A 57,376-nucleotide genomic window follows, 5' to 3' on the forward strand; every position below is an offset into this window, starting at 1 on the left:
CCGGTCCCTCACGGCTGATGATGTGCCCGAGCACCCGCTCCAGGCGGGCCCGTCGCTCGGCGGCGGCCAGCGCGCTCATCTCCGCGAGGTCGATCTCCTCCAGGAGTTTGGCGCGGTACGAGGAGACCATGTGGCCGTCCTCGCCCCGATGGCCGTTCTCCTCGGGATGGTTGACTCGTTCCCGCAGGCCCATGAGTGCTGTGCTCCTTGCTCCGCGTTCAGTGGTCGAGCGGCATGGTGGCGGTCTTGCTGGCGTTCCCGAAGCCGTCGTAGCCGGGGATGACCGACGGGATGTGGATGGTGGCGGTGACCGTGACCGTGTCGCCGCCGAACGACGCCGGGCAGCTGACCGAGAGCCAGTCGCTGACGGCCTCGCTGCACGCCGGCTGGGCCTCCTGCCGCAGCGAGGCGCTGCGCGCTCCCGCCCTGGCCGCCGTCCCCGCCTGCTCCGCGGTGTACGCGACCAGCCCGAGCTGCACCGCCGCCAGCGTGACGAGGATCAGGACCGGGATGAACCCGAGGTACTCGATGGCGACTTGGCCCCGTTCCCTCCTGCCCTTGTCCATCTCAGTCCTTCGCCTCCTCTACGGCGCCCGCGTGGCCGTGCACCGTGAAGGGGAAGCCGATCGCGCCCGGGAAGAGGACGGGCACCTTGAGGTCGACGTCGGCCGTGACGAAGCCCGTGCCTCCGCAGGTCACCGTGGCGTCCCCCTTCCACGCGCCGTCCAGCTTGTCGAGGCCCGCCTGTTGGCAGGCGGCGGTGCGCGCGCCGCCCGGCGCGGCCGCCGTCCCGGCCCGTACCGCCTCGTCCGCAGCATTCCCCGCGAGCGAGAACGTGTACCCCACCAGCGCGAACTGCCACATCAGCACCAGCGTCAGAATGATCAGCGGGGTCATGCCGAGGAACTCGATGGTGACCTGTCCCCGGTCCCGCTCACGCCAAGAGATCACAGCCATACGCACGTTCATCCCCCGTTCACTCTCTCCGCCGCCGGAAGCTGACCGAGCCGCGGTCGCCGCCGCCTCTCAACCGCCCGCTCTTCTGGGCGACTTCGGAGACCTTGACCAGTCCGAGTTCGCCCGCGAGACCCCAAAGGGCCTGTTTCACCACGCTCTTGTTGTCGAGTTCGTGCAAGCGGCCCGCGTCCACCGCGCCCTGGAGTTCCTTGAAGTTGGCGGGGATCGCGGTGGCCGCGACCGTCGTGCCGGTGATGCGCTGGATGAGCGCCGGCTGGATCTCGGTGCCGCGCGTGTACCGGTTGACGACGATCGTCGTCTCCTCCGCCTTGCGGATCTGCAGCCGGTCCCACATCCGCACGGTGCGCTTCGCGGCGCGTACGGCGACCACGTCCGGGGTGGTGAACAGCACTGCCGTGTCGGCCATTTCGACGGCGGCCGCGCTCGCGCCGCTCATCTGGGCGCCGCAGTCGATGACGACGACCTCGTAGCGGGAGCGCAGCGCGCTGACGATCTGGCGGGCGGCCCGGTCGGTGACCTCCTCGCCGCGCTCGCCCTCGCCGGGGGCCAGCAGCAGCGCGAGCCCCGTGTCGTGCCGGAACACGGCGTCGGCCAGGACCCGCGGCGAGATGTCGGTGATCGCGGCGAGGTCGACCACGGAGCGCCGGAACTGGACGTCCAGGAAGGAGGCGATGTCCCCGGTCTGGAGGTCCATGTCGACGAGCGCGACGCTACGGCCCGACGCCTGCGCGGCGAGGGCGAGTTGGATCGCGGCGAGGGTGGCGCCGACCCCGCCCTTGGCCCCGCTGACCGTGACGACGGTGCCGCCGACACCGGTGAACACGTCGCCGCCGTGGCCCAGATGACGCCGTACGCCCACCGACCAGGCGGCGACGGCCTGGACGCGGTTGGCCAATTCCTCGTAGCTCAGCGGGAGGGCGATCAGTCCGCGCGCGCCGGAGTCCATGGCGGCCTGGAAGAGGCCGGGGCTGGCGTCGGTGGTGACGAGGATGACGCCCACCGCGGGGAAGCGCAGCGCGACCTCGCGGACCAGCTCCAACGCGGGGACGGGACCGATGCGTTCATGCACCACCACGACCTCGGGCAGCTCGTCGACGGACTCGGCGGCGAGCCGGGCCAGGGTGTCGATGAGCTGCGTCGAGTCGGCCACCGGGGCCACCGGGTCGGCGTCCGGGAGCTGACTGAGCAGGGTCGTGATGGCGCGGATGGCGTCCGCGTCTCCGACCGCCGGAAGAATCCTGGTGGGCATGCGGGCCTCTCACTTGTCCTTCGCGAGTTCGTACGTCCGGTCCTTGTCGGGCACGGTCGTATCGCCGCCGGGGGCCACCAGCGCGAGCCGCACCCGCTCGGCGAACGACTCGGCGTAGGTGATCCGTTGGGCGTCGAGCGTGGAGAGCGCGAAGGTGATCGGCACGCCGTTCGTGGACTGCTGCTGGTTCTTGTCGCTGTTGCTGCCGGGGTCGAGGGCGGTGATGTGGCCGACGTCGATGACCTTCGCGTTGGTTACGATGATCTTGGACTGGTCGGGGTCACCCTCCTTCTGGCCCTCGAAGGTGGCGTACACGTTGACCGTGGAGCCCGGCGTGATCTTGCCGGCGACGCCGGTCGCCGCATCGATCATGATGGCGACCTCCTGCTGCCCGGGCTGCAGTGCCGGCTGGTCCACGATCATGTCGGTCTGCAGCAGGGAGCCCCCGCGCAGGGTGGTCACCGCGATCTTGCCCTGGATCTGACGGAGATCGGTCACGGCGTTGTCCGACAGCCACCGCTCGGGCATCTCGATCTTCTTGAACTGGGCGGCGGTGAGAGCCGTATACGGCGCCACGTTGTCCTTGACCTGGTACGCCGTGACCTCGGGACCGACCTTGGACTTCACGTCACGGATGACGGAGAGGACGCCGGCGAACGCACCGAGGGCGCAGATCACCGACAGGAGCAGGAGTATCACGCCGCGGCGCTGACGGGAGTTCATGAACCGTACAACCTCATTGGGGATATCGGTCGAGCGGAAATGAGCGGATCGAGCGGATCGGACCGGGCCGAGCGAATTCGTGTGCTGTAAGCGTGTCCTGTGAGTTGAGGACTTATCCGCTCGATGTTTGGTTCTCGTGAACGGGCGGTGTGGCGGAGCAGAAGACACAACGGTCGCCGATGACGTCGATGCCGCACCAGTGGCACACGGACTGCCGCACAGAGGTGACCAGTTGGTACAGCACCGACAGGTCGGGCAGAAACGTACAGAACTCGATCAACTTGCTCGTACCCCACCAACTCACCGACTCGGCGGGCAGGGTGGCCTCGCGCAGTCCCATCGCGTTCCACGCCGGGGCGAGGGTGGTGCCGATCCAGTCGGACTGCAACTGCCCCTTGGCGACCAGCATCCAGGTGCCGAACTCCGGCCCCTCCAGCGTGACTCCGGGGCCGACCCGGACCAGCTGCGGCTCGGGGTGGGCGATCACCGCGAACTGACTGCCGGGCACCCAGGACTTGGCGTGCGACTTGAGGCCGACGGGGACCCGGTCCAGCTTGGTGACCGAGCCGAGGAGCGCGCCGGCGTGGATGTAGTGCGTGAGCAGCCGCCCCGCCGAGGCGAGCACACCGGGACTCAGGTCGCAGGACGCGAGCTGCCTCAACTGCCGGGCCAGGACGGCCAGTCCGAGCGGGGGCAGATTGGGGCGGAACAGGGCGATCCGGTCGCTCTCCAGGATGGACCGGATCGTGTGCAGCCGTCGGTCGACGCCCTCGGACACGGCCTGCGAGGACACGACGACGACATGCCCGTGCTGGTCGATCAGGGCCTGCATCTCCGACAGCGCCTGGTCCAGCGGTCGTTGATCCAGGTCCCGCAGGACGACGGCGGGCAGGGTCCGTTCGTCCTGTGGCGGCAGCGCCATGTCGGCGCTGGTCACAGCAATGGCAGTTGGCACGCGCAGCTCCCCGTCTCACGCCTGTCGGCTCGCCGGCATTACTCCGGTACGCCGAGTTGACTTCACTGCGTGACTACCTCAGCACTGTAACCACGCCCCTGTGACCGGAGAACAGCGTTTCTGTAGCTGTGCGGCAACTGTCATCGCACACAACACGCCAAAACGGGGCAGGTCGAGCATCCGATCGCGGCCGGGGAGCCGAAACCGGTGCGGGCGAAGTTGGCCTGGACCTCTTGACATCATATTGGTCTGGACCAACTCTGGACTTCCAGCGGTGGCCACCGTCGTCACAGTCCCCTCCAAACTCCCCCACCGGAGGCATCAGTGGACCGCGCACCAGGCATGCCCGTCCTCAGGAAAAGACGTCTGTGGGCCGGGGTCGCCATGGCCGCCCTCGCTCTCTCCTTCGCGGGCACCGGCCAGGCGTCCGCCGCGGACATCAACAACGCCAGGAACGCCGGCTTCGAGTCGGGCCTGACCAACTGGACCTGTACGGCGGGCAGCGGCACGACCGTCTCGTCCCCGGTGCACGGCGGCGCGTCCGCGCTCAAGGGGACGCCGGCCGGCCAGGACAACGCCCAGTGCACCCAGTCGGTGGCGGTGAAGCCCAACTCGACGTACACGCTGAGCGCGTGGGTGCAGGGCGGCTACTCCTACCTGGGCGTGACGGGCACGGGCACGACGGACGTCTCGACCTGGACCCCCGACACCGCGTCGTGGAAGCAGCTCTCGACGTCGTTCACGACGGGCGCCTCGACCACGTCCGTCTCGGTCTACACGCACGGCTGGTACGGACAGGCCGCGTACTACGCGGACGACGTCTCGGTCTACGGCCCGGACGGCGGCGGAGGCAGCGACCCGGCCCCGACGGTCCCGGCGACCCCGACGGGTGTCACGGTCCCGTCCACGACGTCCTCGTCGGTCTCCCTCGCGTGGAGCGCGGTGTCGGGAGCGACGGGCTACAACGTCTACCGCAGCGGCACGAAGATCACGGCGGTGACGGGAACGTCCGCGACCGTCACGGGACTCGCGGCCTCCACGTCGTACTCCTTCCAGATCACGGCGACCAACTCGGCGGGTGAGTCGGGGAAGTCGACGGCGGTGACGGGCACGACGACGGCGACGGGCGGGGGTGGCGGCGGCACCCTGCCGAAGCACGCGGTGACCGGCTACTGGCAGAACTTCAACAACGGCGCGACCGTCCAGAAGCTCTCGGCGGTCTCCTCCCAGTACGACATCATCGCGGTGGCCTTCGCGGACGCGACCTCGACGCCGGGCGCCGTCTCCTTCACGCTCGACTCGTCCGGCCTCGGCGGCTACACGGTCGACCAGTTCAAGGCGGACATCGCGGCCAAGCACGCGGCCGGCAAGAAGGTCGTCATCTCGATCGGCGGCCAGAACGGCACGATCTCGGTGAGCGACACGACGTCCGCGACGAACTTCGCCAACTCGGTCTACTCCCTGATGCAGACGTACGGCTTCGACGGCGTCGACATCGACCTGGAGAACGGCATCAACGCGACATACATGACACAGGCGTTGAGGTCCCTCTCCTCAAAGGCGGGCTCGTCCCTCATCATCACGATGGCCCCCCAGACGATCGACATGCAGTCCACGTCGAACGCGTACTTCCAGACGGCGCTGAACGTGAAGGACATCCTCACGGTCGTCAACATGCAGTACTACAACAGCGGCACGATGCTGGGCTGCGACGGCAAGGTCTACGGCCAGGGCACGGTGGACTTCCTGACGGCCCTCGCCTGCATCCAGCTCCAGGGCGGCCTCTCCCCGTCCCAGGTGGGCCTCGGCCTCCCGGCCTCGACGAGCGCGGCCGGCAGCGGCTACGTCTCCCCCACCATCGTGAACAACGCCCTCGACTGCCTCACGGCCGGCACCAGCTGCGGCACCTTCAAGCCGTCGAAGACGTACCCCGACCTGCGGGGCGCGATGACGTGGTCGACGAACTGGGACGCGGCCGCGGGTAGTTCGTGGTCGAACTCGGTGGGGGCGCATGTGCACGCGCTGCCGTAGCGGTCGTAGCGGACCGGCTTGAACGAGGGGTGCGACCGCTGTCGGGTCGCACCCCTCACCGCTCGGCCGGATGGACGTGATCGTCCGTGACGTCGGCTTCCAGGCCGGGCTGCCGGCGGCGAGTGACGAACTCGACCCCGTGGGCCGAGAGTTCATCTCCGCCGGTCACTCCTTGCGGTCTACGCCCCCGGCATCCTCGGCGAGCTTCTCCACCAGCCCTTGCGCCTTGTCGACCGCGGTGTCGATCTGCTCGCCGTGCTTGCCGCCCGTCTTCTCGTCGACGAGATCACCGGCCTTCTCCAGCCCGTCGGCGATCTTGTCCCCGTGCTCCTCGGCGATCTCCCCGGCCTTGTCCTTGAGCTTGTCCAGGTCCCGCAGGTTGTCGAACACGACAGTTCCCCCTTCGCCGCAACAGCCTTGCCCGGTCAGGGACATGGTCCATACGACGGACCCAGCAGGACAAGGTGGCCCGACGCGGATGCCCCGGCGGGCGGAAGCGCGGGGCGGGCGTGTTCGGGGCGCGTCCTGAAACATTTCCGTGCCCCACCGCATCAGTACAAGTGAGGGCGGCGCGGCAACAGCCCGCGGATCAGGGGGATCAGGCGTGAGAAGACAGGAACGTGCCGATGCGTACGAGGAGTTCGCCGCCGCGCGTGCCGGGCATCTTTATCGGTCCGCCTGTCTGCTGACCGCCGGGGACACGCATCTCGCCGAGGATCTGGTGCAGGAGACCCTCGGCAAGCTGTACGTCGGCTGGGGACGGCTGTCCCGGGTCGGCAACCCCGCCGGGTACGCCCAGACCGTCCTCACCCGTACCTACCTCGCCCACCAGCGGCGCCGCAGCAGCACGGAACGCGCCACCGACACCCTGCCCGACCTGCCCGACCCCGGCGCCCCGGGCGCCGACACGCCGCTGCGGCTGACGCTGCTCCAGGCCCTCTCCCGGCTGCCCGCCAAGGACCGTGCCGTGGTCGTCCTGCGGTACTGGGAGGACCGGTCCGTCGAGGAGACCGCCGACGTGATGCACGTCAGCTCGGCCGCCGTACGCACCCGGTGCGTCCGCGCGCTCGGCCGGCTGCGCGAGCTGCTCGGCGAGAACCTCGACGAATACGCCCGCCCCTGATCACCCCCTCCTTCCACCCCTCCCCTCTGCTGCCAACTCCCTTACGCGAAACGGTGGTCCGCCATGTCCGACGCCCAGCACAGCGACCTCCTCGACCCCTTCGAGGAACGGCTCACCGCCGGCCTGCACGACGCGGGCAACGCGTTCGAGACCGACCGCGCCGCACTCGTCACCGCAGGCGCCCTCAAGGGACGACGGCGCCTGCTGCGACGCCGGAACGCCGCCGTCATGGGCGGCGCGGCCGGTATCGCCCTCGTCGGCGTGGGCGGAGCGCTGCTGCTGCCGAGCGGAAACCCCGCCGAGGCACAGGGCGCGCACGCCACCAGCGCGTCGCCCACGGCCACGTCGACCCCCGCCTCCGTCTCCGGCGGCGCCCTGATCCGTACGCTCGAAAAGCTGCTCCCGGAGGGCCATTTCACGAAGGCGGAGGCCCGCGGCACGGACGACGAACTGTCGCCGTACGTCCATCTCGTCTACGACGACGGCAACGGCGCGGCGGCCGTAGAGGTCGGCCTGGGCCGGGTGCAGCCGGGGAGTGACCAGGCGCGGCAGACGACCCAGTGTCCTGGGAAGGCGTTCGCGCACTACGACGCGTGCGGCACGAGCCGGTTGGCGGACGGGTCGGTGGTGATGGTCCTTCAGGGGTACGAGTATCCGGACCGCCGGGTGGACACCAAGTTGTGGAACGCCGAACTGGTCACCCCGCAGGGGCAGCACGTCAGCATCAGCGAGTGGAACGCCGCCGCCGAGAAGGACGCGCCGATCAGCAGGAGCCAACCCCCGCTGTCCCCGGCCCAGTTGAGGAAGCTGGCCGCCGCCACGGCCTGGCGGGACGCGATCGACGCGATGCCGGTGGACCCCAACTCGCCGGTCACACCGCCGAGTCCGACCGAGACGGGCGCCGCCCTGTCCGTCACCTCCACGCTCCGGACCCTGCTGCCGAAGGGCCTCACCGTGTCCGAGGCGGGCGACACCGACGACTCCGGGTTCGGCTATCTCGTCGTCGACGACGGCAAGGGCAAGACCTTCGTACAGGTCAACGTCCAGGCGGACATGTCGGATGTCGAGGGTGATCTGTTCGGCTCCGGCGCGGAGGTCCTGTCCGACGGCACGAAGGTCGCCACGCATCAGGGGCCGGGCGAGAAGGGCGGTTCCGGCGTCGTGATGTGGACCGTCGACACCATCAGGACGGACGGGCGGCGGGTGGTGATCAGCGCCTTCAACTCCGGCGCCCAGGACACCGCGGCGACCCGAAAGGCCCCGGCCCTGACCATGAAGGAGCTCCGGGAGATCGCGCTCAGCCCCAACTGGCTCTGATCCGGCGGGGGTTCGCAGGAGGGCCGTTTTCCGCCAGGGCACACTTTGTTCGTCCTTGACCTGGCCATGCCAACACTTCACCATAGGCGGCACACAGGAAAGCCCACACGGACACCACACCGGACCACACCCGCACGCCGTACCTCACGCACGTCGCACTGAAACACCCCCCAACTCCAGCAAGGAGATTTCATGCGACTCCGGATACGCGGCTCAGGCACCCGAAGCGGCACCCCCAGCGGCAGACGCACCGCCGCGCTCGCCGCCCTGATGGCCCTCGCCCTCGCCGCCCCCGTCACGGCGGCCACCGCGTCCAAGGCCACCGCCGACAGCACGCACCAGGCCGCCCCGGCCGCGGACGACATCCGCCAGTACGAGATCCACGTCGACCACAACACGCCCGTCACCCGCACCGCCATCGCGCGGTCCGGCGTCTCCGTGGACGAGGCCGACGAGGAGACCGTGGTCGTCTCCGGCCGCGCCGCCCAGATCAAGCAACTGCGCCAACAGGGCTATACCGTCTCGCTGTTGGGCTCCGCCCCGGACCGCTCCTCGGCCGCGGACGGCGCACGGCTCCTCGACTTCCCCTCGGCCGACGCGAAGTACCACAACTACGCCGAGGCGAACACGGAGATCGACCAGCGGCTCGCCGCCTACCCCGGGATCATGAGCAAGAAAGTCATCGGCAAGTCGTACCAGGGCCGGGACATCGTCGCCATCAAGGTCAGCGACAACGTGGCCACCGACGAGAGCGAACCCGAGGTCGTCTTCACCTTCCACCAGCACGCCCGCGAGCACCTCACGGTGGAGATGGCGCTGTACCTGCTGCGCGAACTGGGCGCGGGCTACGGCACCGACTCCCGCGTCACGAACATCGTGAACAACCGCGAGATCTGGATCGTGCCCGATCTCAACCCGGACGGCGGCGAGTACGACATCGCCACCGGGTCCTACCGGTCGTGGCGCAAGAACCGGCAGCCCAACTCCGGTTCCAGTTACGTCGGTACGGACCTCAACCGGAACTGGAACTACAAGTGGGGCTGCTGCGGCGGCTCTTCGGGCTCGACCTCGTCCGAGACCTACCGGGGCGCGTCCGCCGAGTCGGCGCCCGAGGTGAAGGTCGTCGCGGACTTCGTGCGCAGCCGGGTCGTCGGCGGGAAGCAGCAGATCACCGCGGGGATCGACTTCCACACGTACAGCGAGCTGGTGCTGTGGCCGTTCGGCTACACGTACTCCGACACGGCGACCGGGATGACCGCGGACGACGCGGCCGCGTTCAAGGCGGTCGGGCAGAAGATGGGCGCGAGCAACGGGTACACGGCCGAGCAGTCCAGCGATCTGTACATCACGGACGGTTCGATCGACGACTATCTCTGGGGCAGTCAGAAGATCTTCGACTACACCTTCGAGATGTACCCGGCGTCCAGTTCCGGGGGTGGGTTCTACCCGCCCGACGAGGTGATCGAGCGGGAGACCTCCCGGAACCGGGACGCGGTGTTCCAACTGCTGGAGAACGCGGACTGCATGTACCGGTCCATCGGCAAAGAGGCCCAGTACTGCGGCTAGTCGGTTCTCGTACTGCGGCCAGTCGGTCCTTGTACTGCGGCTGACTAGTCCTTGCGGACCTCGGCCTCCGCCTCGGCGAGCGCCGCCTCGTCCACTTCGGCGGGCCCGTCGTCCTCGTCCTCGTCGCCGTCCTCGAAGTACGCGTCGAGAACAGCGTCGAGCTGCGTCTCCCACTCGGCGAACCTGCTCCTGGCCGCCGCCTCGATCTCGATCGGGTACCAGCGGCGGTCAGGAGTGTGCACCGTGATGGTGAACCGCTTGCCGAAGCGCGGGGACTCGGTCTCTATCGCGCCGATCTCGTCCCAGCGGAACTCGCAGTTCTGGTCGTCCAGGCGCAGTCGTACGCCCTTCTCGTCCGCGACGATCTCCGCACGACGGTCGGACGCCTCGAAGACCGGACCGCTCTCGGACGACTCCTCGGACGAAGCCTCGCCGGCTTCATCCGCGTCGGCGTCGACGTCGGCATCGACGTCGGCATCGACGTCGGCATCGACGTCGCCGTCCTCGGCAACGGCCTTGTCGGCCTCGGCCTTCTCGGCCTCGGCCTTCTCGACCGACGACGACTCCTCCGGCTCCGCCGCCTCGGCCTTCGCGTCCTCAGGCTCCGCGTCCCGCGGTTTCGTGTCCTCCGGCTTGTCGGAGGACACGGCGGGTGCGGTGAGCCCGGGGACGAAGGCCGGGTCGAACCCGGCGCCCTCCAGGGGCTGGCTGCTCGAACCTATGCGCTGCTCCACAGCGCGAAGTATGGTCGACGATCCTGTGTCAGGCACAGCCAGCCCCTACTTCGTTATCAGACGCCTACACGGCGTCCCGGGCGAACTTCTACACGAAGACGCTCAATACGGCCGCCACCGCGAACCCCGCCACCGACAGCACGGACTCCAGCACGGTCCACGTCTTCAACGTGTCCCGCTCGCTGATCCCGAAGTACTTCGCCACCATCCAGAAGCCGCCGTCGTTGACGTGCGAGGCGAAGATCGAGCCCGCCGAGATGGCCATGATGACCAGGGCGACGAAGGCCTGCGAGTGATCGCCCTCCGCCAGCAGCGGGGCCACGATGCCCGCCGTCGTCACGATCGCCACCGTCGCCGAACCCTGTGCGACCCGTAGTACCAGCGAGATCAGGTACGCCAGGACCAGCACCGGCAGGCCCACGTCGTGGAAGGTGTCCGAGAGGGCCTGCGCGACCCCGCTCGCCTTCAGGACGGCGCCGAAGACCCCGCCCGCGCCGACGACCAGGATGATGTTGCCGACCGGCTTGAGGGACGCGGTGGAGACGGTCTCCAGGGACTTGCGGGACCAGCCTCGGCGTAGACCCAGGAGGTAGTACGCGAGGAGGAGCGCGATCGTCAGGGCGACGAAGGGGCTGCCGAAGAACTCGACCACCGAGCGGCCGGTCGACGGGTCGAAGGCGATCGACGAGAAGGTGGCCGCGAGGATCAGGACGAGGGGCGTACCGATGATCGCGAGGACCGTGCCCAGCGACACCGGCTTCTCCTGCGGTACGACGCCGGATTCACGCTGTTCGTCGATGACCGCCTGCTTCGCCTCGGCCGCCGCCTCGACCATGTCCTGCGGTACGGCGACGAAGATCCGCTTGCCGACCCAGGCGGCGTAGGCCCACGCGGCGAGCACGGCGGGGATGCCGCAGACGATGCCCATGAGGATGACCCAGCCGAGCTGGACGTGCAGCAGGCCGGCCGCGGCCACCGGGCCGGGGTGCGGGGGCAGGAACGCGTGGGTCATCGACAGGCCCGCGAGCAGCGGCAGGCAGTAGAGCAGGATCGACTTGCCGCCGCGCTTGGCGGCGGCGTACACGATCGGCGCGAGGACGAAGATGCCGACGTCGAAGAAGACCGGGATGCCGAAGATCAGGCCGGTCAGGCCCATGGCGAGCGGGGCTCTCTTCTCGCCGAAGAGATTGAGCAGCCGGGACGCCAACACCTCGGCCCCGCCGCTGACTTCGAGGATCGCGCCGAGCATCGTGCCCAGGCCGATGATGATCGCGACATGGCCGAGGATGCCGCCCATGCCGGACTCGATGGTGGAGACGGCGTCGGAGCGCTGGACCGTGCCGAAGAGTTCGGTGACCGACAGGCCGGAGAGCAGGCCGACGGTTATGGAGACGGCGAGGAGGGCCACGAAGGGCTGGAGTCTGACCTTGATGATCAGGAAGAGGAGGAGCGCGATCCCGATGGCGGCGACCGTCAACAGGCCTGCTGTGCCGTCCAGCAGAAGGAGCAGGCCTCCGGTGTGGGGTGGTGTCGCGGGGGCGGTGGCGGCGAGCGGTAGGGACATGTGGGGGTCCTCTGGGTCGTAAGAGCATGGGGCTTTCGGGGCAGGGGGGATCGCGGCGCGGCACCCCGGAGGGCGCCGAACCGTCGTACGGTGTGCGGGAGTTGGAGCGGTGCCGGCTCGGTACTAGCCCAGCACGGCCAGCGCGTCGATCTCGATGAGCAGCCCGGCGGGCAGGCCGACGTAGACCGTTGTGCGCGCGGCGGGAGGAGCCGTCAGCTCCTCCTCCTCGAAGTACTCGTTGTAGATCGCGTTCATCTCGGCGAAGTGGTCCACGTCCGTCAGATAGACGCGGATCATCATCGCGTCCTCCCAGCTCGCGCCGCCCTCCTCCAGGATCGCCTTGACGTTGGCGAGGGTCTGGAGGGTCTGTTCACGCAGGGTCGGGCCGGCGGGCGTCGGCGGCTTGCCCTCCTCGGCGGGGAGGAAGCCGACCTGCCCGGCGACCTGGAGGAGGTTCCCCTTGCGGACGCCGTGCGAGAACTTGGCAGGCGGGGCGGTGTGGGTCTTGGGGGTGAGCGCGGTCTTCTCGGTCATACGGGGTCCTTCATACGGGGTCCTTGACGGGGGTTCGGCCGGAGTACTCCCCGCTGATGGCGTCCGCCGTACGACGGACCAGCGGGAGCAGGGTGAGGAGTTCGTCGGCGGTGACGACGACGTTGGGCGCGGAGACCGACATCGCGGCGACCACGCGTCCGTCGGCGCCCCGGATCGGCGCGGCGACGCAGTTGATGGACTCTTCGTGGCCGCCGAGGTCGGTGGCCCAGCCCTGTTCCCGCACCTTCTCCAACTCCCTCAGGAAAGCCGGGGCGTTGGGGGTGGAGCGGGCGGTGTACATGGGGTATTCGAGCTTGTCGGCGAGGGCCCGGCGCTCGATGTCCGGGAGGTCGGCGAGGAGCAGCTTCGCCACGCCCGCGACCGTGATGGCGACGGGCTTGCCGATCCGCGAGTACATCCGCACCGGGTAGCGGCTCTCCACCTTGTCGATGTAGAGGACCTCGTTCTCCTCGTACACCGCGAGGTGGACGGTGTGGCCGCACTGCTCGTTCAGCCGGACGAGATGGGGGTGGGCGATCTCCCGGATGTCGAGGTTCTCCATCGCCTCCTGGGCGAGGGCGATGAGGCGGGCGCCGAGGCGGTAGCGCTGGTCGGACTGGCGGTAGACCAGGCCGTGTTCGTGCAGGGTGCGCAGGAGGCGCAGGGCCGTCGACTTGTGGACGTCGAGGCGCTCGGCGACCCGGCCGAGGTCGGCGGGGCCCTCGGCGAGCAGCGGCAGGATGCTGAGCGCGCGGTCGACGGTCTGACTCATGGCGTACATACCTCCTCGTCGGCCCAGTCGGCGGCGTCGGTCCAGCCGGGGCCGAGTCGAAGTCTCCCCCACGCCCGCTCGTCCAGGGCGACCAGCCGGTCGGCGTAGTCACGGACGGGAGGGGCGGCGAGGTCGCCGGGGACGGTGAGGGCGGCGGCGGCCGTGAGATGCCCGTGCCGCAGCCGGTCCCGTACGGGAAGTCCCCGCAGGGTCGCGGAGAGGAACCCGGCGGCGAAGGCGTCCCCGGCACCGACCGCGGCGACGACGTCGACGTGCGGCGCGGGCTCGAAGGTGACGTCGTCGCGGTGGAAGACGGTGGCCCCGCGTCCGCCCTGTTTGACGACGAGCGTCTCGGGGTCGGGGAACGCGGCCCGTACGGCATCGGCCCCGACGAGCCCCCAGACCTCGGCGGCCTCGTCCTCGCCGACGAACACGAGGTCCGCGCCGCGCGCCAGCTCCAGCAGCACGCTCGGGCCGTCGGCCGAACGCCCCAGCGCGGGGCGGTGGTTGACGTCGAAGGAGATCAGCGGGCGGTGAGCGCGGATCGCGGTCAGCTCACGGACCAGGCCGAGGCAGCCGGCGGAGAGCATCGGGGTGATCCCGGACAGATGCAGCACTCGCCCGGCCCGTACGGCGGCCAGGTCCACGTTCGCCACGGCCATCGCGGAGGCGGCGGACCCGGCCCGGTAGTACGCCACCTCGTGCGCGTCGGTGGCCCGGTCCCCGGCGGTGCGGAAGTAGATGCCGGTCGGCCGCGCGGGATCACGTCGTACGGCGGACACGTCGACGCCGTACCCGCCGATCGTCTCGACGAGATGGTCGCCGAAGCCGTCCGCCCCCACCCGGCTGACCCACCGGACGGTGTGCCCGGCGGCGGCCAGGACACACGCGACATTCGACTCGGCACCGCCGATGGCGCGATCGAAGGACGGTACATCGGCGAGGCGGCCGGGACGGCTGGGTAGGAACGTGACCATGGACTCGCCCAGCGCTACGACGTCCACGACGTCACGGGCGGCGGTGGACTGTCCGTCGGCGGTCACGATGGTGATGGCTCCTCGTCGGTGCGCCGGGGTGGCGGCGGCTCCGTTGACCCGGTGTTGGGCGAGATGTTAGACAGCGGTAAGCGATATACGCAATGAATGTTGCAGGGATTGCAACACTCCAGCTCAGGGAGGCCCCATGGTCCGCGACTCCGGTACCGAAGCGCTCACCCGGCTCGCCGGGGAACGCGTCGACCACCGTTTCAAGGGCCTCCCCCCGGACGCGGACGGCGTCACGGTCGCCGAGTTGGCGGCCCAGCGCCGCAACCTCTTCACCGGCGGTTTCACCACCCCCGTCCTCGCCCTCTCCGCCGAGCGCCTGGACCACAACCTCCGCCTCATGGAGACGTACGCGACCCGCCACGGCCTCGCCTTCGCCCCGCACGGCAAGACCTCCATGGCCCCTCAGCTCTTCCACCGCCAACTCGCCCACGGCGCCTGGGGCATCACCCTCGCGGTCCCCCACCAGGTCCGCGTGGCAAGGGAGTTCGGGATCGGCAGCGTCTTCCTCGCGAACGAATTGGTCGACCCGGCCGCCCTGAAGTGGATCTCCTCCGAACTGGCCGCCGACGAGAGCTTCCGCTTCATCTGCTACGTCGACTCCGTGCGCGGCGTCGAGTTGATGGACGCGGCCCTGCGCGGCGCCGCCCGCCCGCTGGACGTGGTCGTCGAACTGGCCGCCGGCGAGGGCGCCCGCACCGGCGTGCGCACGGAGGCGGAGTGCGCGGCGGTCGCGGACGCGGTGGCCGCCGCGGGGACGCTGCGGCTGGTGGGGGTCGCCGGGTACGAGGGGGAGGTGCCGCAGGCGGATCCGGAGCGGGTGCACGCGTGGTTGCGCCGACTGACCGCGCTCGCCGTGGAGTTCGACAAGGCGGGGCGGTTCACCGGATCCGGGCTCGACGAGATCGTGGTCAGCGCGGGTGGCAGCGCGTGGTTCGACGCGGTGGCCGACGTCTTCGCCGAGCTGCCCGAACTCTCGCTCCCCGCACTGAAGTTGCTGCGCTCGGGCGCCTACGTCTCGCACGACGACGGCCACTACCGCGAGATCACCCCCTTCACACGTGTCCCCGAAGAGGGCGCCCTGGAGCCCGCGTTCCGGCTCTGGGCGCAGGTCGTCTCCCGCCCCTCCCCCGAGCAGGCCTTCGCCAACGCGGGCAAGCGGGACGCGGCCTACGACCTCGACCTGCCCCTCGCCCAGGTGGTCCGCCGGGACGGCACCGAGCGCCCGGCGACCGGCATCGAGGTCACCGGCCTGTCCGACCAGCACGCCTGGCTGCGGACGACGGCCGGGGCGGATTTGGAGGTGGGTGACTGGATCGGGATGGGCCTGTCCCACCCCTGCACGTCCTTCGACAAATGGCAGTTGATCCCGGTGGCGGAGGCGGACGGGACGGTCGTCGACTACATCCGCACGTTCTTCTAGAAGCCGTATACAGGCCGTATCGGACCCCGCTGGAGGCATGGGCATGGAAGAGCTGGTGATCCGGGACGCGGACGTCGTCGACGGCAGTGGTGGGCCGTCGTACCGCGCCGATGTGGTGATCGACGGCGGACGGATCGTCTCGATCGTGCAGGAGGCCGCGGCGGCGGGCTGTCAACGCCCCAAGGCGCGCCGGGAGTTGGACGCGGAGGGCCTGGTCCTCTCCCCCGGCTTCATCGACATGCACGCCCACAGCGACCTGGCGTTGCTGCGCGACCCGGACCACAGCGCCAAGGCCGCGCAGGGGGTGACCCTCGAAGTCCTCGGCCAGGACGGGCTGTCGTACGCCCCCGTCGACGACCGCACGCTCGCCGAGGTGCGCCGGGCGATCACCGGGTGGAACGGGTACGGCGACGACATCGACTTCGACTGGCGGTCGGTGGGCGAGTACCTGGACCGGCTGGACTCCGCATTCGGTGGGCGCGGAGTGGCGGTCAACGCGGCCTACCTGATCCCGCAGGGCACGGTCCGGATGCTGGCCGTCGGCTGGGAGGACCGGGAGGCGACGCCCCAGGAGCTGGACCGGATGCGGCAGTTGGTCGCCGAAGGCATGGAACAGGGCGCGGTCGGCATGTCGTCCGGGCTCACCTACACCCCCGGCATGTACGCCAAGGACGCCGAACTCACCGAACTCTGCCGGGTGGTGGCGTCGTACGACGGCTACTACTGCCCCCACCACCGCTCGTACGGCGCGGGCGCGCTGGAGGCGTACGAGGAGATGGTGGAGCTGACGAGGGAGGCCGGCTGCCCCCTCCATCTGGCCCACGCCACCATGAACTTCGGCGTGAACGAGGGCCGGGCACCGGAACTGCTGACCCTCCTGGACGAGGCGCTGGCGACCGGCGCGGACATCAGCCTCGACACCTACCCCTACACCCCCGGCTGCACAACGCTCGTGGCGATGCTGCCGAGTTGGGCGAGCGAGGGCGGTCCGGAGGAGATCCTGCGGCGCCTGGCGGACGACGAGATCGCCGAGCGGATCCGCCACCACCTGGAGGTGATCGGCTCGGACGGCTGCCACGGGGTGCCGATGGAGTGGGACACGATCGAGATCTCGGGGGTCACGGATCCCGCGTTGTCCGGCCACGTCGGCCGCCGCCTCGACAGCTGGACCACGGCCCGCCACCTTCTCCTGGCCGACCGGCTCGCCCCGTCGATCCTTCAGCACGTGGGTCACGAGGAGAACGTCCGCCAGATCATGCGGCACCGCGTCCACACGGGCGGCTCCGACGGCATCCTCCAGGGCGCGAAGCCGCATCCGCGGGCGTACGGCACGTTCCCGGAGTATCTGGGGCGGTACACAAGGGAGTTGGGCGTGCTCTCCCTGGAGGAGTGCGTGGCGCACCTGACGTCCCGCCCGGCGGCCCGCCTGCGCCTGCCCGACCGGGGCCTGGTCAAGGAGGGCTACCGCGCGGACCTGGTGTTGTTCAACCCCGCGACGGTGGCGGCGGGTTCGACGTTCGAGGAGCCGCGAAGGCTCCCGACCGGCATCCCCCACGTCCTGATCGACGGCCGTTTCGTGATCGAGGACGGCCGCCGAACGGACGAACTAGCGGGCAGATCAGTACGCCGTGCGCCATAACGCCGTGCTTTTAGGGGCGCGGGGAACTGCGCGACCAGCCACGACGCACCCGCAGACAAGGACGGCACATCCAGCGGAGCGCTACGGCTTGGGGAGCGTGCAGGTGGACGCGCTGAGGGCGAGCACGTTGGCCGAGGTGAAGCAGGCCGGGATGTTGTAGGTCTCCTCGGCGTAGTTGATGCCCTCGCGGACCGTCACCGTGCCGTTCTCGGAGACCTCGCACGGGTTGTTCTCGGTGCAGGTCTCGCCGTCCTCGTTGCCCGTGTTGTTCACGGCGACGACCTGCCCGGTGCTGGTGTCGATGACCGGGGAGCCCGAGGTGCCGCCGATGGTGTTGCAGGCGGAGGTGTAACGGACCGAGTCCTTCCAGGTCCAGTCGCCCTCCTTCAGCCGGTACACGAACCCGTCGATGCTGCAGCTGTAGATCGTCTTCCAGTAGCCGGAGACGACCTTGATGGCGGTGCCGGCGGTCGGGTGCGTGGCGCTCACGGTGAGCGGGCTGATGTTGTACGCGCTCTTGATCGCCGCGTACGTGGTGGTGGTGCGGTAGATCGTCACGTCCGTGTCGGTCATCGTCGAGTACATGACCTGGTTGGCGCGGAGCGTGGCGACCTTCGTGCCGGCCGAGTTCAGCAGCCCGAAGGTACGGCTGGAGGACTGGCCGGTGATGACCTCACCGGGCTCCGGGAAACCGGTCTCCAGGCAGTGCCCGTTGGTCATGACCAGCGCCGGGGCGGTGTCGGTCGAGTTCGGGAACCGGATGACCGAGCCGGAGCAGTTGCTGAGCGAGACGATGCCGGCGAAGTCGACGGTCACCGCGGCGGCCTTCGGCGCCACCTGGGGTGCGGCGACCGCGGGTGCCACGCCCGCCCCGGCGATGGCCAGGGTGGAGAGCGCGGCAAGGAGAGGCTTGTTCATGTGGGGGTCCCCTCTTATGACGAGGCGACCGGAGATCTTCCGGCCGCCGTCTTTTTGTCATGGGCATTGTGATCGTTGAGGGGGGTGGGGGCAAGGAGCGGTTTCCGGCCGTTCGCGGCGGTGTCTCATGTGGCGGAAAGCACGAGCCAAGTCCCGTTACCCCGCCGTAAGCTCACCGACATGCAGGTGATCCAGTCGACCAAGCTCTCCAATGTCTGTTACGAGATCCGGGGCCCGGTTCTCGAAGAGGCGATGCGTCTGGAAGCGGCAGGGCACCGCATCCTGAAGCTCAATACGGGCAACCCGGCCGCGTTCGGGTTCGAGTGTCCGCCCGAGATCCTGGAGGACATCCTCCGGAACGTGTCGTCGGCGCACGGGTACGGCGACGCCAAGGGGCTGCTGGCCGCCCGACGCGCGGTCGTCATGCACAACCAGACCCTGGGCATCGAGACGGACGTGGAACACGTCTTCATCGGCAACGGCGTCTCCGAGCTGATCGTCATGGCGATGCAGGGGCTGCTCGACGACGGCGACGAGGTCCTCGTACCGTCGCCGGACTACCCGCTGTGGACCGCCGCCGTCTCGCTCTCCGGCGGGACCGCCGTGCACTACCGCTGCGACGAGCAGTCCGACTGGATGCCCGACCTCGCCGACGTGGAGCGGAAGGTCAGCGACCGCACCAAGGCGATCGTCATCATCAACCCGAACAACCCGACCGGCGCCGTGTACGACGAGGAGATGGTCAAGGGCCTCACCGACATCGCCCGCCGTCACAACCTGCTCGTCTGCTCCGACGAGATCTACGACAAGATCCTCTACGACGGCGCCACGCACACCCCGACCGCGAAGGTCGCCCCGGACCTGCTCACCCTCACCTTCAACGGGATGTCGAAGGCGTACCGGGTGGCCGGATACCGGGTCGGGTGGATGTCGATCTCCGGGCCGCGCGCGCACGCCGACTCCTACATCGAGGGTCTGACGATCCTGGCCAATATGCGGCTCTGCGCCAACATGCCCGGCCAGCACGGGGTCGTCGCCGCGCTCAGCGGGCGGCAGACCATCAACGACCTGGTGCTTCCGGGCGGGCGACTGAAGGAGCAGCGGGACGTCGCGTACGAACTGCTGACCCAGATCCCGGGCGTGACCTGCGTGAAGCCCAAGGGCGCGCTGTATCTGTTCCCGCGGCTCGATCCACAGGTCTTCAAGGTCAAGGACGACCGGCAGATGGTGCTCGACCTGCTGCGCCAGGAGAAGATCATGGTCGTCCACGGCACCGGGTTCAACTGGTCCGAGCCCGACCACTTCCGGGTCGTGACGCTGCCCTCGGTCGGCGATCTGCGGGACGCGGTGACCCGGATCGGGAACTTCCTGGACGGGTACAGCCAGCCGTAAGCGGCAGCCGGAGCCCGTTGTAAACCTCTGGGTCCCGTTTTTCTTCGGCTCCTTCCGGCCAATTTTTCGGCCAGCACAACTTTAGACGAGATCTAAGCTAGGATGGTTTCCTGTCTGAGCACAGGAGACCATGCCATGTACGAACCGATCCGCACGAAGTCGGTCCACAGCACGGTGGCCCGCACCCCTTCCTCCGACTTTCCGCACCGGTCGCGCGAGGAGGAACTGGACATTCAGCTCGCGGGGCACCTCGCCGCGCTGCTTGCGGTGACCGATGAACTGCGGGCGCTGGAGCCTTCCGACGAGCTGGACGTGGCCGCGGAGAGGCTTGCCGGGCAGCTCACGCGGTTGCGTGGTGGCGCCTCGCCCAGCCGGGCGTCGGCCGCGGCCGCTTCTACGTCCCGTTTGGACGCGCTGCACCTGAAGGCTCATGCGCTTGCCGGGCGGGCGTTGGTTGTCGCGGCGTCGCGTGCGGATACCGCGGCGGCGATTCTGTCCGCCGAGCGGATGGACGCGCATGCGGTGACCGTGGTCGCCTAATCGCCGTAGGGGTTCTGTGCACTTGCGGGTGCGCGCCCGTCGTGGCTTGTCGCGCCCACGCGGCGGAACCGCAAATCGATACAGCCCCGCGCCCCTAAAGGGGCGCCCGTCCGGACCGTGTTGATCCGGGACCGGTCCGACACCTCCCGTTCATCCCTTTCCTCGGGGAATGTTGGGTTCCGCGAGCACGCTGCCCCTCGTGAGACGTATCGCGGGAATCGTCCTCGCGGTGTTGCTGATCGGCGGAGTGGTGGCAGCCGTCGTAGCGGGCCGGGACAACGGGGACAAGAGCACGGCAACGAAGACCGTGCGTGGTGTGATCGGTTCGGAGAAGGCGGACTTCTTCGCCGATCCCGATGTGGTGAAGGCCCTCGCCGCCAAGGGCTTCACCGTGCGGACGGAGACCTCCGGGTCCTGGGCCATGGAAGGGCTCGACCTCAAGGGGTACGACTTCGCCTTCCCCTCCAGTCAGGCGCCGGCCGACGCGCTCGCCGCCAAGTACAAGGCCCAACAGCCCCTGCCGCGGCCCTTCTACTCGCCGCTCGTCGTCGTGGCCCACCGCAGCGCCGCCCAGGTCCTCGCGGACAACGGGCTCGCCACGCTGGACAGGAGCCAGGACCGCGGCACGCTGAAGATGGCCGCCTATCTCGATGCCGCCAAGCGGGATCTGACCTGGCAGCAGCTCAAGGGGGCCTCGAAACACGGGGAGTTGACCGGCACCCTCTACATCGCGACCACCGACCCCGAGACCTCCAACTCGGGTGCTCTGTACCTCGCAGCAGCCTCCTACGTCGCCAACGGCGGGCGGGTGGCGGCCAGTAGCGCCGATGTGGACCGCACCGCGCCCCTGATGCACCAGCTGATCAGCGTCCAGGGTGCCCAACAGTCCAGCTCGGACGCGCCGTTCAGGGATTTCATCAGCGGCGCCGGCAATCCGCTGGTCCTCGTGTACGAGTCGCAGGTGGCCTCGCTGCTCCTCGACAAGCAGCCGGTCGGCGACCTCGTCGTGCTCTACCCGGACACCACGGCCAACAGCGACCACACCGTCGTACCGCTCACTCCGGAGGGCCGTGAACTCGGTCAACTCCTCAGCAGCGACCCGGCGTTGCGCAGGCTCGCCGTACGGCACGGGTTCCGGCCGCAGGGCGACACCGCCGAGTTCGTCGCGGCCACCGCCGCCCACTCCAGCTATCTCAACCAGACGCTGACCGGCGTCCGGCAAGCGCCCGTGCCCACCTCGAAGGTGCTGCACGACATGGCGCGCCGGGCACGCGGTTGAACGGGGGGAACCACATGACCGGCAGTTTCAACACCAGCCAGAACAGCAGTCAGCACACCCTCAGCGGTGACGACGTCTTCACCCTCACCCCGCCGGAGGCCGTCGCACCGGTGCCGAAGGAGAGGGCCGGCGGGCTCGTGCCCGTCGACGACTCCATCCGTACGGACATGGAGCGCAAGGCAGCCGCCTACGTCGAGGGGCTCGCCGCCCTGGACGCCCGCTCGCCCGAATTCGCGGGCAAGGTCGGGGAGATCACCGCGCTCGGCGCCGGGGAGATGCGCACCGCGACCGCGCAGTCCAACCGCATGCTGGAGCGGACCGTGCGGAGCCTGCCGTCGAAGGGCGGGGACGCTCAGTCGCAGGTGGCGGGCTCACTCGTCGAACTCCGGCTCGTGGTCGAGGACTTGGACCCGCGTGACCTGCCCGCCTCCAAGGGACGGAAGTTCCTGTCCCGGCTCCCCGGCGGCAACAAGCTGCGCGACCACGTCGCCAAGTACGCCTCCGCGCAGGGCACGTTGAACAGAATTGTGGGCTCGCTGCGCGGCGGCCAGGACGAACTCCGGCGCGACAGCGCCGCGTTGCAGACCGAGCGGGTCCGCCTCTGGGAGACCATGGGCAAGTTGCAGGAGTACGTCGTCCTCACCCAGGCCCTCGACACGGCCGTCGAACAGCACATCACCGGCGTCGGGTCCACCGACCCCAGCCAGGCCGACACCCTGCGCGCGGACGTCCTCTTCCCGGTCCGCCAGAAGCACCAGGACCTGCTGACCCAGCTCGCGGTGTGCGCACAGGGCTACTTGGCGATGGACGTCGTACGGCGCAACAACGACGAGCTGATCAAGGGTGTCGACCGCGCGGCCACGACCACGGTCTCCGCCCTCCGTATCTCGGTCATGCTCGCCTCCGCGCTCGACAACCAGCGCAAGGTCGTCGACCAGGTCAACGCCCTGCGCGGCACGACCGAGGACCTCATCCGGGGCAACGCCGAGATGCTCTCCACCCAGAGCGGCGAGATCCAGCGCATCGCGGCCGACCCGGCGGTGGGCGCGGAGACGCTGCGCACGGCCTTCCAGCAGATCTACCGCACGCTCGACGCGATCGACACCTACAAGGTCCAGGCGACCGAGGTGATGGCCGCGACCGTGGAGTCCCTGACGTCCGAACTCCAGAACGCCGGCACGTACTTGGAGCGGAGCCGGTCGCAGAGCGCGCTGGAGGGAGGGCTCGGATGAGACGCCTCCTCGCTCTCGCGCTCGGTACGGCCGCGCTGCTGACCGCGTGCACGTCGGCGGCACAGGACACGAAGGCCGAGACCGACAACGCACCCCGTCCCGGTACCCTCCGCGTCCTCGCCTCCAGTGAACTCAGCGACATGGCCCCGGTGTTCGACCAGGTACGCAAGGACACCGGGATCACCATCCGCCCCACCTACATGGGCACCCTGGACGCGGTGGACCTGCTGGCCAAGGGCAAGGTCGACGGGCGGTACGACGCCCTGTGGCTGTCGTCGAACGACTATCTGCGGCTACGGCCCGACGCGGCGAAGAAGGTCGTGTCGGAGACCCCGATCATGTCCAGCCCGGTCGCGATCGGTGTGAAGACGGCCACCGTCACGGCACTGGGCTGGACGCCCGACAGGGTCTCCTGGTCGCAGATCGAACAGGCCGTCCAGGACGGCGAGTTGACCTACGGCATGACGGACCCGGCCCGCTCCAACTCCGGTTTCGCCACGCTGATCTCCGTCGCCTCCGCCCTCTCCGGCGCCCAGTCCGCGCTCACCAATGCGGACGTCACCAAGGCGACTCCCCGGCTGACGGAGTTCTTCAAGGGGCAGAAGCTGACCTCGGGTTCCTCGGGCTGGCTGGCGGCCGCCTACCAACGCCGGGGAAACGTGGACGCGTTGCTCAACTACGAGTCCGTCCTCAAGGGCATCCCGGGCCTGACCGTGATCCGCCCGAGCGACGGAGTGGTCACCGCCGACTACCCGTTGACGTCCCTCGCCTCGACGGACGCCACGACCCGGGAGAACGTCCGGCGCGTGACGGCCGACCTGCGCACGGACGCCCTCCAGAAGCTGATCACCACCCGTACGCACCGCCGCCCGGTCGTCCCCTCCGTACCGCCCGCGTCCGGCCTGGACACCAGCCGACGGCGTGAACTCCCGTTCCCCGGCAGCCGGTCCGTCGCCGACGGGCTCCTCGACTCGTACGAGAACAAGCTGCGCCGGCCCTCGCGGACCGTGTACGTGCTCGACACATCGGGCTCGATGGAAGGCGACCGGCTGTCCCGGCTGAAGAAGGCCCTCACCGATCTGACCGGCGACTTCCGGCAGCGCGAGGAGGTCACGCTGATGCCGTTCGGGTCGGCCGTGAAGAGCGTCAGGACGCATGTGGTGAGTCCGAGCGATCCGCAGGCCGGGCTCGATGCCATCCGCGCGGACACCAAGGGGCTCAGCGCCGCCGGCAACACCGCGATCTACACCTCGCTGGAGAAGGCGTACGAGCATCTCGGCACCGGTGGCGACACGTTCACGTCGATCGTGCTGATGACCGACGGCGAGAACACGACCGGCGCCAAGGCGAGGGACTTCGACGGCTTCTACCGGCAACTCCCCTCCACCCGGCGGGAGATACCCGTCTTCCCCATCCTCTTCGGCGACTCGGACAAGGCGGAGCTCCAGCACATCGCCGACCTGACCGGCGGCCGGCTCTTCGACGCCCGACAGGGCTCGCTGGACGGCGCCTTCGAGGAGATCCGTGGCTACCAGTAGGTTCCTGGGCTACCTGGAGTCCCGCAAGAACCTCACCGGCAGCGCCGGCGGACTCGTCGGGCTGGTGCTGACGTTCGCGGGTGTCGCGGGGCCGTACTGGCCGGTCGTGGTCGTCGGTCTGTACGGCGCGGGTGCGCTGATCGCCCCGCCGGAGCGGCCGCCGCTGCCCGACTTCCCGGATCCGTCGGCCCAACTGGCGGAACTGCGCGACGACTTCGAGAGACTCGGCGGCTATCTGGCGGACGTCGAACTCCCGCCCGCCGCCGCGGGCCGCCTCACCGAGCTGACCCAACTCCTCGCCGGGCTCCTCGATCCGCAGGTCACGCATGACCTCGCGCAGGACCCGGAGGGCGTGCACATCCTGTCGCGTGCGGTGCGGCAGGACGTGCCGGAGGCGGTCGACACGTTCGTACGGACGCGGTGGTGGACGCGGCTGGCGCCGGGGGCCGAACCCCCTGAGCGGCATCTGGAACGGCAGTTGACGGTGCTTCAGGAGGAGGCGCGGGGGCTGGCGAGGGGACTTCGCGAGGCCGAGGAGCGGCGGCAGGAGACGCACACCCGGTTCCTGGAGGAGCGCGGGCGTTCTCAGGACAGGTGACCCAGCACGATCAGGACCAGGACGACCAGGAGCAGTACGCCGAGCACTTTCAGGAGGCCGAAGCGGAACTCCTGCACCGGTGGGGCTGCGGGAGGCGCCGGAGCCGTGGGCCGTACCGGCAGGTTGAACACGTCGTGGCCGGTCACCGCCGCCCGCGTGCACCACGGGCAGGTCGGGAGGTGGGAGCCGTAGGAGTGCAGGGGGCGGCCCTGGCAGATCTGGACTCGGGAGCGTTCCTGGTCGAGGGCGCGGAGCCAGACCTCCGGGGTGGGACGGGCGGATGGGGCGTGGACGCCCGCGCCGAAAGCCGTGTGGGCCAGGGTGAGGAGGCCCGGCGGGAGGACCGAGGGGTCGACGGTGCCGCGTGGGATGACGACCGCCTCGGGGCGGACGACGTAGGAGACGCTCGCGGCGATGTTGTCCTTGACGGTGGACTCGGGGGTGCTGTCGTGCGGGACGCCGCCGAAGGGGTGGTTGCCGGCCGTGAGGAGTTGGTAGATCAGCACCGCCAGCGCGAAGTTGTCGCTCTCCTCGGTGGCCGCGGCGCCCGACTGGCGTTCCGGTGAGGAGTAGTCGGTGGTGTGCATCAGGCAGGGGAAGGGCTCGCCGGTGACCGGGTCGGTGAAGGCGATGGAGTCGCAGTCGAGGAAGGTGACGAAGCCGTTGGCGTCGACGACGACGTTGCTGCTGGAGAAGTCGCCGATGACGAGGTTGTCGTAGTGCATGCGGGCCGTCATGAAGGCGAGGTTCCAGGCGACGCCGAGCAGGAAGCGCCAGTCGGCGCGGTCGCCGAAGAGGCGGAGGCGCTGGGCGCGGGTGAACAGGCCGACCAGTTGGACGTGTTGGGGTTCGCCGAAGCGGCGCATGGCGTAGCCGAGGAACACGCCCTCGGGGCTGCGGGCGATGGCGGTGGGCCAGGCGAGTTCGGGGGGCTGGTTGGCGTCGGTGGGGCGGGCGGCCAGGGGGGACATGGTCAGCATGCGGGCCAGGCGGCGTTCCAGGTCCGGCCCGGGGCGGTCGCGGTAGAGCTTGACGACGATCGTCTCGTCGCCCTCGACCGGGAAGACAGCCGCCTGGCCGCCGCCCTTGAGCGGGAGTTCGGCGAGGGTGACGGGCTTGCCGTCCAGGTGAACCGTGCGGCCGGTCATGGGGTCACCGCGCGCACGGCTCGCAGGAGGGTCTTGTCGTCGGCGTTGAGGCTGGTGAGCCGGTCCGACCTGAGGAGGGCGGCGAGGCTCTCGTGGGCTTTGTCAGTCACCGGCCCCGGTGTGTCGAGAGAGCCCAACACCGCTTCCACGAAAGAGGTGTTGGGCTGGGGCGGGCCGCCGCCGGAGAGGGAGAGGGCGGCCTGCGCGAGGCCGTCGGTGGACAGCAGGACGCCGTCGACGCGCGGGTCCGCCACGCAGTCGGTGCGCAGTCGGCGGGGTGCGTCGGGCGAGGTGAGGAAGACGGTCTCGTTGCTGTACTCGCTGACGGCGGGCGGCTGCGGGAGGAGGTGGAACTGCCGTTCCCCGTCCTCCGTTCCGGCGCGTACGACGACGAAGCCGTCGCCGACGCTGAGATGGCCGAGCCAGCCGGGGGTGAGGACCACGACGGTGAGGGTGGTGGCGTAGTCGGGGGCGGTGGCGCCGTAGGTGTCCAGGAAGATCTTCGCCACGTCGTGGAAGGCGTCGGCGAGCAGGTCGTGGACCTCCTCGCCCGGCGGGCAGCCGGACGCGGCGGCCGCCCGGCGCCGGAAGTGCTCGGCCGCCAACTCGACGGCGTGCAGGGCTCCTTGGTCGGAGTGCGGGCGGCTGCCCGCGCCGTCCGCGACGGCGAGGACGGACACGGAAGCCGAGGTCGTGTAGGTGCAGGCGTCCTGGCAGGGCGTGCCGGTACGGCGGTGCCGGTACCCCTCGACGCTCAGGCCGTGGATGCGCCAGGGCGAGTCGGCCACCGCTCAGCTCTCCCAGGCCGGGCGCTGCGTCTTGAACTGGCTGAAGATCTTCTCGAAGACCTCGTCGCCCGCGCCCTTCTGCTCGGCGTTCGCGCTGGCCGACATCATTTGCAGGAGCTCGCGGAACGGGAAGCCCTGGATGCGCGCGTTGAACTTCGGCGCGAAGGCCTGGAGCACCTGCTCGCCGCGGTCGGTGATGCCGCCGACGCCGATCGCGTACAGCCGGAAGCGGCGGGCCTGTTGCTCCTCCGCGAGGACGGGCAGCAGCCGGTGCCAGGAGTCGGTCAGGTGGCCGGTGCCGTCGGTGGGGAGGCCGTCGGTGACGAGGCAGATCTGCGGGCGGTAGTACTGGAGTCCGGAGGCGCGCAGCTCCGCCTTGCGGGCGGCGACGACGTGCATGGCCAGCTCCAGTGCCTCGGTCATCAGGGTCACGCCGGACGCGGTGAACCGGGGTGCCTGGAAGGCGTGCGCGGGCACGAAGGGGTTCAACGGTGCGCGTGGGTCGAGGAGTTGGGGTCCGCGCCAGGCGCCGACGCCCTGGCCGCCGAAGGTGATGACGGCGACCTCGACGCTGTAGCTGAGGGAGACGTCGTCGTGGAGTTCGCGGGTCCACTCGGCGAGCGCGTCGTTGAGCGTCTGGATCGGGGCACCGGCCATGGAACTCGACGTGTCCAGGCACAGCACGAGCGGCAGCCGTTGCGCGTTGTTCTCGAACTCGATGTCGGCGTACTCCGCCGGCATCGTGGGCGGGTATTCGCTGTGCATGAGCGTCTCCTGGTGGCACGAGCGGTACGGGGACGAGCGGTTGGGGGTCACGAACCGCCGCGGGCGTGATGCCGGGCGGCGGGCGGGAAGGCGTACAGGACGTCGGAGTCGGCTTCTTGGGCGTCGGTGACCTCGACGTACGCGCCGGGTACGGGCGGCGTCCGGTCCGGTTCGGCCCATACCGCGCGGTACAGGACGTGATCGAGTTCGACGTAGCCCTGCGGGTGGAGTGCCGTACGGACGACGGCCGTTCGGGACGGGCCCGTGCGGGGGCCGACCCGGCGGCCGTAGGAGGAGGGGGCGGGTGCGGGCGGGACGGGGCGCAGTCGGGCGGTGGTCTCGGCGCTGGTCTCCTCGGAGCGGGCCTCCATGGCGCCCGCCACGGCCGGGGTGCGGGAGCGGCGGACGGCGAGGAGGAGGGCCAGGAGCAGGAGGAGCAGTACGGCGGTCAGGGCGATGAGCAGGACGCGCGTGTGGTCCGTGGACTTGTGTCCGCCGAGTTCGGCGACGCCCACCTTCTTGTCGATCAGCTGGCCGCCGGTGAGCGAGGACTTCTTGAGCGCCTTGCACAAGTCGCTGTCGCAGGCGGGGAGTTCGCTCAGCGTCTTGCCGTCCAGCCGGTCGATCCGGGCGTCCCGGTCGACGAGCGCGCGGCCGGCCAGGATCAGCAGCGCGCTGCCGCCCTGCCCGGTGTGGACGCCGGCCGGTACCTGGACCCGAAGGTTCTTGAGGTCCCGGCGGACTGCGGCCTGACCGCCCTTCTGGCCGGCGTCGAAGCCCAGCGGCTTGTTCAGCGTGACGGTGACCACGGCCCCGTCGTCCAGCGCGTCCTGCCAACAGCCCAGCCGCGTCGGAACGTTCTTGCCGCAGTCCGCGCCGGCCGCGGCCGCCGGCCCCTCCGGAATCAGCGCGATCAACAAGCCGAACAGCAGCGCGGTGAACAACGTACGTCTCATGACGACCCCCCGTTGGCGCCCATAGTGGAGCCAACAGGCGGGTGGCCGAAAGGGGTTGACTGAGAATGCTCAATTCACTTCTACAGCTGGAAAACCTGATGACAACGGGTGAACATCCGTCGCGCCCGTTCCACCCAATCACTGGCCAGAACATCGAAATCGGCCTGGGAGATCCGGCAGGTCAGCGGGAGATCGCAGACTCCGGCGAGACACGGTCGCGGTCCGCGTACGTCCCACACCGAGAGCATGGGATTCAGCTGTTCGGTGTTCCACGCGTTCGACGCGGCGGCCGCGATCGCCAATTGATCCTTGCGCAGAGAATGACCGTCGGTGACAAAGGCGACGAGGAGTCTTTTCGTGGTCATGAAACGCACGGTGAGCGTGCGCCCGGACGCCTCTAGATCGAATTGCAGGGAGACGGAATCGACATCGCTCTCGACGTGGTAATTCCGGCGAGCGCCCCAATTGTGCACCAACTGCCGCCAGGACGAACCGATGTCGTAGTCCCGGCCGGGCGGGATCGAGGCCTCAGGCGTCGCCACGGACCACCGCCCGCGTGATCATGTCGTCGGTGAGGCCCGCGTCGAGCAGGGCCTGGGCGTGCAGCAGCAGACAGGACGGCACCGGCAGGCTGGTGCCGCCCCCGCGCCGCGCCGCCAGTTCACCGCGGCGGACCTCGATCGTGCGGGCCACGGCGGGCGGCGGCCAGGTCGCGGGACGTGGCTGCGCGAGCAACTCACCGAGCAGCACGGCCAGTCGGGGCCGGTCCTCGGGCCGCTTGGCCAGACACCGGGCGAGCAGCGGCCGCAGACCCGGTGGTACGTCGTCCAGTTCGGGTTCGCGGTGCACGACCCGCAGGCTCACCGCCTCGCCCGCGCCGAACGGCGGGCGGCCGGTCAGCGCGTACACCAGGACGCCGCCGAGGGAGAACACGTCGCTGGGCGGGCCGATCTGACCGGCCGTCATCTGCTCCGGCGACATGAACGGCGGGGTGCCCACCACGATCCCGGCCTGGGTGAGACTCGGGGCGCCCTCCACGCGGGAGATGCCGAAGTCGATGACGCGGGGGCCGTCGGAGGCGAGCAGCACGTTGGCCGGTTTGAGGTCGCGGTGGACCAGGTTGGCCGCGTGGATCGCCTGGAGCGCCTCGACGAGGAACGCGCCGAGCCTGCGGACCTGCGCCTCGGGCAGCGGGCCGTCCGACCTGACGGCCTCGGCGAGGGAGGGACCGGGCACGTACATCGTTGCCAGCCAGGGGAGTTCGGCCTCGGTGTCGGCGTCGACGACGGCCGCCGTGTAGGCGCCGCTGACCAGCCGGGCGGCGGCGACCTCGCGGGCGAAGCGCTCGCGGAACTCGCTCTCCGCGGCCAGTTCGGGCCGTACGACCTTGACCGCCACCTCACGGCCGGCCGGTGAACGGCCGAGATACACCCAGCCCATCCCGCCGGAGCCGAGCCGCCCGGTGATCCGGTACGGTCCCACGCTCAGGGGATCGCTGACCGGTGTGCGCACCCCGCTCACCTCACTTCGGGGTTCGATGCAGGTTGTCCCGAGTGTCCCCCGAAATGCCGGTCTGGGCAGGGGGGATGCGTGAAATGGGAGGCATGACTACGCCAGGGCGTCCCGGTGGTGTATGGGCAACGGGCAGGGCCCCGCACGCCGTTGTGCGGGGCCCTGCCCGTTGTGCTGCCACCGCGGCCGGCCTGTGACGACATTGCTGGTCAGGGCACAATCGGCGGCCGGCCGCGGAGTATTCGGCGGGTTCTAGCCCAGGCGCTGCACCAGCGCGCGGTACTCGTCCCACAGTTCCTTCGGCGTGTGGTCGCCGAAGGTGTTGAGGTGGTCCGGAACCAAGGCGGCTTCCTCGCGCCACACGTCCTTGTCGACGGTGAGGAGGAAGTCCAGGTCGGACTCGGACAGTTGGAGCCCCTTGGTGTCGAGGGCACCCTTGGCAGGCAGCACGCCGATCGGGGTCTCGACGCCCTCGGCGCGGCCGTCGAGCCGGTCCACGATCCACTTCAGGACCCGGCTGTTCTCGCCGAAGCCGGGCCACACGAACTTGCCCGCGTCGTTCTTGCGGAACCAGTTCACGTAGTAGATCTTCGGGAGCTTCGCCTGGTCCCGACCCTTGGCCACATCGACCCAGTGGCCCATGTAGTCACCCATGTTGTAGCCGCAGAACGGCAGCATGGCGAACGGGTCGCGGCGCAGCTCGCCGACCTTGCCCTCGGCGGCGGCGGTCTTCTCGGAGGCCACGTTGGCGCCGAGGAACACGCCGTGGTTCCAGTCGAAGGACTCCGTCACCAGCGGTACGGCCGAGGCGCGCCGGCCGCCGAACAGGATCGCCGAGATCGGCACGCCCTTGGGGTCCTCCCACTCGGGCGCGATGATCGGGCACTGCGCGGCGGGCACGGTGAAGCGGGCGTTGGGGTGCGCGGCGGGCGAACTGGACTCCGGCGTCCAGGAGTTGCCCTTCCAGTCCGTGAGGTGGGCCGGAGTCTCCTCCGTCATGCCCTCCCACCAGATGTCGTTGTCGTCGGTCAACGCCACGTTGGTGAAGACGGAGTTGCCCCACAGCGTCTTCATCGCGTTGGCGTTGGTGTGCTCGCCGGTGCCGGGCGCGACGCCGAAGAAACCGGCCTCGGGGTTGATCGCGTAGAGCCGGCCGTCCTCCCCGAACCGCATCCAGGCGATGTCGTCACCGATCGTCTCGACGGTCCAGCCGGAGATGGTGGGCTCCAGCATCGCGAGGTTCGTCTTGCCGCAGGCGCTCGGGAAAGCGGCGGCGACGTACTTCGACCCGCCCTGCGGGGGCGTCAGTTTGAGGATCAGCATGTGCTCGGCGAGCCAGCCCTCGTCCCGCGCCATCACGGAGGCGATGCGCAGGGCGTAGCACTTCTTGCCCAGCAGCGCGTTGCCGCCGTAGCCGGAGCCGTAGGACCAGATCTCGCGGCTCTCGGGGAAGTGCGAGATGTACTTGGTGGAGTTGCACGGCCACGGCACGTCCGCCTCGCCCTCGGCCAGCGGTGCTCCGAGCGTGTGCACAGCACGCACGAAGAAGCCGTCGGTACCGAGTTCGTCGAGGACGGGCTGTCCCATGCGGGTCATGGTGCGCATGGAGACGGCGACGTAGGCGGAGTCGGTGATCTCGACGCCGATCGCGGAGAGGTCCGAACCGAGGGGACCCATGCAGAACGGGACGACGTACATCGTCCGGCCCTTCATGGAGCCGCGGAAGATGCCCTTTTCTCCCGCGAAGATCTCCCGCATTTCAGCCGGAGCCTTCCAGTGGTTGGTGGGACCCGCGTCCTGCTCCTGCTCGGAGCAGATGAACGTCCTGTCCTCGACCCGGGCGACATCGGTCGGGTCGGAGGCGGCGTAGTAAGAGTTCGGGCGCTTGATCGGGTCGAGCTTCTTGAAGGTGCCCTTTTGGACGAGCTCCTCGCTGAGCCGCTCGTACTCCGCTTCGGATCCGTCACACCAGACCACGCTGTCCGGCTGGGTCAGTTCTGCGATCTCGTTCACCCACGAGACCAGTTCTTTGTGCTCGGTTGGGATGACGGGGGGAGCCGCGATGTCGCGCGCCACGATTGCTCCTATGGTGAGGGATTTTGTCCTTGTTGCCCCGTGGGGGCCGCGACCCGGATGCTTCACGATGGTCGATCTTGGCGCTCATCCGGTGCCGACCGCACTCATTTGATCATCCGACGCACGCGCCCATATGTCCAGAGGGCCTCACATACGAGCGACGTGAGGATCGCCACTCATCAGCCCCTCATCGAGATGTTTTCCGTGCGTCACCACCGCTTCACCCCGGGTACCCGGCCGTCGGCAACGCATGAGAGAGTGGCCACTTCTGACCCCTCATCTCGCCGCACTGACACGTAACTTACGGTTCCGTAGGTACGATTGCGCGCATGACTGCGCCCGTCCCCGACGCGCCCACGGACACGCCGACTGACGGCCACGGTCCCTCCGCGCTCTCGATTCCCGACCATGTGAAACCGAAGTTGCGCGGCTGGCTGCACCTGGGCATGTTCCCGGCCGTCCTCATCTCAGGCCTGGTGCTCACCGCTCTCGCCGACACGCCCCGGGCCCGTATCGCCTGCGGGATCTTCGCCCTGACGGCCTGCCTGCTCTTCGGGGTCAGCGCGCTGTACCACCGGGGCGACTGGAGCCCGCGCATGGACGGCGTCCTGCGCAGGCTCGACCACGCCAACATCTTCCTGATCATCGCGGGCACGTACACGCCCCTGACGATGCTGCTGCTGCCGGGCGCCAAGGGCGAATGGCTGCTGTGGAGCATCTGGGGCGCGGCCGCGGCCGGCATCGCCTTCCGCGTCTTCTGGGTCGGCGCACCGCGCTGGCTCTACACCCCCTGCTACATCGCGATGGGCTGGGCGGCCGTCTTCTTCCTGCCCGACTTCATGCGCACGGGCGGCATCGCCGTCCTGGTCCTGGTGGTCGTCGGCGGACTGCTCTACAGCGCGGGCGGCGTGATCTACGGCATCAAGCGCCCGAACCCGTCACCGCGCTGGTTCGGTTTCCACGAGGTCTTCCACTCCCTGACGGTGGCGGCGTTCCTCGTCCACTACGTGGGGATCTCCCTGGTGGCGTACCAGCACGGGTAGCACCTCAGGCACCTCCCGTTCATGGCCACGGCTTTCGAGCCGTGGCCATTTTTCATGCCCGTTTCCGGCCTTCCACCCGGCCGCCATGTTTTGACAGCGGATCTCGGTTGACATCAACCACCTTTTGAGAGCTACTCTCATTTCATGGCTACTGTCACTCAATCCGACGACGTGCGACGCGACCCGCGCCGCTGGTGGGCCCTCGGGGCCCTGGTCGCGAGCATGCTCACGCTCGGCTTCGACACGACGATCCTCAATGTCGCCCTGCCCACGATGGCGGGCGAACTCGGCGCCACCACCGGCCAGCAGCAGTGGATGGCGGACGCGTATGTGATCGTCTTCGCGGCCCTGATGCTCCCGGCGGGACTGCTCGGCGACCGCTTCGGACGGCGCCGCATGCTGATCGTGGGCCTCGGCATCTTCCTCGCCGGTTCCGTGGCGGGCGCCCTGGCCGGCGACGTCACCTGGGTCATCGCGGCCCGCACGGTGATGGGCGTCGGCGCGGCTCTGGTCACCCCGCTCGCCCTGTCCGTGCTGCCTTCCCTCTTCGGCCCCGACGAGCGCACCAAGGCCGTCGGCGTCATCTCCGCGGCCTCCTCGCTCGGGCTGCCGCTCGGCCCGATCATCGGCGGCTGGCTGCTCAACCACTTCTGGTGGGGCTCGGTCTTCCTGGTCAACATCCCGATGGCCGCGATCGGCATAGCGGCCTGCGTCTTCCTGCTGCCCGAGACCAAGGACCCCGCCTCGCCCCGGGTCGACACCATCTCCACCGCGTTCACCGCGGCCGGCCTCGGCGCCCTCATCTACGCGATCATCGAGGCGCCCAGCCGCGGTTGGGGCGACCCGCTGATCGTGGGCATGCTCATCGGATCCGCGATCCTGCTCGCCTCGCTCGTGCTGCGCGAGCGGCGCATGGAACGCCCCATGCTCGACATGACCCTGCTCAGCCACCGCGGCTTCCTGTTCAGCTCGATCGCGGCGACCCTGGTGATGTTCGTCCTGTCCGGCCTGCTGTTCGTGCTGCCGCAGTACCTCCAGGCGGTGCTCGGCAACGACGCGCTCGGCACCGGCGTCCGGCTGCTGCCCATGATGGGCGGCCTGATCGTCGCGGCCCGGGCCGCACAACCGCTCGTCGGCCGGTTCGGCTCCCGCGCGGTGGTCTGCGCCGGACTGGTGGTGCTGGCCTTCGCCGCGATCCTCGGCAGCCGTACGACCGTCGACTCCGGCTACGGCTTCACCGCGCTGTGGCTGTCCATCACCGGCTTCGGCTTCGGCTTCTCGATCGTCCCCGCGATGGACGGCGCCCTCGGCGCGCTCCCCCGCGACCGGGCCGGCAGCGGCGCCGGGCTCCTCATGACCATGCGCCAGGTCGGCGCCGCGATCGGCATCGCCCTGCTCGGCAGCCTGCTCGCGAGCACGTTCCGCGACCGCCTCGACGTCACCGGCCTGCCCGCGAAGGCGGCCGACACCGCCGGGGAGTCCGTCGTGGCGGCGCACATCGTCGCGCAGAAGGCAGACTCGACAGACCTCATCTCCTCCGCGAACAGCGCGTACGTCCACGGCATGGGCCTGGTCCTGCTGGTGTGCGGCGTCGCGGCCCTCGTCACCGCCCTGCTGTCCGCGGCGTTCCTGCCGAACACGCCGGCCGCGCCCGCCAAGGAGGAGGAGGCCGAGGAAGACCCGGCCACGGCCGGGTCCATCGCTCTGGCGGATGCCGGACAATGAACACCATGACGGCGACACCCTCCCCCTTCAGCCCCGCCGACCGCCCCCAACTGGGCCTCCGCGAGCGCAAGAAGATCAAGACCCGCGAGGCGATCCGCACCGCGACGTACGCACTGGTCAAGGAACAGGGGTACGACGCGACCACGATCGAGCAGATCGCCGAGCGCGCCGAGGTGTCGCCGTCGACCGTCTTCCGGTACTTCCCCACCAAGGAGGACATCGTCCTCACGGACGAGTTCGACCCCCTCATCATGGAGGAGCTCCGGGCCCGCCCGGCCGACGAACCGTGGATGGTCACGCTTCGGTACGCGATGCAGAAGGCCATCCATCTCGGCATGAAGGAGGACGAGGAGGTCTCCCGGCTGCGGACCCATCTGATGGTCCAGGTACCGGCGGTGCGCTCACGCATGATGGAGAGCATGTCGGTCACCGGCAACATGCTCTGCGAGGCCATCGCCGAGCGCACCGGCCGGGACCCGGAGAGCCTGGAGGTACGGGTCTACGCCATGTCCCTCATCGGCGGCCTGATGGAGACGTCCCTGTACTGGGCGGAGAACGGCCACCGGGACGATTTCAAGGACCTGGTGGACCGCACGCTGGACGTGCTGGAGAACGGACTTTCCGAGTGAACCCGGCACGGACTCGGTGAGGGCGCGCTCACCGAGTCCGTGAGCGACGACTACCCCTTCTTCTTCACGGTCTTCACGTCACCCTTCCCGCAGGCCACCCCGTCCTTGTTCGGGTCGAGGCGGAGCGGATCGTCCTTGCCGTTGACCTTCAGGCGGCCGTAGTCGTTCTGCTGGAGCCATGAACAGCGGGCCGCGGTCGTCGACTTGACCTCGGACGGGAACACCGTCGGGACACAGACGTTGATCGTGCCGTAGTGCCGGTCGCAGCCGGAGATGGTCGTGCTGACCTTCTGCGAGGCGCGCTTCTTGCCGGGCTTGGTGACCTTGCCCTCCAAGGAGTCCGCGAAGGAGTGGACGTGGGCGGAGGCGTCGGAGGCGGTCAGGGCCGAAGGGCCTTGCAGATGGACCCACTTGGCCACCGACGGGACACCGTTGGCGTCGACCGCGAAGAGCATGTACCAGCCGGGCGGTGCCAGGTTGGGGTTGCTCGTCACGTTCAGGTCGACCGTGTTGCCGTTCACCGAGAGCGGCAGGTCCACGAACCGCTGGTTCGGGTCCGAGGAGTGCGTGACCGCCGCAGGACGGATCAACTCGGCCTTGGCGATGGGCCGGTCGACGGTGATCGTCTGGGTGTCGCCGTACTCCCACTCGTTGTCGATGACCGAGGTGATCGTCGGCCGCGTGCCCTTGAGGAGATACGGCGGGGTGTAGATCGACACGTTGTGGTTCCAGGTGCCGTTGCCCGGGTTGTCACCGGTCGACATCACCCGGCCGTCCGGCAGCAGGAACGACGACGAGTGGTAGCCCCGGGCCTCGGGATCGGCGGCCACCGGGTCGAACGTCGTGGTCGCCGGGTCGAAGATCGACGCCTCGTACACCGGGTTCGCGCGGTTGTGCAGCCCACCGCCCGTCTCCAGCACCGTGCCGTCCGGCAGGATCACGGTGGACACGTACATCTTGCCCTGGGCGCCGGTCTCGGCCACCGGACCGTTCCCCAAGTCGACGGTCCCCTGCGGGATTTGGGGACCCACCGTGTACGTCGGGTTCGCGGCCTTCAGGTCGATGATGTCGGTCAGCCGGTTCGCGTCCGGGTTGGAGTCGATGTTGCCGCCGCCGATGGTGAGGACCTTCTGGTCCTGCGCCGGAGGCAGCAACACGCTTGCCGACTGGTCGCGTTCGTCCTTGTTCTGCAACCCCGACACCGACGTGATCGTGTTCGCGCCGTAGTCGTAGATCGCGCTGCCCGTCCCCGGGATGTTGTTCCCGAAGACATGGCTGCCCGTGTAGAAGAGCCGCCCGTCCTGCATCAGGACCATCGACGGGTACAGACCCCAGTACGACCAGGTCTGGTTGACCTGCGACAACGGCAGCCACTTCTGCTGGGCGTCCGACCAGTACTCGGCGGTCACCGAACCCGTCGAGTCCTCGCGCAGCCCGCCGAAGGAGATGACGTCACCGTTGCCGAGCTCGGTCGCCGACGGGTACCAGTGGCCGTCGTTGAGGTCGTTCGTCTTGCTGTACGTCTCGGTCGCCGGATCGAAGATGTACGAGTCCTTGTACCCCTCGTACCCGTGCGAACCGTCCGCCGCCGGGAACGCCTTGTTGCCGCTCATCACCAGCACCCGGCCGTCCTGCAACTGGATGTGCCCCGAGCAGAACATGTCCTTCGGCGTCGGGATCACCTTGTACGTCCCGGCGACCGGGTCGTACACCGCACTCGTGAACGTCCCCGCGTCGAACTGCTCCTGGCTGTTCCCGGAGCCCGCGATCAGCAGCACCTTGCCGTTGTTGAGGACGACGGAGTGCATGGAACGCACCGGGTTCTGGGTCGGGAGCACGTCCCAACGCCCGTTCGCACACTCCTCGGCGGTCGCCGTGCAGGTCGCGGGCGGCAGGGTGTCGGGGACCTGGTCCATCGTGTAGTCGTCGGTGGTCGCGGACCCGGTGCCGTAGACCGACACACCCCAGGTGATCCGGTCGGTACCGGCGGGCACTTCGGGCGTACGGACCGTGGCCTGGGTCCAACTGCCCTGCATCTCCAGGGTCTTGAGGTCGGTCCAGTACTGCCAGCCGGCCGTCGCGTCGTGCCGGAACAACGTGATGTTCGCGTCCGGTGTGGTCGTCTTGTACCAGAGCCCGAGGTCGTACTGCTTGCCCGCCGTCACCACCGGCGCGCAGGTCGTCGACTCGGTGATCAGTGCCTTCCGGTCACCGTCCACCCGCCGCGTCACGGAGACCTTCATCGCCTTCGAACCCGAGTGGGCATCCGAAGTCGTGGTGAAGTCGAAGTCGTTGTCGCCCCACCCGGACTTCTCCCAGCAGTACGGCATCCCGTCACTGCCCGCCGTCTCGAAGCCCGGGTTCACGACGAGGTTCGCGGCCTCGGCGGACTGCGGCGAGGTGAGCAGCAGTCCGGCGGTCAGGGCGCCCACCCCGGCGAAGGCGGTTCTTCTGCGGTACTTGTTCACGCGGCTCTCCTTGGTGCTGTACGACTCCCCTTGCGGCTCCCTTTGCGACTCGGGAGGTAGACCAACGCCTCTGTGCCCACGAAGCGCAGGACGAAGGTGGTGATGAGCGCCAGCGCGGTCGCCGACAGCGCGCCCATGCCGAACTTGTGGATGAACAGGGCGATCAGCGGGATCCGCAGCACCAGATCGGCGTTGGCGAGCAGCGCGAACCGGCCCGCCCGGTCCCACCAGTTGCGGTGCCGGCGCCGGTCGCGGAACAGCAGGTGCTCGATGAGATAGAAGTTCCAGGCCACGCCCAGCTGGTTGGCGAGGATCTCGGCGGGGACGTAGTGCATGCCCGTCTTGGTCAGCGCCCACAGTCCGACCAGGTTCGGCACGAAGCCGGTGGCGCCGATCAGGCCGAACACCACCATGCGCGCGACCGGCGACGCCGTACGCAGTCCGAGGAGGTGACGCAGGAAGCGAAAACCCTCCTGCGCCGTCGACTTGGACTCGCCGGCGAACCGGTCCTGGAAGACGAACGGCACCTCGGTGACCTCGCGCGGACGGCTGCGTACGGCGAGTTCGAGCAGGATCTTGTAGCCGAGCGGCTTGAGCGCCTCCGCCGTCACCGCGCTGCGGCGGATCGCGAAGAAGCCGCTCATCGGGTCGCTGATACCGCGGAGTTTGCGCGGGAAGAGCGTCTTCGTCAGCCAGGTCGCCCCGCGCGAGACGGCGATGCGGTATCCGCCGGCGAGGCCCTCGCGGCTGCCGCCCTTGATGTACCGGGAGGCGACGACGAGCCCGGCGTTCGCGCGCTCGCCGGTGCCGACCAACTCCGGTACCAGGGAAGGCGGATGCTGGAGATCGCCGTCCATGACGACGATCCAGTCCGACGTCGCCGCCTTGATCCCCTCGACGACCGCGCCGCCGAGCCCGCCGACCGGCTCCTCCCGGTGCAGCACGGTGACCGGGAACGGGCAGTCCTGCGCCGCCTCGGAGATCACCTCGGGGGTGTCGTCGGTGGAGTCGTCCACGAAGACGACCTCGCAGGGCAGGCGGGTCGGCACGGATTCGGTGATGCGGTGCAGCAACTCCCGGACATTTGCCGACTCGTTGAAGGTCGGTACGACGATGGTGACGGCGCCCGGCTCGGCGATCTCCGCGGCGCGTACGGCCGGATCGCCCAACTCCCCGGGGACCATGGACTCTTGGCTCATCACTGGGCTCCCACGGTCTCGGACTGGATCTGCCGGATCTCGATGCGGTCGTCGCCGGTGCCGAAGGTGGCGACCGGGGTGGAGTGCTCGATCGCCGCCTTGACGTTGGGCAGGTCGACCGCGTCGCGCCGTACCGTCGGGGAGGCCACCACGTAGTCGATGTCCTTCCAGCCGTGCGGCATCGTCTTGGTGACGGCGGGGTCGAGGTCGGCCTTGTAGAACCAGATGACCCCGAGCCCGGGCCGGTACCCGGCGTGCACCAGGTCCAGCCAGAGCGCGTCGTCGACGAGGACGCGGGTGTCCTTCGGGTCGGCGACCTCGGTGGACAGCCACTTCGAGGCGGCCCGGTAGGGGGCGTTGGCGTCGGTGGTCATGGCGGTGCGGTCGCCGTCGTACCACTTCGGTACGACATAGGAGCCGGCGGCGATCGCCAGGACGACGGCGAGTGTGTACCGGCCCCCGGTGACGTATCGTTTCTCCCCCTCGCGCCGCCATCTGCGCAGCACCGCGTGGGCGACGGAGGCGGTGCCCCCGGCCAGCACGAGCGCGAGGAAGGGCAGCGCGCCGATGATGTACATCGCGGGCAGGTAGCCGTTGGGGCGCATCGAGACCAGGGCGAGGATCGCCACGGTCATGGCCGGTCCGGCGAGCGAGCGGGCGGTGACCGACCAGCGCCAGGTGACCAGCAGGAGCAGCGCCCCGGCGAGACCGCCCAGCGGCAGGACGCGGTCGTAGTACAGCCAGGAGTGGAGGACGCCGTAGGAGCCCGCGCCCTGGTCGAGGATGAAGCCCGAACCCGATCTGGTCATCTGGTACTTGAGGCCGTCCCAGAGCGAGACGTGGCCGCTGCCCGGCAGCAACTCGCCCTTGAGCAGGGCGAAGAGGGGGTACGCGAAGCCGATCAGGACGCAGGCGGTGATGGCGCCGGTGAGCGCGAACTTGCGGGTGTCGCGGTGTCCGTGGCGCCACATGGTGAGCAGCAGCGCCGGAAGGATGACGAGCATCGTCTCCTTGGTGAGGACCGACGCGGCGCCGGCCAGACCGGCGCCGAAGTGGTGCCAGAGATGGCGACTTGGGGACGCGGCCAGGCAGAACGCGAGCAGCATCCACATCACGGCGATGTTGTCGAGGAAGATCTCCCGCTGGAGGATCACGGACAGCGGGGACAGCCCGAAGAGCACCATGCCGAGCCCGGCCGCCCAGCGCGGCAGCGAGAGCCGGCGGGCGAGGACGTAGACGAGGACCGCGCTGATCGCGCTGATGACCAGCATCGCGAGGCGCATGGTGCCGACGGTCATCGAGTCGGGGCTGAAGTGCGCGGGGATCCAGGTGAGCAGGGCGATCTGGATCCAGCCGAGCGGCGGATGGTCGTACCAGTAGGTGTAGTGGGCCAGCCCGGTGCCCTGTTGGACGGCCCAGGCCTGGGCGAGGTAGGTGCCCTCGTCGTCGCTGAGCGTCGGGTAGTCGGCGATGTTCCAGCCCTGCACGACGAGGATCGCCGCGAGGAGGAGGCCGCAGAGGAGGAGGTCGGGCCGGGAGGAACGGAGCCGTGAAGGTGGCGCCGTTCGACTGACCGAACCGGTTTCAGGCGCAGGCTGCCGCTGCGCGGGGACCGTGGTGGTCACCGCGGGAAGGGTGGAAGTCACGCAGGAACGTCCTCTCGGATCTCTGCGGTTTCGGTGAGGTGCGCGCCGACGTGGGAGGTCAACTCCCAGTCGTTCTGGCCGCGTTGCTCACGCCAGACGGCGCGGATCGCGGCTCCGGCGAGCAGGACCTGGTAGAAGGGGCCGCCCACGACGAGCTTCAGGTAGTGGACGGCACGGACGCGGAGTCCGTACTGCTTGCCGAAGTCGTGCAGTCCGACGACCTCGAAGACGAAGGTGACGGCGGCGGTGACCAGCGGCAGGAAGGTGAGGAAGGCGATGCCGACCGGCACATCCAGGAAGAGCGCGACCGCCGCGTTCAGCGGGATGATGACCCCGGAGAAGGCCTGAAGGAACGGCGTCATCAGCGTGTAGCGGGCGAGCAACCGCTGCCCGAATCCCGGGAGTTGCTTCCAGTCCTTCTTCCGGTAGACCTGAAGGAAGCCCTGGTTCCAGCGGGTTCGCTGCTTCAGCAACGACATCAGCGAGCCGGGGGTCTCCTCCCGGGTCACCATGTCGGAGTCGTAGGCGACGACGACCTTCTTGCCGACGCTGGACAGGCGTACGCCCAAGTCGCAGTCCTCGGCGAGGCAGTTGGGGTCCCAGCCGTCGGCCTCGCGCAGGACGGCGGTCCGCACGAAGACGGTGTTGCCGCCCAGCGGGATGAACCCCTTCTGCGCGTGCAGGTGCAGCCGGGACCGGAACCAGAAGAAGTACTCCAGGCAGTTGCGCAGGCTGTACCAACTGGAGTGGAAGTTGATGAGCTGGACGCCCCCTTGGACGACGTCCGCTCCCGTCGTGCGGAACGCGTGGTCGACGTGGGCGAGCAGCTCCGGATGGACCTGGTCCTCGGCGTCGAAGACCCCGACGACATCGCCGCGGCAGTGCGGCAGCGCCGTGTTCATGGCCTTCGGTTTGTTCTTCTTCTCGTGCGTGTCGACGACGACACGCACGCGCGGGTCGCGCTCGGCGGCGCTGTTGGCCACCGCCGCGGTCTCGGGGTCGTCGTGCCCCACGATCACGATGATCTCGAAGTCGGTGTGCGTGGACTCCAGCAGCCGCTGGATGGTGTGGTCGAGCACGGCCTGTTCGTGCCGGGCCGGCAGCAGCAACGAGAACGAGACGTGCTCGTCCCCGTCCGGGCTGCTGAATCGGGTGGAGGCGAGCACTTCGGGCGTACGCCACGCGTGCATCTGCCACCACAGGGTGAAGGCGGCCATCCAGAACAAGGCCAGCGAAACGACAGCGATGAAGACGGACGTCAGCAAAACAGATCCCCCCAGATCCCAATACCCCCTGGCGCGACGGTGAGTTACATCCGTCGCGTCACGAGGCAGAGACTATGGGCGATCTGTGAAGTGAGCAGGTGATTTCAGTGAAGAGCGTGTTTCGTCACAATGAGGCTCCCACATGAGCATTTCTCGCACTGGTCGCGTTTGCGGTGGTTACGACTCCGCCGTTTCACCTGTTCAGCGCGGTGCGCAGCCGCTCGGGGTCGGTCGTCGGCGCGTCGCAGGTAAAGTTACGGCAAACGTACGCGGCCGGTCCACCATCGACCAAGGGCCGGTCGGCGAGCAACGGCAGCTCGTCACTCTCCGCCACCCCGAAGGCGACCACGGCCCCCGGCGCGGTGCCCAGAAGCGCCGTACGGTGCAAGGCTTTTGTGCCCTCATCGGTGAGCGAGGGCCCTACGACGGCCACCTCGCGCGGCCCGTCGAGGTACGCCTCGGCGACCGCGAGCCCCCACCCGATGAACCGCGGCACGCGCGGTCCGAGCGCCTTCACGACCCCCAACGCCCGCTCGGCGGCGGTGCGATGGGGCTCGGCGCCGGTCTGCGCGGCATAGCTGAGCAGCGCACCCGCTGCGGCGGTCCACCCGGACGGAGTGGCGTTGTCGGTCGGGTCCTGCGGCCGCCGGATGAGTTGCTCGGCGTCGACGGCAGTGTCGTACAGGGCACCCGACTCGTCGACGAACCCGGCGAGCACGTGGTCGAGCAGGAACCCGGCGAACTCCAGCCAGACCCCCTCCCCCGTCACCGACGCCAGCGCGAGGAAGCCCTCTGCGACATCGGCGTAGTCCTCCAACACCCCGGCGTTCGCCCCGACTTGGCCGTCCTTGCTGGTGCGGGCCAGCTTGGCGTGCTCGTCCAGATGCAGGCGTACGAGGAGATCGGCGGCGGAGACGGCGGCCTCGACCAGGTCGGGGCGGTCGAAGTAGGCGCCGGTCTCGGCGAGTGCGGCGATCGCGAGGCCGTTCCAGGCGGCGACCACCTTGTCGTCGCGGCTGGGAGCGGGACGCTGCGAACGGGCGGCGAGGAGACGGCTCCTGACCGACTCGACCTTCTCGGCGTCGAAGACCCCTTCGGTCTGCGGGAGTTGGAGGACTGACTGCCCCTCTTCGAAGGTCCCGTCGTCGGTCACGCCGAAGTACTGGGCGGCGAGTCCGCCGTCCTTCTCACCCAGAACCTCGGTGAGCTGCTCGGGCGTCCAGACGTAGTAGGCGCCCTCGACGTGCTTGCCGGTGCCGTCGTCGCTGTCGGCGTCGAGGGCGGAGGCGAACCCGCCCTCGTTCGTGCGCAGTTCACGCACGATGAAGTCGGCGGTCTCCACTGCCACGCGCCGGGCCAGCTCGGACCCGGTGCTGCGCCAGAGGTGGGCGTAGACCCGGCAGAGCAGGGCGTTGTCGTAGAGCATCTTCTCGAAGTGCGGGACGACCCACTCGCGGTCGACGGAGTAACGGGCGAACCCGCCCGCGAGCTGGTCGTAGATCCCGCCGCGTGCCATGCGCTCGCAGGTGTCCCGGGCCATCTCCAGGGCGCCCTCGGAGCCGGTGCGGGCGTGGTGGCGGAGCAGGAACTCCAGTGCCATGGACGGCGGGAACTTGGGCGCGCCGCCGAATCCGCCGCGCTGCGGGTCGTACTCCCGCGTGAGCCCGAGGAGCGCGCCGGACAGCTCCTCCTCGCCGGGGGCCTCGGTGCTGCCGTAGTCGATCTCGCGCTGGGCGAGGTCCCGCGTGATCTTCCCGGCGACCTCGGCGACCTCGTCCCGCCGGTCGGTCCAGGCGCTGCGCACGCCTTCGAGGACCTGGCGGAAGGAGGGCATGCCGTGGCGGGGCGCGGGCGGGAAGTAGGTGCCGAAGTAGAAGGGCTCGGCGTCCGGGGTGAGGAACACGGTCATGGGCCAGCCGCCCTGGCCGGTGGCCGCCTGGACGGCCTCCATGTAGACGGCGTCGACGTCGGGGCGTTCCTCGCGGTCGACCTTGACGCCGACGAAGTGCTCGTTGAGGTAGTCGGCGGTGGGCCGGTCCTCGAAGGACTCGTGGGCCATGACGTGGCACCAGTGACAGCTGCTGTACCCGACGCTGAGCAGCACCGGCCGGTTCGTCCGCCGCGCCTCGTCGAAGGCCTCGGCCGACCAGGGCCACCAGTCGACGGGATTGTCGGCGTGCTGGAGCAGATAGGGGGAGGTCTCATGGGCCAGTCGGTTCGGCATGCCCCCATCGTGCCCGACCGGAGCCGATGACCGCGGGACCGCCTCCCGCTCCCGTACGGCCGACGGATGATCGTCGCCCTCTCGCGCTCCCGCCTCCGCCGAAGGACACTCATAGGCCAAGGAGTTGCCGCCGGAGGGGGACGTGACATGCGGGACGGCCATCGGAGCGATGCCGAGCGGCTGTTGGCTCGGGCCGTGGAGGAGGAGGTGCGGCGCTCCGGCGGGCGCACGGACGGGCAGGTGCTGCTGACGCGGTCCCGGGCCGCTCTGGACGCCATGGCCCAGACGGCGGCCGAGGAGTACGAGGCCTATACGGGGGCGCTGGACGAGGCGGCGGCCGGACAGCTCACCTTCGGGCAGCGGTACGCGCGGGAGGGCGGCGGAACTCCCCTGCTGGTGGCGGCCGTTGCCGCGGTCGCGGCGGTGGTGGCCGACCTGGGTCTCGGCACCGGTACCGGCACGGCGTTCGGCGCCGGGGTGACCGTCGGCGTCGTGGGCGCGGCGGCCACCGTCGTGAAGGTGACCGCCGCGCATCTGCCGGCCGCGCATCACCGCGCCGGTGCCGCGAGCCAGCCCGGTGGCCCGGAGCAGCTGCGGTTGCAGTGGCTGACGGCGCTGGAGGTGCGGGGCATCCGGCCGTTCCTGGACCAGCAGCGGGTGCTCGCCGCGTCCACCGGGCCGACGCGGAAGCCGGGGCCGCGGTTGCGCGGCGCGGACAAGAGCGCGGCGGCCCGCAGGCGGAGTGTGCTGGAGCAGTCTTTCGGTCAACTTCCGGACGCGGTCGGCGCGTTCGCCGGCCGGCGGGCGGAGCTGGCCCGGATTCGGCAGTTGGTGCAGGCGGCCAGGGCGAGTACGGAGACCCGGCCGACCGTGGTCGTGCTGCACGGCGCGCCCGGCTCGGGGCGCACCAGCCTCGCGGTGCGGGCCGCGCACGATCTGCGGGACCAGTTCCGCGGTGCCTGCGTGGTGGATCTGCGCGGCGACAGCCCGGGCGAGCCGCCGCTGCCCACCCGGGACGCCCTGCTGCACCTGTTGAACCGGCTCGGCGCGCCCCGCGAGCAGCTGCTGTTCCGTGAGCGCTCCTCACCCGACCAACAGGTCAAGCGGCTGGGCGAGTTGTACCACCAGCACCTGACCGGTCTGCCGGTGACGATCGTCCTGGACGACGCCTCCGACGTCGCGCAGGTGGCCACGCTGGTGCCCGAGCGCTCGGACAGCCTGGTCGTGGTCACCGCCCGCAAGCCCCTCGACCTGCCCGCCGAACTGGCCGCCTGGGTCCACCAGTTGCCGGTGGAGTCACTGGACGCGGCGGGCGCGGAGGAGCTGCTGGGCACGGCGGCGCAGGACGGTTCGGAGCCGTACGACGCCGAATCCACCGACCTGATCAGGGAGTTGTGCGGCGGGCTGCCGCTGGCGCTGCGGATCGCGGGCTCGTCCCTCGGCCCGCGCTCACCGCGTCAACTGGCCACGGACCTCGGCGCGTACGGCCCGGTGGAACCGGTCGAGCGGGCGCTGTGGCTGCGCTACACCGACCAGTCGGACCAGGCCCGCAGGCTGCTGCGCCGGCTGGCGCTGGCCGGCCGGGCCTCACTGGGCGCGGCGGCTGCCGCCGCCCTGCTGGCCACCGACCAGCCGGAGGCCACCCGCCAACTGGAGGCCCTGTCCCGGGCGGGCCTCATCGACCACGTCCGCGGCACCCGCTACCGCCTGCACGACCTGGTCCGCGCCTTCGCCCAGGCCCGCCTCCTCGACGAGGAGGAGTCCTCGGAACGTACGGCCGCGCAGGAGCGGTTGATCGTGAACTACGGCGAACTGGCCGACTCCGTCCTGCGGTTGGTCGACGGCAACATGTCGACGCGCTCGGACCGGTTCGGCCCGCACGGCTTCACCTCGCTCGACGAGGCGCTGCGCTGGCTGGACGACGAGTCGAGCTTCATCACCTCGACGCTGCGGCACGCGGAGGGCGTCGACCAGGGCGCCGTACTGAATCTGCTGGGCGCGCTGTGCGACTACTGCCTGCTGCGCGGCGACCTCTACCGACTCGGTGAGATCAGCGAGTTGGCGCAGGCCGTCGACCAGGGCCTCCTTGTCCGCTCGGTGCAGTGGCGCACCGGTATCGCGGCCCGGCAGCTCGGCGAGCTCGACAAGGCGCGCACCACCCTCACCTCCGTCGTCGACCTCTACATGGAGGCCCATCACGACGCGGGCGCCGCGCGCGCCCTGTGCTCGCTCGGCATCACCCTCCACCACCAGGGCAACCTCACCGAGGCGGCGGCGAAGCTCCGCGAGGCCCTCGACCTCCAGGCGCCGCCCCAACTGGCCACGGACCGCGCCTGGACGATGCACGCCCTGGCCGCCGTGGAGCGGGATCGCGCCCGACTCCCCGAGGCCATGCGCCTGTTGACCGAGTCCCTCGTCCTGCACCGCGCCGGCGAATCCGTCCACGGCGAGGCCTGGGCCCACTTCCAGCTCGGCCAACTCGGCCTGCGCATGGGCGACATCCCGCGCGCGGAGTCCGAACTGACCACCGCCCTCGGCCTCTACGGCCGCACCCGCGACGCCCGCGGCGAGGCCTGGGCGCTGACCCAGCTGGCCCGCGCCCGGCTCGTCGCCGGCGACCCGTCCCCGGCGGTCGACGGCCTGCGCCAGGCGGCCGCCCGGCACCGCGACAACGAGGACGCCCGCGGCGAGGCCTGGACCGTCTACTACCTCGGCCAGGCCCTGGAGGAGACCGGCAACCTGGACCTCGCGGTACGCGAGCTGGAACGCTCCCGCACGATGTTCTCCCGCATGCGCGACGTCTACGGCCTGGCCTGCGCCCGGCACCACTCGGCGCGCGCGACCCGCGACCAGCGCGCGGCCCAGACCGGTTCGCTGCGCAACTCCGGGTTCGCCCGCCAGCTCCTGGTCGACGCCCGCGCCGACTTCCAGCGCATCGGCGTCGCCCACGGCGAGGCGTGGACCTGCCTGGAGCTCGCGGTCGTCGACGCGGGCAACGCCCGTACGCAACAGGCACTGACACTGTGCGACGAGGCCGTCGGCCTGTTCACCTCGTACGGCGACCACCGCGGCGCTGACTGGGCCCACTTCCTGCGCTCCACACTGCTGCCGTACGCGGCCCCCGGCGGGGTCGAGGTCGGCACGGCGGTCGCCCAGGAGGAACTCGCCCAGCTGTCCCGCAGCGGCCACCCGTACCGCGACGAGAAACTCGACGACTACGTGGAGGCGTACCAGCTGCTGCTGGAGCGGGGCGTGAACCTGGAGGCGGGCTGGCAGGCGTGGCGGCTGGGCATGGTGCCGAGCCGGCATGCGCGGGAGGTGATGGGGGTGACGGTGTCCGGCACCCCCTGACCTCCGCGGCTCCGCCCGGTCAGCCCTGCTTGGCCTTGGGTTCGGCCGGGGCGGCCCCGGACTCGGCCTTCGACTCGGCGGCCGACTCGGCCTTCGGGTCCGCGCCCTCCTTGAAGTCGACCTTGTTCATCTGCTTGCTCATGGACTTCATCAGGCCCCAGACGGCCAGGGCCATCACCGCGAACACGATGAAGCCGAGGACGCCGGGGGTGACCTTGTTCTCGTCGACCTCGGCGAGGGGGACCAGGTGCGTCATTGCCAGGGCTGCGCTTGAGCTCATGTCAGGCATTGTCGCGGATGCCCGCAAAGAGGTCGTCCTCGGGGAGGGAGCTGGCGACGAGGGACTTCGCGAGCTCGTACTCCTCGGTCGGCCAGACCTCCTTCTGGATCTCCATCGGGACCCGGAACCAGCCGCCGTCGGGATCGATCTGCGTGGCGTGCGCGAGCAGCGCCTTGTCGCGGATCTCGAAGAACTCGGAGCACGGAATGTGCGTGGTGAGCGTGCGCTCGGTGTGCCCCGACTCGGTCCAGCGCTTGAGCCACTCCTCGTACGGCGACTCCAGGCCGCGCGCCAGCAGCGCGCTGTGCAGGGCCTCGGTGCGCTGCCGGTTGAAGCCCTGGTTGTAGTACAGCTTCTGCGGCTGGTACGCCGGGCCGTACTCCGACTCCGGGTACTTCTCGGTGTCCGTCGCGCCCTCGAACGCCACCATCGAGATCTTGTGGGTCATGATGTGGTCGGGGTGCGGATAGCCGCCGTTCTCGTCATAGGTGGTGATCACCTGCGGACGGAACGAACGGATCTGCTTCACCAGCTCGCCGGCCGCCTTGTCGACGTCCTCCAGCGCGAAGCAGCCCTCGGGCAGCGGCGGCAGCGGGTCGCCCTCGGGCAGCCCCGAGTCGACGAAGCCGAGCCACTCCTGCTTGATGCCGAGGATCTCGCGGGCCTCGTCCATCTCCTTCTTGCGCACCTCGTGGATGTGCTCCTCGATGTACGTGTCGCCCTGGAGCTTCGGGTTGAGGATGGAGCCGCGCTCCCCGCCCGTGCAGGTCACGACCAGCACGTCCACCCCCTCGGACACGTACTTCGCCATGGTGGCCGCGCCCTTGCTCGACTCGTCGTCGGGGTGCGCATGGACGGCCATCAGTCGCAGCTGGTCAGTCAAGACTCAATCCTCAGTAGGTCGGCGCCCCGGTGTATTGGGGTGCGATCGGCGGCTTCTATAGTGACCGAATCCGGGGGCGAATAATTCCGGGGGCCGGTTCGAAAGGCCCCTTGCCGAAAGGACGATCATGAGTACGGCGAGTGCGCGACTGCCCGAGGGCCGTTACGGCCGCTCGTCGGACGAGCGTGCCGACCACAAGCTCAGGATCGCCGGTGCCGTCCTCGCGACGGGCCTGCTCGCCCTCGTCGGGTACTTCGCCTACCACTACGTCTTCGAGGCCAAGATCAGCGCCGAGGTGATCACCTTCCAGGCCTCGGGCAACGAGGTCAAGGTGCATCTCGAGGTCCACAAGGACTCCGGGACCACGGGCTACTGCACCCTGCGCTCCCAGGCCGCCGACCAGTCCGAGGTGGGCCGCGCCGACTTCCACTTCGGCGGCTCCGCGACCCGCATCGACAGGGTCGTCACCCTGCGCACCACGGCCAGGGGCACCACGGCCGAGCTGCTGGGCTGCCACTCCGACTGACGTCATCCTCGTTACGTAGGCGCTGACCAGCGTTGACGTATGTCTGACGGCTTATGTCCTCCCCCTGACGCCGTTGAATTGTTAGGCTCGTGGTTTCGCCCTTCCATGAAGGAACATTCTTCTGGGTAGGGCGATGCTTTGTATTCCCAGTACCTACGAGGAGCACCTGTGACCCAGACCAGCGAAGACGTCACCTGGCTCACGCAGGAGGCGTACACCAAGCTCAAGGACGAGCTGGAGTACCTGTCTGGTCCCGCGCGCGCCGAGATCACCGTGAAGATCGCGGCCGCTCGCGAGGAGGGCGACCTGCGCGAGAACGGCGGGTACCACGCGGCCAAGGAGGAGCAGGGCAAGCAGGAGCTCCGCATCCGCCAGCTGACCCAGCTTCTGGAGAAGGCCAAGGTCGGCGAGGCTCCGGCGTCGACGGACGGCGCGGTCGCGCCCGGCATGGTCGTCACGATCGCCTTCGACGGCGACGAGAGCGACACCACGACCTTCCTGCTCGCGTCGCGCGAGTACGCGAGCGCCGACATCGAGACCTACTCGCCGCAGTCCCCGCTGGGCTCCGGCGTGCTCGGCCACAAGGTCGGCGAGGAAGCGCAGTACGAGCTGCCCAACGGCAAGAAGGCCTCGGTGACGATCCTCAAGGCCGAGCCGTACAACGGCTGACCTGAGGCGTCCGCCTTCGTTCTCCTTGGGCTACTTTCGGCTTTCGGCTTTCGGCGGGCCCCCGGCGACCTTGCGGCGCCGGGGGTTTCGTCATGCCGTGGCCGAGCGGTACTTCCGGACCGCCAGCGTCCGGAAGATGAGGATGATCAGCAGCGAGTAGATCAGCGAGGCCCACACCGGGTGCACCATGGGCCAGGCGTCGGAGGGCGACTGTCCCGGGTTGGCGAAGAGCACCCGGCAGGCCTGCACGGTGGCGCTGAACGGGTTCCACTCGGCGATGTGGCGCAGCCAGGGGGTCATGTTGCTGGTGTCCACGAAGGCGTTCGAGATGAACGTCACCGGGAAGAGCCAGATCAGCCCGCCGGAGGTGGCCGCCTCGGGCGTACGGACGCTGAGCCCGATCAGGGCGCCGATCCAGGTGAACGCGTACCCGAGCAGAAGCAGCAGCCCGAAGGCACCGAGGACCTTGCCGGCGTTGGTGCCCCCGTCCGAGCCGACCCGCCAGCCGACCAGCAGGGCGACTATCGCGAGGACCAGCAGGGTCAGCGCGGTCTGCACGAGGTCCGCGAGCGTCCGCCCGGTCAGCACCGCACCGCGCGCCATGGGCAGCGAACGGAACCGGTCGATGAGGCCCTTGTGCATGTCGTCGGCGATGCCCGCACCGGAACTGGCGGTGGCGAACGTGACGGTCTGCGCGAAGATGCCGGCCATCAGGAAGTTCTTGTAGTCGGTGGCGCTGGTGCTGCCGCCGATCTGCATGGAACCGCCGAAGACGTAGGTGAACAGCACCACGAACATGATGGGTTGGATGAGCCCGAAAATTACCATTTCGGGAATTCGGGACATTCTGATCAAGTTCCGCTTGGCGACGACCAGTGAGTCGTGCACGGACTGGCCCAGCGCGCTGCTCGGCGCCGCGATCGGCGCGGCATCGGTGACGGCACTCACTTCGCGGCCTCCTTCTTGTGCTTGCGGTCCTTGGGGTTCTGGCCGTCGTCCGTGCCGTTCTCCTCGGCCTTCTCCTCGGCCAGGTGGCCCGTCAGGGACAGGAACACGTCGTCGAGGGTGGGGCGGCGCAGGCCGATGTCGTCGATCTCGATGCCGCGGGAGTCGAGCTCGCGGATCACCTCGGCGAGGAGCTTCGCGCCGCCGGTGACGGGCACGGTGAGCTTGCGGGTGTGCTCCTCGACCGTGGTCTCGCCCTTGCCGAAGCCGAGGAGGACCTCGGAGGCGATCTGGATGTGGTCGCGCTCGTGCACGACGACCTCGACGCGCTCGCCGCCGGTGCGGGCCTTGAGCTGGTCGGAGGTGCCGCGGGCGATGACGCGGCCGTGGTCGACCACCGCGATGTCGTGCGCGAGATGGTCGGCCTCCTCCAGATACTGGGTGGTCAGCAGCAGTGTCGTACCGCCGGAGACGAGCTGCTTGATGACCTCCCACAGCATCTGGCGGTTGCGGGGGTCGAGGCCGGTGGTCGGCTCGTCCATGAACATCACGGGCGGGGAGACGACGAGCGCGGCCGCCAGGTCGAGTCGGCGGCGCATGCCTCCGGAGTAGGTCTTGGCCGTACGGTCGGCGGCGTCCGCGAGGTTGAACTGGTCGAGCAGCTGGTCGGCCCGGGCCTTCGCGGCCTTGGCCTTCATCTGGTAGAGCTGGCCGACCATCTGGAGGTTCTCCCGGCCGGTCAGGTACTCGTCGACCGCGGCGAACTGGCCGGAGAGGCCGATGGAGCGCCGCACCTCGTTGGGCTGCTTGAGCACGTCGAGGCCGGCGACGAGCAGCTTGCCGCTGTCGGGGCGCAGCAGCGTGGTCAGACAGCGGACGGCGGTCGTCTTGCCCGCGCCGTTGGGCCCGAGGAGGCCCAGCACGGTGCCCTCGGGGACATCGAGGTCGACGCCGTCCAGAGCTTTCACATCGCCGAAGGTTTTCACCAGGCCTTCGGCATAGATGGCGCCTGGCATATCAGTCTCCACGTCGTCGGGGATTCTTCGAAAAGCCTAGGTATGTGTCTTTCGTTCTGCCCACGGGAGCGGCACACTTCCGCCTGCGGGCGACACGAGACACACCATAACGCGATGTATCGCGTCTCTCAACAGATTTTCTCGAACGAGTGACAGGACAGGTGACGGGAGGAGCGGCGAACTGCCTCTGACCTCAGTCGATGACCGTGTAGCCCGCGTCGCGCAGGGCGTGGCCGACCTCGGCGCAGTGCACCGGACCCTTCGTCTCCAGATGCAGCTCGACCTCCGCCTCCGTGAGCCCGAGCCGAGGATCGGTCCGGACGTGGCTCACATCGAGGACGTTAGCGTCGACCACTGACAACACCCCGAGAAGCGTCGCGAGGGCCCCTGGCCGGTCCGTCAGCCGCAGCGTCACGGCCAGGTAGCGGCCCTGCGCGGACATGCCGTGCCGCAGGATGCGGTTGAGCAGCAGCGGGTCGACGTTCCCGCCGGACAGCAGCGCGACGACCGGTCCCTCGAAGCCCCGCGGATCGCTCAGCAGCGCCGCGACGGGGCTGGCACCGGCCGGCTCGACGACCAGCTTGGCCCGCTCCAGGCACAGCAGCAGCGCGGCGGACAGCTCGTCCTCACTGACCGTGCGGACCTCGTCCACCAGCTCGGCGACGATCCCGAACGGCACCTCGCCGGGGCACCCGACCTTGATGCCGTCGGCCATCGTCGCCGGGTTCTTGATCGACACCGGGCGCCCGGCCGCCAGCGAGGGCGGGAACGCGGCCGCGCCCGCCGCCTGTACGCCCACGATCCGCACGTCGGGCCGCAGCGCCTTCACGGCGACCGCGACACCGGCCGCGAGTCCCCCGCCGCCGATGCCGACGACGATCGTGCGCACCTCGGGGCACTGGTCCAGGATCTCCAGGCCGACCGTGCCCTGGCCCGCGATGATGTCCGGGTGGTCGAAGGGGTGGATGAACACCGCGCCCGTCTCATGGGCGTACTCCTGCGCGGCGGCCAGCGTCTCGTCGACCACGTGGCCGTGCAGGCGCACCTCCGCCCCGTACTCCTTGGTGGCGCTGATCTTCGGCAGGGGCGCGCCCTTGGGCATGAACACCGTGGAGCGCACGCCCAGGAGTGCGGAGGCGAGGGCGACACCCTGGGCGTGGTTGCCGGCGCTCGCGGCGACGACACCGGCGGCGCGCTCCTCGGGAAGCAGTCCGGCGATACGGACGTAGGCGCCGCGCAGCTTGAACGAACCCGTCCGCTGGAGGTTCTCGCACTTGAAGTGCACCGGCGAGCCGACGAGCTGGGTCAGGTGCCTGCTGCCTTCCATCGCGGTCACCCGCGCCACGCCCATGAGCATCTTCTGGGCGCCGCGCACATCGTCGAGGGTGACGGGTCGCAAGGAGTCAGCCGTGCTGTAGCTCATGACTCAAGCATCGCAGTTCACAGGCGCACGCCACGGTTGTGACCAAGCTCCGAGACTGGTTTGCGCAGCCCCGGTACGGCCTGCCTTCCGGCCGCGTACTCTGTCCCCCAATCCAGCACCCCCTTCATGAAGCGAGCCCCCGGCCATGCCCACAACACCTGAAATGTCGATGGACATGACGACCGTCGGTGAATCCGGTCTCCTCGACACGCTGCAGCACGAGGTGGCGGTGTTCGCGCGCCGTGCCGAACAGACCCGGCTCGGCGGAGTCGGACAGGTGCGCAACTCCATGGACCGCGCCGCGTATCTGCTGCTCAACCGCCTGGACAAGGAAGGTCCGATGGGCGTCAAGGCGCTCGCCGCGAGCATGGGGATCGACTCGTCGACGGTCACCCGGCAGGTGGCCCCGCTCGTCGACACCGGGCTCGTGAAGCGGACCTCGCACCCCGAGGACGGCCGCGCGGTGGTGCTGCAGCTGTCCCCGCGCGGACAGTCGCGGCTGGAGGAAGTGCGGTCGTCCCGGCGTCAGTTGATGGACGAGCTGACACACGACTGGGCGCCGGAGGAGCGCGAGGCGTTCTGCACGCTCCTCACACGCTTCAACAGCGCCCTCTCCGCGCGGATGGCGGTCCCGGGCGCCGAGACGCCGTCGGCTTCCTGAAGGACGCTGTCCCTGAAGAGTGCGGGTTCCTGAAGAACACAGGTCCCTGAAGAGCGCCCGTTTCCGCAAGAGCACGGGCACACGCGCGTGATGCCCGACTCCCGCCTTTCGTACCGAACTCTTGACCTCGCGACGGCCCTGGCCTCATATGAAACCGGGTCCTTCAGGGGGGAGACTGCGCGGTGCGAGAACGGCAGGCGTCTCAAGACGCCCGCCGGGCCCGGGAGTTCGAGGCGTTCGTCGCGGGCGCGGCAGGGCGGCTGCTGCATGCCGCCACGCTGCTCACCGCCGAGGCCCCGGACGACAACCCGCGCGCGCGGCGCCTGTTGACGCTGTCCCTGGCACACACGTACGCGAGCTGGGACCGGCTGCGCGGCGAGGACCCGTACGACCGCGCCCGCCAGTATCTGGCCAGCCGCTTCGCCCGCGCGGCCTGGCACCAGTACGGCGGTCTCGGCCGGGGCCGCCCCCACCCCGACAGCCCACTGGGCGCCCTCGTACCCCAGGAGCGGCTGATCGTCGTCCTCAGGTTGTACGAGGGGGTCGCCGAGGAACAGGCCGCCGCACTGCTCGGCCTCCCCACGGAACGGGTCCGGACGATCTGCGAGCGGGCGACGGCGACGCTGCTGCACCCGCCGCGCGGTCCGGCACCGAAGGTGGGCGGGGCCAAGGTGGTGCCGTCATGAGGCCGACGGGGCCCGTGAGTCCGTGGAGCGGGGGTACGCGCGCGTGAACAGGCCCGAGCGTGAAGCTGCTGTACGGCAGATCATGGACCGGACTCCGCCGCAGGTGCCGCCGGAGCTGTACGCGGACGTCGTGCGGCGCGGCGGCCGCATGCTGCGCCGTAGACGGGCCGCCCGGCGGCTGATGTGGATGCTGCTGTGGGCCGCGGTCGTGACGTTCACCGTGTGGGCCCTGATGGTCCATCCCTGGGTGGAGCCGCCGTCGGAGACGACTCCACCGCTGACGGGTTGGTGAGGGTCCTGGTGGGTTGACCGGGCCGGTGGGCCGTCGTGTCTAGCCCAGTGCCTGCTGCAGGTCCTCCAGGAGGTCCTGCACGTTCTCGATGCCCACGGAGAGGCGTACGAGGTCGCCGGGGACCTCCAGGGCCGAACCGACGACGGACGCGTGCGTCATGCGCCCCGGGTGCTCGATCAGCGACTCGACACCGCCCAGGGACTCGCCGAGCGTGAACACCTTGGCGCGGTTGCAGACCTCGACGGCCGCTTCCTCGCCGCCCTCGACCTGGAAGGAGACCATGCCGCCGAAGGCCCGCATCTGCTTGGCGGCGACCTCGTGACCGGGGTGCTCCGGGAGGCCCGGGTAGAGAACGCGCGTCACGCGTGCGTGCCGGGTGAGCATGTCGGCGATCTTGGTGGCGTTCTCGCTGTGCCGGTCCATGCGCACCGACAGCGTCTTGGCGCCGCGCAGCACCAGCCAGGAGTCGAAGGGCCCGGCGACCGCGCCCATCGCGTTCTGGTGGTAGGCCAGCTCCTCGCCGAGCGCCTCGTCGGCCGCGATCAGCGCGCCGCCGACCACGTCCGAGTGACCGCCCATGTACTTCGTCAGGGAGTGCACGACGACGTCCGCGCCGAGGGCCAGCGGCTGCTGGAGGTAGGGCGTCGCGAAGGTGTTGTCGACGACGAGCTTCGCGCCCGCGTCCCGGGCGATCTGCGCGACGACCGCGATGTCGGTGATGCCGAGCAGCGGGTTCGAGGGGGTCTCCACCCAGACGACCTTGGTCTTCGGGGTGATGGCGGCCCGCACCGCCGCCGGGTCGCTGGTGTCGGCGACCGACCACTCGACGCCCCACCGGGAGACGACCTTCGCGAAGAGACGGAAGGTGCCGCCGTACGCGTCGTTCGGGATGACGACGTGGTCGCCGGGGCTCAGCAGCGTACGCAACAGGCAGTCCTCGGCCGCCAGTCCGGACGCGAACGCGAGGCCGCGGCGGCCGCCCTCCAGGGCGGCGAGGTTCTCTTCCAGGGCGGTCCTGGTGGGGTTGGCGCTACGGCTGTACTCGTAGCCGCCGCGCAGACCGCCGACGCCGTCCTGCTTGTAGGTCGAGACCTGGTAGATCGGCGGGACGACCGCGCCGGTCAAGGGATCGGCGGTGTTGCCCGCGTGGATCGCGAGGGTCTCGAAGTGCTGACTGATGTGCCTGTCGCTCATGAGCCCCGAGCGTAGTGCGCCCGCGGGGTGGACGACGATCCGGAGGTTTTCCACAGGGCCGCGGGGGCAGGGCGGCGGCGGTGTTCCCCTGGGTCGAGGGGCGGTGCGGCGGCGGTTTTCCACAGGGTGGTGGACCGGGTTCGCCAATTGTCGGACCCGTCTGGTTCGCTTGAGGCATGGAGATTCTCTGGGTCCTGATGGCGCTGGTCATGATGGGCTTCGTGCTGGTCCCGTTCCTGCGGCGCAGGCGCGGGGCGATCGAGCAGGTCTCGCCGGGCCACCCGGACGCCGCGGACCCGGCGACCTACGGCTTCGCGCCCGAGGAGGAGCTGGACATCCGCATGCCCGGCCCCGACCAGGACCTACTGGACGTCCTCGACCTGGTGCAGCGCACGCAGGACTACCGCGCGGCGATGCAGCTGCTGGCCGGCACCGAGATCACGGGCGAGCTGCGCTGGCAGCGTGTGCAGGCCTTCGCGGGTGCCGCGTCGCTGGAGCTGCAGCAGCGGCCCGGCGGGGTCAGCGAGACACCGGGCGGGCAGTGGCTGCGAGTGTGGCGGCTCGAGCACCCGAAGGACGCGGGCGGCGCGGCCGTCCACGCGGAGTTCCTGGTGCAGCAGGCGTGGCGTACAGCGACGCGGGGGACGGACGAGTTCCGGATCATCATGGAGGAGGCGCGGGACGCCTGCGGACAGGCGGCGCTCCTCTCCCCCGGTGACCCGGTGCCGTACATCGTCGAGCTGTCGGTGGCCCGCGGACTGACGTATCCGCAGCCGGAGTTCGAGCAGCTGTGGCTGAAGATCCTCGATCGCGCGCCGGCCCACATGGGGGCGCATCTGACGGCGCTGCACTACTGGT

At 69.6% G+C, this 57,376-nt stretch carries 53 protein-coding genes (2 of these 53 running past the window's edge); 22 read left to right on the forward strand and 31 right to left on the reverse strand.

From position 1 onward, the window contains the following. The 6 genes from OG714_RS19585 to OG714_RS19610 form a co-directional block, all read right to left on the reverse strand. Positions 1–193: the beginning of a CpaF family protein gene (locus OG714_RS19585; protein ID WP_406122652.1), read on the reverse strand. The gene continues 1,148 nt to the left of window position 1, outside the view; 193 of the gene's 1,341 nt are visible here — the first part of the coding sequence; it begins with the start codon at positions 191–193; the stop codon falls past the left edge of the window. A gap of 25 nt (positions 194–218) precedes the next feature. Further along, on the reverse strand, positions 219–566 hold the full coding sequence (locus tag OG714_RS19590) for a TadE/TadG family type IV pilus assembly protein (protein WP_406122654.1): 348 nt from the start codon (positions 564–566) through the stop codon (positions 219–221). A gap of 1 nt (position 567) precedes the next feature. Further along, positions 568–957, reverse strand: a complete 390-nt coding sequence (locus tag OG714_RS19595; RefSeq protein ID WP_406122656.1) for a TadE family protein — start codon at positions 955–957, stop codon at positions 568–570. Between the two features lie 19 nt (positions 958–976). Beyond that, a complete protein-coding gene (locus OG714_RS19600; RefSeq protein ID WP_406122657.1) occupies positions 977–2,227 on the reverse strand; it encodes a CpaE family protein in 1,251 nt (416 codons plus the stop codon). Between the two features lie 9 nt (positions 2,228–2,236). Beyond that, on the reverse strand, positions 2,237–2,950 hold the full coding sequence (gene cpaB, locus OG714_RS19605; RefSeq protein WP_406122659.1) for a Flp pilus assembly protein CpaB: 714 nt from the start codon (positions 2,948–2,950) through the stop codon (positions 2,237–2,239). 112 nt (positions 2,951–3,062) lie between these two features. Then, entirely contained in the window at positions 3,063–3,872 is an 810-nt protein-coding gene (locus tag OG714_RS19610; protein WP_406131876.1) for a hypothetical protein, read from the reverse strand. A gap of 375 nt (positions 3,873–4,247) precedes the next feature. Here OG714_RS19610 and OG714_RS19615 point away from each other — a divergent pair, with 375 nt between their 5' ends. Beyond that, complete coding sequence (locus OG714_RS19615) at positions 4,248–5,936, forward strand: chitinase (RefSeq protein WP_406131877.1); 1,689 nt, start codon at positions 4,248–4,250, stop codon at positions 5,934–5,936. A gap of 165 nt (positions 5,937–6,101) precedes the next feature. Here the strand turns inward: OG714_RS19615 and OG714_RS19620 are convergent, their stop codons facing one another. Further along, the gene (locus OG714_RS19620) at positions 6,102–6,326 is read right to left on the reverse strand and encodes an antitoxin (protein WP_406122660.1); all 225 of its coding nucleotides are present in this window, start codon (positions 6,324–6,326) and stop codon (positions 6,102–6,104) included. Between the two features lie 214 nt (positions 6,327–6,540). Between OG714_RS19620 and OG714_RS19625 the strand changes: the two genes are divergently transcribed. From OG714_RS19625 to OG714_RS19635, 3 genes are all read left to right on the forward strand, one after another. After that, positions 6,541–7,059, forward strand: a complete 519-nt coding sequence (locus OG714_RS19625; RefSeq protein WP_406122662.1) for a SigE family RNA polymerase sigma factor — start codon at positions 6,541–6,543, stop codon at positions 7,057–7,059. Positions 7,060–7,122: 63 nt separating this feature from the next. Continuing rightward, a complete protein-coding gene (locus OG714_RS19630) occupies positions 7,123–8,376 on the forward strand; it encodes a hypothetical protein (RefSeq protein ID WP_406122664.1) in 1,254 nt (417 codons plus the stop codon). A gap of 192 nt (positions 8,377–8,568) precedes the next feature. Further along, positions 8,569–9,942: a M14 family metallopeptidase gene (locus tag OG714_RS19635; protein WP_406122666.1), complete on the forward strand. Its 1,374-nt coding sequence runs from the start codon at positions 8,569–8,571 to the stop codon at positions 9,940–9,942. Between the two features lie 44 nt (positions 9,943–9,986). On the opposite strand, the gene OG714_RS19640 is transcribed toward OG714_RS19635, so the two are convergent. The 5 genes from OG714_RS19640 to OG714_RS19660 all read right to left on the reverse strand — a co-directional run bounded on the left by OG714_RS19640 (position 9,987) and on the right by OG714_RS19660 (position 14,589). Next, a complete protein-coding gene (locus OG714_RS19640; RefSeq protein ID WP_406122668.1) occupies positions 9,987–10,676 on the reverse strand; it encodes a hypothetical protein in 690 nt (229 codons plus the stop codon). A gap of 88 nt (positions 10,677–10,764) precedes the next feature. Further along, positions 10,765–12,240: a GntP family permease gene (locus OG714_RS19645; protein WP_406122670.1), complete on the reverse strand. Its 1,476-nt coding sequence runs from the start codon at positions 12,238–12,240 to the stop codon at positions 10,765–10,767. Positions 12,241–12,363: 123 nt separating this feature from the next. Next, entirely contained in the window at positions 12,364–12,774 is a 411-nt protein-coding gene (locus tag OG714_RS19650; protein WP_406122672.1) for a RidA family protein, read from the reverse strand. A 10-nt stretch (positions 12,775–12,784) separates the two neighbouring features. Then, positions 12,785–13,546 (reverse strand): IclR family transcriptional regulator, encoded by a 762-nt coding sequence (locus OG714_RS19655; RefSeq protein WP_406122674.1) that lies wholly within the window; start codon positions 13,544–13,546, stop codon positions 12,785–12,787. Next, the gene (locus tag OG714_RS19660; protein WP_406122675.1) at positions 13,543–14,589 is read right to left on the reverse strand and encodes a sugar kinase; all 1,047 of its coding nucleotides are present in this window, start codon (positions 14,587–14,589) and stop codon (positions 13,543–13,545) included. The genes OG714_RS19655 and OG714_RS19660 overlap by 4 nt, the downstream gene beginning before the upstream one ends. A gap of 139 nt (positions 14,590–14,728) precedes the next feature. On the opposite strand from OG714_RS19660, the gene OG714_RS19665 reads away from it, so the two are divergent. After that, positions 14,729–16,012, forward strand: a complete 1,284-nt coding sequence (locus tag OG714_RS19665; protein WP_406122677.1) for an amino acid deaminase — start codon at positions 14,729–14,731, stop codon at positions 16,010–16,012. A gap of 43 nt (positions 16,013–16,055) precedes the next feature. Further along, the gene (locus tag OG714_RS19670; RefSeq protein ID WP_406122678.1) at positions 16,056–17,651 is read left to right on the forward strand and encodes an amidohydrolase family protein; all 1,596 of its coding nucleotides are present in this window, start codon (positions 16,056–16,058) and stop codon (positions 17,649–17,651) included. A gap of 81 nt (positions 17,652–17,732) precedes the next feature. Here the strand turns inward: OG714_RS19670 and OG714_RS19675 are convergent, their stop codons facing one another. After that, positions 17,733–18,569: a trypsin-like serine peptidase gene (locus OG714_RS19675; protein WP_406122680.1), complete on the reverse strand. Its 837-nt coding sequence runs from the start codon at positions 18,567–18,569 to the stop codon at positions 17,733–17,735. Positions 18,570–18,749: 180 nt separating this feature from the next. Between OG714_RS19675 and OG714_RS19680 the strand changes: the two genes are divergently transcribed. The 6 genes from OG714_RS19680 (at position 18,750) to OG714_RS19705 (ending at position 25,148) form a co-directional block, all read left to right on the forward strand. Continuing rightward, positions 18,750–19,961 carry a pyridoxal phosphate-dependent aminotransferase gene (locus tag OG714_RS19680; protein ID WP_328679583.1) on the forward strand — a complete coding sequence of 404 codons (1,212 nt, stop codon included), beginning with the start codon at positions 18,750–18,752 and terminating at the stop codon, positions 19,959–19,961. 135 nt (positions 19,962–20,096) lie between these two features. Further along, positions 20,097–20,501, forward strand: a complete 405-nt coding sequence (locus OG714_RS19685) for a hypothetical protein (RefSeq protein ID WP_406122682.1) — start codon at positions 20,097–20,099, stop codon at positions 20,499–20,501. Positions 20,502–20,700: 199 nt separating this feature from the next. Continuing rightward, positions 20,701–21,780, forward strand: a complete 1,080-nt coding sequence (locus tag OG714_RS19690; protein ID WP_406122684.1) for a substrate-binding domain-containing protein — start codon at positions 20,701–20,703, stop codon at positions 21,778–21,780. Positions 21,781–21,794: 14 nt separating this feature from the next. Further along, complete coding sequence (locus tag OG714_RS19695; protein WP_406122686.1) at positions 21,795–23,012, forward strand: toxic anion resistance protein; 1,218 nt, start codon at positions 21,795–21,797, stop codon at positions 23,010–23,012. Further along, on the forward strand, positions 23,009–24,550 hold the full coding sequence (locus OG714_RS19700; RefSeq protein ID WP_406122688.1) for a substrate-binding domain-containing protein: 1,542 nt from the start codon (positions 23,009–23,011) through the stop codon (positions 24,548–24,550). The genes OG714_RS19695 and OG714_RS19700 overlap by 4 nt, the downstream gene beginning before the upstream one ends. Then, entirely contained in the window at positions 24,537–25,148 is a 612-nt protein-coding gene (locus OG714_RS19705; protein ID WP_406122689.1) for a hypothetical protein, read from the forward strand. The genes OG714_RS19700 and OG714_RS19705 overlap by 14 nt, the downstream gene beginning before the upstream one ends. Here the strand turns inward: OG714_RS19705 and OG714_RS19710 are convergent. The 7 genes from OG714_RS19710 to OG714_RS19740 all read right to left on the reverse strand — a co-directional run bounded on the left by OG714_RS19710 (position 25,136) and on the right by OG714_RS19740 (position 32,393). Continuing rightward, positions 25,136–26,296, reverse strand: a complete 1,161-nt coding sequence (locus OG714_RS19710) for a hypothetical protein (RefSeq protein ID WP_406122691.1) — start codon at positions 26,294–26,296, stop codon at positions 25,136–25,138. The genes OG714_RS19705 and OG714_RS19710 overlap by 13 nt on opposite strands. Beyond that, positions 26,293–27,084, reverse strand: coding sequence for a PP2C family serine/threonine-protein phosphatase (locus OG714_RS19715; protein ID WP_406122692.1), 792 nt, complete (start codon positions 27,082–27,084; stop codon positions 26,293–26,295). The genes OG714_RS19710 and OG714_RS19715 overlap by 4 nt, the downstream gene beginning before the upstream one ends. A gap of 3 nt (positions 27,085–27,087) precedes the next feature. Continuing rightward, positions 27,088–27,849: a vWA domain-containing protein gene (locus tag OG714_RS19720; RefSeq protein ID WP_406122694.1), complete on the reverse strand. Its 762-nt coding sequence runs from the start codon at positions 27,847–27,849 to the stop codon at positions 27,088–27,090. Between the two features lie 47 nt (positions 27,850–27,896). After that, a complete protein-coding gene (locus tag OG714_RS19725) occupies positions 27,897–28,805 on the reverse strand; it encodes a hypothetical protein (RefSeq protein WP_406122695.1) in 909 nt (302 codons plus the stop codon). 80 nt (positions 28,806–28,885) lie between these two features. Continuing rightward, positions 28,886–29,347: a hypothetical protein gene (locus tag OG714_RS19730; RefSeq protein WP_406122697.1), complete on the reverse strand. Its 462-nt coding sequence runs from the start codon at positions 29,345–29,347 to the stop codon at positions 28,886–28,888. Continuing rightward, positions 29,334–30,317: a serine/threonine-protein kinase gene (locus tag OG714_RS19735; protein ID WP_406122699.1), complete on the reverse strand. Its 984-nt coding sequence runs from the start codon at positions 30,315–30,317 to the stop codon at positions 29,334–29,336. The genes OG714_RS19730 and OG714_RS19735 overlap by 14 nt, the downstream gene beginning before the upstream one ends. 252 nt (positions 30,318–30,569) lie before the next feature. Then, on the reverse strand, positions 30,570–32,393 hold the full coding sequence (locus OG714_RS19740; RefSeq protein ID WP_406122701.1) for a phosphoenolpyruvate carboxykinase (GTP): 1,824 nt from the start codon (positions 32,391–32,393) through the stop codon (positions 30,570–30,572). A gap of 329 nt (positions 32,394–32,722) precedes the next feature. Here OG714_RS19740 and OG714_RS19745 point away from each other — a divergent pair, with 329 nt between their 5' ends. The 3 genes from OG714_RS19745 to OG714_RS19755 all read left to right on the forward strand — a co-directional run bounded on the left by OG714_RS19745 (position 32,723) and on the right by OG714_RS19755 (position 35,790). Beyond that, positions 32,723–33,436 carry a hemolysin III family protein gene (locus OG714_RS19745; RefSeq protein WP_406122702.1) on the forward strand — a complete coding sequence of 238 codons (714 nt, stop codon included), beginning with the start codon at positions 32,723–32,725 and terminating at the stop codon, positions 33,434–33,436. 144 nt (positions 33,437–33,580) lie between these two features. Further along, positions 33,581–35,161 carry a DHA2 family efflux MFS transporter permease subunit gene (locus OG714_RS19750; RefSeq protein WP_406122704.1) on the forward strand — a complete coding sequence of 527 codons (1,581 nt, stop codon included), beginning with the start codon at positions 33,581–33,583 and terminating at the stop codon, positions 35,159–35,161. Further along, a complete protein-coding gene (locus OG714_RS19755; RefSeq protein WP_406122706.1) occupies positions 35,158–35,790 on the forward strand; it encodes a TetR/AcrR family transcriptional regulator in 633 nt (210 codons plus the stop codon). The genes OG714_RS19750 and OG714_RS19755 overlap by 4 nt, the downstream gene beginning before the upstream one ends. A gap of 50 nt (positions 35,791–35,840) precedes the next feature. Here OG714_RS19755 and OG714_RS19760 read toward each other — a convergent pair whose 3' ends face one another. The 5 genes from OG714_RS19760 to OG714_RS19780 all read right to left on the reverse strand — a co-directional run bounded on the left by OG714_RS19760 (position 35,841) and on the right by OG714_RS19780 (position 44,592). After that, entirely contained in the window at positions 35,841–38,258 is a 2,418-nt protein-coding gene (locus tag OG714_RS19760) for a galactose oxidase-like domain-containing protein (protein ID WP_406122707.1), read from the reverse strand. Further along, positions 38,255–39,457, reverse strand: a complete 1,203-nt coding sequence (locus tag OG714_RS19765; RefSeq protein ID WP_406122709.1) for a glycosyltransferase — start codon at positions 39,455–39,457, stop codon at positions 38,255–38,257. Before OG714_RS19765 ends, OG714_RS19760 begins: the two co-directional genes overlap by 4 nt. Then, positions 39,457–41,103 (reverse strand): ArnT family glycosyltransferase, encoded by a 1,647-nt coding sequence (locus OG714_RS19770; RefSeq protein ID WP_406122711.1) that lies wholly within the window; start codon positions 41,101–41,103, stop codon positions 39,457–39,459. The genes OG714_RS19765 and OG714_RS19770 overlap by 1 nt, the downstream gene beginning before the upstream one ends. Continuing rightward, the gene (locus OG714_RS19775; RefSeq protein WP_406122713.1) at positions 41,100–42,368 is read right to left on the reverse strand and encodes a glycosyltransferase; all 1,269 of its coding nucleotides are present in this window, start codon (positions 42,366–42,368) and stop codon (positions 41,100–41,102) included. The genes OG714_RS19770 and OG714_RS19775 overlap by 4 nt, the downstream gene beginning before the upstream one ends. A 193-nt stretch (positions 42,369–42,561) precedes the next feature. Then, complete coding sequence (locus OG714_RS19780) at positions 42,562–44,592, reverse strand: thioredoxin domain-containing protein (RefSeq protein WP_406122715.1); 2,031 nt, start codon at positions 44,590–44,592, stop codon at positions 42,562–42,564. Between the two features lie 147 nt (positions 44,593–44,739). On the opposite strand from OG714_RS19780, the gene OG714_RS19785 reads away from it, so the two are divergent. Next, on the forward strand, positions 44,740–47,943 hold the full coding sequence (locus OG714_RS19785) for a tetratricopeptide repeat protein (RefSeq protein WP_406122717.1): 3,204 nt from the start codon (positions 44,740–44,742) through the stop codon (positions 47,941–47,943). 19 nt (positions 47,944–47,962) lie between these two features. Here OG714_RS19785 and OG714_RS19790 read toward each other — a convergent pair whose 3' ends face one another. Both OG714_RS19790 and mca read right to left on the reverse strand, forming a co-directional pair. Further along, entirely contained in the window at positions 47,963–48,232 is a 270-nt protein-coding gene (locus OG714_RS19790; protein WP_403583676.1) for a hypothetical protein, read from the reverse strand. Beyond that, a complete protein-coding gene (gene mca / locus OG714_RS19795; RefSeq protein WP_406131878.1) occupies positions 48,225–49,085 on the reverse strand; it encodes a mycothiol conjugate amidase Mca in 861 nt (286 codons plus the stop codon). The genes OG714_RS19790 and mca overlap by 8 nt, the downstream gene beginning before the upstream one ends. Positions 49,086–49,233: 148 nt before the next feature. On the opposite strand from mca, the gene OG714_RS19800 reads away from it, so the two are divergent. Then, positions 49,234–49,632, forward strand: coding sequence for a DUF4307 domain-containing protein (locus OG714_RS19800; RefSeq protein WP_406122719.1), 399 nt, complete (start codon positions 49,234–49,236; stop codon positions 49,630–49,632). A gap of 168 nt (positions 49,633–49,800) precedes the next feature. After that, positions 49,801–50,301: a transcription elongation factor GreA gene (greA, locus tag OG714_RS19805; RefSeq protein WP_363100201.1), complete on the forward strand. Its 501-nt coding sequence runs from the start codon at positions 49,801–49,803 to the stop codon at positions 50,299–50,301. A 90-nt stretch (positions 50,302–50,391) separates the two neighbouring features. On the opposite strand, the gene OG714_RS19810 is transcribed toward greA, so the two are convergent. From OG714_RS19810 to ilvA, 3 genes are all read right to left on the reverse strand, one after another. Then, entirely contained in the window at positions 50,392–51,249 is an 858-nt protein-coding gene (locus tag OG714_RS19810) for an ABC transporter permease (RefSeq protein ID WP_406122722.1), read from the reverse strand. Then, the gene (locus OG714_RS19815) at positions 51,246–52,262 is read right to left on the reverse strand and encodes an ATP-binding cassette domain-containing protein (protein WP_406122723.1); all 1,017 of its coding nucleotides are present in this window, start codon (positions 52,260–52,262) and stop codon (positions 51,246–51,248) included. Before OG714_RS19815 ends, OG714_RS19810 begins: the two co-directional genes overlap by 4 nt. A 193-nt stretch (positions 52,263–52,455) precedes the next feature. Continuing rightward, entirely contained in the window at positions 52,456–53,685 is a 1,230-nt protein-coding gene (ilvA, locus tag OG714_RS19820) for a threonine ammonia-lyase (RefSeq protein ID WP_406122725.1), read from the reverse strand. Between the two features lie 163 nt (positions 53,686–53,848). Here ilvA and OG714_RS19825 point away from each other — a divergent pair, with 163 nt between their 5' ends. From OG714_RS19825 to OG714_RS19835, 3 genes are all read left to right on the forward strand, one after another. Next, positions 53,849–54,346 carry a MarR family winged helix-turn-helix transcriptional regulator gene (locus tag OG714_RS19825; RefSeq protein ID WP_406122726.1) on the forward strand — a complete coding sequence of 166 codons (498 nt, stop codon included), beginning with the start codon at positions 53,849–53,851 and terminating at the stop codon, positions 54,344–54,346. A gap of 182 nt (positions 54,347–54,528) precedes the next feature. Next, a complete protein-coding gene (locus tag OG714_RS19830) occupies positions 54,529–55,032 on the forward strand; it encodes a sigma factor-like helix-turn-helix DNA-binding protein (RefSeq protein WP_406122728.1) in 504 nt (167 codons plus the stop codon). A gap of 43 nt (positions 55,033–55,075) precedes the next feature. Further along, positions 55,076–55,324, forward strand: a complete 249-nt coding sequence (locus OG714_RS19835) for a hypothetical protein (RefSeq protein WP_406122730.1) — start codon at positions 55,076–55,078, stop codon at positions 55,322–55,324. A gap of 39 nt (positions 55,325–55,363) precedes the next feature. On the opposite strand, the gene OG714_RS19840 is transcribed toward OG714_RS19835, so the two are convergent. After that, positions 55,364–56,518 (reverse strand): cystathionine gamma-synthase, encoded by a 1,155-nt coding sequence (locus OG714_RS19840; RefSeq protein WP_406122731.1) that lies wholly within the window; start codon positions 56,516–56,518, stop codon positions 55,364–55,366. Between the two features lie 176 nt (positions 56,519–56,694). On the opposite strand from OG714_RS19840, the gene OG714_RS19845 reads away from it, so the two are divergent. Then, on the forward strand, positions 56,695–57,376 hold the 5' portion of the coding sequence (locus OG714_RS19845; protein ID WP_406122733.1) for a hypothetical protein. The gene runs 437 nt beyond the window's last position; only the first 682 of its 1,119 coding nucleotides appear in the window; the start codon lies at positions 56,695–56,697; its stop codon lies off the right edge, out of view.

The sequence above is a fragment of the Streptomyces sp. NBC_00989 genome (genome assembly GCF_045162655.1).
GTDB lineage: Bacteria > Actinomycetota > Actinomycetes > Streptomycetales > Streptomycetaceae > Streptomyces.

Excerpts from the sequence above, each read along its gene's own strand:
- cpaB (WP_406122659.1), bottom strand. The coding sequence starts at position 2,950 with ATGAACTCCCGTCAGCGCCGCGGCGTGATACTCCTGCTCCTGTCGGTG.
- OG714_RS19650 (WP_406122672.1), bottom strand. The coding sequence starts at position 12,774 with ATGACCGAGAAGACCGCGCTCACCCCCAAGACCCACACCGCCCCGCCT.
- OG714_RS19635 (WP_406122666.1), top strand. The coding sequence starts at position 8,569 with ATGCGACTCCGGATACGCGGCTCAGGCACCCGAAGCGGCACCCCCAGC.
- OG714_RS19765 (WP_406122709.1), bottom strand. The coding sequence starts at position 39,457 with ATGAGCCAAGAGTCCATGGTCCCCGGGGAGTTGGGCGATCCGGCCGTA.
- OG714_RS19710 (WP_406122691.1), bottom strand. The coding sequence starts at position 26,296 with ATGACCGGCCGCACGGTTCACCTGGACGGCAAGCCCGTCACCCTCGCC.
- OG714_RS19700 (WP_406122688.1), top strand. The coding sequence starts at position 23,009 with ATGAGACGCCTCCTCGCTCTCGCGCTCGGTACGGCCGCGCTGCTGACC.
- OG714_RS19645 (WP_406122670.1), bottom strand. The coding sequence starts at position 12,240 with ATGTCCCTACCGCTCGCCGCCACCGCCCCCGCGACACCACCCCACACC.
- OG714_RS19755 (WP_406122706.1), top strand. The coding sequence starts at position 35,158 with ATGAACACCATGACGGCGACACCCTCCCCCTTCAGCCCCGCCGACCGC.
- OG714_RS19745 (WP_406122702.1), top strand. The coding sequence starts at position 32,723 with ATGACTGCGCCCGTCCCCGACGCGCCCACGGACACGCCGACTGACGGC.
- OG714_RS19680 (WP_328679583.1), top strand. The coding sequence starts at position 18,750 with ATGCAGGTGATCCAGTCGACCAAGCTCTCCAATGTCTGTTACGAGATC.
- OG714_RS19590 (WP_406122654.1), bottom strand. The coding sequence starts at position 566 with ATGGACAAGGGCAGGAGGGAACGGGGCCAAGTCGCCATCGAGTACCTC.
- OG714_RS19720 (WP_406122694.1), bottom strand. The coding sequence starts at position 27,849 with ATGCACAGCGAATACCCGCCCACGATGCCGGCGGAGTACGCCGACATC.
- OG714_RS19630 (WP_406122664.1), top strand. The coding sequence starts at position 7,123 with ATGTCCGACGCCCAGCACAGCGACCTCCTCGACCCCTTCGAGGAACGG.
- ilvA (WP_406122725.1), bottom strand. The coding sequence starts at position 53,685 with ATGAGCTACAGCACGGCTGACTCCTTGCGACCCGTCACCCTCGACGAT.
- OG714_RS19725 (WP_406122695.1), bottom strand. The coding sequence starts at position 28,805 with ATGAGACGTACGTTGTTCACCGCGCTGCTGTTCGGCTTGTTGATCGCG.
- OG714_RS19695 (WP_406122686.1), top strand. The coding sequence starts at position 21,795 with ATGACCGGCAGTTTCAACACCAGCCAGAACAGCAGTCAGCACACCCTC.
- OG714_RS19670 (WP_406122678.1), top strand. The coding sequence starts at position 16,056 with ATGGAAGAGCTGGTGATCCGGGACGCGGACGTCGTCGACGGCAGTGGT.
- OG714_RS19750 (WP_406122704.1), top strand. The coding sequence starts at position 33,581 with ATGGCTACTGTCACTCAATCCGACGACGTGCGACGCGACCCGCGCCGC.
- OG714_RS19815 (WP_406122723.1), bottom strand. The coding sequence starts at position 52,262 with ATGCCAGGCGCCATCTATGCCGAAGGCCTGGTGAAAACCTTCGGCGAT.
- OG714_RS19685 (WP_406122682.1), top strand. The coding sequence starts at position 20,097 with ATGTACGAACCGATCCGCACGAAGTCGGTCCACAGCACGGTGGCCCGC.
- OG714_RS19615 (WP_406131877.1), top strand. The coding sequence starts at position 4,248 with ATGCCCGTCCTCAGGAAAAGACGTCTGTGGGCCGGGGTCGCCATGGCC.
- OG714_RS19595 (WP_406122656.1), bottom strand. The coding sequence starts at position 957 with ATGGCTGTGATCTCTTGGCGTGAGCGGGACCGGGGACAGGTCACCATC.
- OG714_RS19785 (WP_406122717.1), top strand. The coding sequence starts at position 44,740 with ATGCGGGACGGCCATCGGAGCGATGCCGAGCGGCTGTTGGCTCGGGCC.
- OG714_RS19610 (WP_406131876.1), bottom strand. The coding sequence starts at position 3,872 with ATGGCGCTGCCGCCACAGGACGAACGGACCCTGCCCGCCGTCGTCCTG.
- OG714_RS19600 (WP_406122657.1), bottom strand. The coding sequence starts at position 2,227 with ATGCCCACCAGGATTCTTCCGGCGGTCGGAGACGCGGACGCCATCCGC.
- mca (WP_406131878.1), bottom strand. The coding sequence starts at position 49,085 with ATGGCCGTCCATGCGCACCCCGACGACGAGTCGAGCAAGGGCGCGGCC.
- OG714_RS19790 (WP_403583676.1), bottom strand. The coding sequence starts at position 48,232 with ATGCCTGACATGAGCTCAAGCGCAGCCCTGGCAATGACGCACCTGGTC.
- OG714_RS19675 (WP_406122680.1), bottom strand. The coding sequence starts at position 18,569 with ATGAACAAGCCTCTCCTTGCCGCGCTCTCCACCCTGGCCATCGCCGGG.
- OG714_RS19655 (WP_406122674.1), bottom strand. The coding sequence starts at position 13,546 with ATGAGTCAGACCGTCGACCGCGCGCTCAGCATCCTGCCGCTGCTCGCC.
- OG714_RS19780 (WP_406122715.1), bottom strand. The coding sequence starts at position 44,592 with ATGCCGAACCGACTGGCCCATGAGACCTCCCCCTATCTGCTCCAGCAC.
- OG714_RS19840 (WP_406122731.1), bottom strand. The coding sequence starts at position 56,518 with ATGAGCGACAGGCACATCAGTCAGCACTTCGAGACCCTCGCGATCCAC.
- OG714_RS19825 (WP_406122726.1), top strand. The coding sequence starts at position 53,849 with ATGTCGATGGACATGACGACCGTCGGTGAATCCGGTCTCCTCGACACG.
- OG714_RS19800 (WP_406122719.1), top strand. The coding sequence starts at position 49,234 with ATGAGTACGGCGAGTGCGCGACTGCCCGAGGGCCGTTACGGCCGCTCG.
- OG714_RS19665 (WP_406122677.1), top strand. The coding sequence starts at position 14,729 with ATGGTCCGCGACTCCGGTACCGAAGCGCTCACCCGGCTCGCCGGGGAA.